A 55,036-nucleotide genomic window follows, 5' to 3' on the forward strand; every position below is an offset into this window, starting at 1 on the left:
CGTTGCTTCCGCCGCAGAAAGCGAGCGCTTGGGCGGCACTTGCGCGAGCCTCCTCGAAACCGTCCGTATCAATCGATGCTCGCGCTACCTTAACGCCTATGGGGAAGGCCGGGTGCTGACCTCGCACCCGCGGTCCGCTGCGCGAAAGCACACGCAGGAAGAACCGCACAGCAGCATACAGGTGGTGCCAATCACTCGGCCTTCCCTGCGCGATGGTCGGACGGCTTATGCCGTGCTCTCCCGGGAGCCGAGTTCCTTCTGGCCTCCCTCGCGCTTGCGAAANTCACCGGCACNCGCNCCGGTTGACGCGACTGCCGCCTCCGCAAGAGCTTGANCGTAGCAACGACGGCCAGGACCACACGGTTTTGCCGTACGCACGGCCCGCCATTTCGCCGCAGTTTTCCCAGCCCTGTCGACGGAGCTGCGAAACTTACAGNCGAGACGAACCTGACAGCGCCGNTCGTCNGCNCGATGCNNNGGGCTCACGGAGAGCAATCCGCCCTGCCTCAAGCTTTCGCGCCCGACGCTGCTGCGTCCACCGCAAGCCCGGCTCGCGACAATGACGACCACATGATCGCCCCTCAAGACTGAGCCGGGATGGGCGCTACATACGACATTTCCGAATTTCGGTAAAGTGGAATATTTTTGCGCGGGCGGGTTGACAGGTGGCGACACAGCTCGGTCCCGTAGCCCGGATGGAGCGCCAGCGTAATCCGGGACAGTGCGAGATGCCGGGCGAGTGGCCCCGGATTACGCTTTCGCTCCATCCGGGCTACGGGCGGACCGAGCATCAAAAAAGGGCGGCACAAGGCACCGCCCTTTCGCAATCAATCCAGGCAGCGTTGAAAACGAGCGTTCAATATGGCCCGTAACGGTAGCCCGGATCGTAGTAAAAGGAACTGCCGCCGTAATAGCCGGGACTGCCGTAGTAACCCGGACCGCCGTAGTAAGGACGCGGGCCATAATAATAGCGGTTCTCGTAATAGTCGCGGCGCCGCTGCTCGGCGATCACCCCGCCGATGATACCCGCGGCGGCGCCCATAAAGGCGAGGCCCGCAGCGCTCGGCCCACGTCGATAATAGTGGCGACGTCGGGCGCTGAAATCGGTGACGCCGGCGGAAGCCTGACCTGCCGCAGCAGCCTTTGCGGACACCGCCGGGGCCGAAGCCGAGGATGCCGCTGCCGAGGGCGACACCGAGACTGCAACCAGCGCCATGCTTGCGAACGCGGCCAGGACCGTGCTGCGGCCGGTTGCGGAAATCATCGGTGCATCACTCATCTTGATCTTCCTCTGCTTTCACCCAAACACATACGTAAGCAAACAGTCTGTAACGCGCAAACCACTGAAATGGTTTCATGATCGCGGCGATCTGCCACGCTTTGAGCGATTGTAAACCGAACGACCCGATTCAGCTTGAACCATCCAACCTGAGCGGATAATGAACAGCCGCGCCGTTTTCCGGTCGCCGTAAGCGTTTCACGTGAACCAACGTATCAACCGACGCCGTCGGGATCGATGCCATTTTGCAGGGTTCAACGTGATCGACGCGTCCTTTTCCTCGAAAGAAATCAGATGATTGCGGTTCGCAAACTGCCGGCGCGCTATGCGCCGATCGTGATGCCGTTCGTGCTGTCCATCCTCATGACGGCAGTGGTGTCGGTCATTTCGACGCTGCGAAGCCTCGGCGCAACGCCGGCGTTCCTCGCGACCTGGCCGGCCGCCTGGGCGCTGTCCTGGCTCGTCGCTTTTCCGACGCTGCTCATGGTCCTGCCACTGGTCCGCCGGATCGTGGCCTGCGTCGTTGCTGCTCCACCCGGGCGGTAGAAAGGCGCTTACGACAGCGCCCCCAGCACGCCCCTCGTCGCCTTGTCGATCTCCTCGACATAGCGGCGGCGGGCGAAGTTCTCGGTGAGGAAGCCGACCACCTTGCGGCTGTCGGTGGAATCGACCACCGCCAGCATCTCCGCTTCGGCCTCGTCGAACACCGCCATCGCCGACTTCACGTTCATTTCCGGGATCAGCACGATGTCGATCAGGCGGGCGAGCTCGATCACCTGGATGTCGTCGGCGATGGTGTCGAGGTCGCTGGAGAACAGGTCGGGCAGCAGGACGAGGCCGACATATTCATCCGCATTGTTGACGATGACGATACCGGGCCGCGAGCCCAGCGCGAATTCGCGGCGCGCGGCGGCGATCGTCGTGGTTGAAGGCACCTTGCCGACGTCGGAGCGCATCAGGCGCTCGACGGTGAGATTGCGCAGCCAGCCGACGTCGTTGGCGCTGCGGATGGTCTCGCCGCGCAGATGCAGCCGCCAGGTCGAGAAGGAGTGTCCGAACATGAAGCGGACGCAGATCGATGTGACGATGCAGCCGGCCAGCACCACGGCGGTGACGTCGACATTGCGGGTCATCTCGAGCACGAGAAACGACATCGTCAGGGGGCCGCCGACGATGGCGACACCGAGCGTCGCCATGCCGGTCAGCATCGCCACCAGCGGATCGATCACGAAGTTCGGACTGATCAGTCCCAACAACTCGGCGAAGAACTTCCCGATCAGGCTGCCGACGAACAGCGAGGCGAAGAACAGGCCGCCGCGGAAGCCCGAGGCGAGCGAGACCAAGCAGGCCGTCACCTTCAGGGCGATGATCAGCGCGATCAAGCCGATCGTCATGTCGTGAAAGAGATCGAGCACCATGGCGCCATGGCCGGCCGCCAGCACCTGCGGCGTGACGATGGCAAATCCGCCGACGATGAGACCGCCGAACACCGGGCGGAGCCAGACCGGCAACCAGGCGAACAGCCGCTCGAACATCGGCGAGGAGCGCATCACGGCGATGCCGACGCCGCTGGTGACGAGGGCGAGCCCGATCAGCGCCAGATATTGCTCGACGCCGACGGCGCTGACCTTGGGTATCTCCAGCGAGTATGGCGCGCCGCCGAGCCATTGCGCGGTCAGGGCGCCCGCGAGCGAGGCCGCCAGGATCGGCGCGGCGCTGCCGACCGAATAGACGCCGACGATCAGCTCGCAGGCGTAGAAGGCGCCGGTGATCGGGGCTCCGAACGCCGCCGCGATCGCTGCGGCGGCGCCGCAGCCGACCATCAGGCGCTGATCGTTGCGGCGGAGATTGAAGAATTTGCCGAGCAGCGAGGCGATGCCCGAGCCGATCTGGGTATAGCCGGCCTCCAGGCCAACCGAGGCGCCGCAGCCGTTGGAGATCAGGGTCTGGCTCGACACCACCACGCTGTCCCGCATCGAGAGATTGCCGCCGCGCAGCGCGTTCGCCTCGATCGGGTCGACCGCGTTCGAGATCTTCATGCGCCGCCGCGACCATTCCATGATGCCGAGCGCGAGCCCTCCGAGCGCGGGCGCGATCAGCGCCGCCCAGGGACTGACATACGCGTTGGAGGACAGGCGGACGTCGATGGGAATGCCGTAGATCACGACGTGCGCGATCTGGGCGATCTCGGCCATCAACGTCACGATCGCGCCCGCGAGCGTGCCGATCACCAGCGCGAGCGGGATCAGGTAGAACTCGTTGCTGCGCAAGAGGGCGCGCATCCGAACCATGGTGCGGTTCGTCCCCTTGCGATCGACGAGATGTCTGATCCGCACGAACACCTTCTACCCGTCCTACCCTTCCAACAGGCCGTAACCGGCCATGCGCTGGCGAACCCGTTCGATCTCGTCGCTCGGAAGCAGCGGCGGTTGTCCGATCTGAAGGCAGCCGTGATATTGCCGTGCCAGCGTCTCGACCTCGACAGCCAGCCACATCGCCTTGTCCAGCGTCTTGCCAATCGCGATCATGCCGTGGTGGTCGAGCAGGCAGGCAAGCCGGCCCTCCAGCGCCCGCACCGCATGTTTTGACAGCTCCTCGGTTCCGAACGTCGCATAGGGCGCACAGCGGATGCTGTCGCCGCCGGCAGCCGCGATCATGTAGTGCACCGGCGGAATCGCCATGCCCATGATCGCCAGGATGGTGCAATAGGCCGGATGGGCATGCACGACGGCGTTGACGTCGGGCCGCGACTTCAGGATGTCGCGATGGAAACGCCATTCGCTGGACGGCTTTTGGGTGGGCGCGTGTGCGCCGTCCATAGTCATGAAGACGATCTGGTCCGGTGTCATGTCGTCATATGGCACGCTGGTCGGCGTGACCAGGAGCCCGTCCACATGCCGGACGCTGATATTTCCTGATGTACCCTGGTTGATGCCGAGCGCATTCATGCGGCGGCAGGCGTCGATGATGGCTTGCCTTTTGTCGAGTTCGTCCGCTGTCATCGACATCTCGGTTTCTTCTCGGCTTCTTGGCGATGGACGTTTGCTAGAGGGGAAGTACGTCAAAGCAATGCGGCAGCGCAAGCGAAAGCGACCGGATCGCGCCCGGTCTCGTCGACGGAGTCCCCGCTCCCCGAAACAGACCGCAAAATCAACAGATTAGCGGATTGTCGCACCGCTACGACAGGCTCGCCCGGACGGCCGCGATCCCGTTGATGACGAACTGTACCGAATAGGCGGCGAGCAGCATGCCGAACACACGTGAGAGCACGGCATTTCCAGTGCGCCCGATCAGGCGAGCTGAGACGAAGCACAACATGCAAAGCAGGCAAACCGCGAGCACCACCGCGATACCGCGATGATGATCGCGAGCTTCGCGCCATAGCCGGCACCGCCCGACAGCAGCAGCGTGGTCGTGACGAAGGCGGACAGGGCGAAGTCGAGCATGTGTCGGCGTGGTCCTCGGACCTTGGAACGATGGCTGCCGGGCAGACTTAGCCCAGCAAAGCCGCTTTGGAAATCACTGGAGACGACAATGAGCGACAGTGGAATCGGAATGCTGCTCGGCCACCTCTCGGCCAACCTGCTCTGGCTCTGGTTCATCGGCGCGTTCGTCCTCGGCGGGGTCCTCGTTTACGGGGTGATGAAGGCCGGCCACCTGCGCCGCAGCGAGCGGGCACGCCTCGACCGTGCGACGGAAGAGCGACAGCGCCAGGAAGACCCCTACAAGCGCCCGACCTGAGCGAGCCGCGGACGCCGGTTGCAGTTTGGAACTTTCGTTCTTCGTGCGGCTTTGATCGCCCGAGGATTGAGGAAGGCGACGCCTTCCCGTGTCACCTCAAGAGGAGGACGTATGGCTAAACGAGCGAAGAAACGCACAACCAAGAAGACCGCGGCGCGCCGGCCGCGTCAGGCGCCGAAGATGCTCAGCGACCTGTTTCTGGAGACGCTGAAGGACATCTATTTCGCCGAGAATAAGATCATCAAGACCTTGCCCAAGATGGCGAAGGCAGCGCAATCGAAGGAGCTGGCAGCCGCCTTCAACAAGCATCTGCGCGAGACCCAGGGCCAGGTCAAGCGGCTGGACCAGGTCTTCAAGATGCTGGGCAAGCCTGCACGCGGCAAGCCCTGCGAGGCCATCAACGGCATTGCCGACGAGGGCGCCGAGATCATGAAGGAGTTCAAGGGAGCGCCGGCGCTCGATGCCGGACTGCTCGCAGCGGCGCAATCGGTCGAGCATTACGAGATCTCCCGCTACGGCACGCTGCGCACCTGGGCCGAGGAGCTCGGCATGCAGGACGCAGCAAGGCTGCTCCAGGAGACGCTGGACGAGGAAGAGGCGACCGATCACGCCCTGACCGAGCTCGCCACCTCCGTGATCAATCTCGAAGCGGAAGAAGAGTATCGCACTGCGGCCTGACCCGGTTCCTTGGCCGCGCCCTTGGCAAGGAGGGAACGTCGCGGCCCATGCCGCGGCGTTCGCTTGTCTTGATCGCACGACGGCGCATGGCACATCGGCGCCACCGCACTGGATTTCCCGGGAACCGGCCCCATATGCAGGCTTTCCCACCCCCGAGCCCGCATCATGCAACCCAAAAATCCCCTCGACTGGATGCTGTCCGAAGCCCTGGACTCGCTGACCCGCGCCGATCGGCTGCGCCAGCAGTTCGGCCGCCAGGAAGCTTGCTGGGAGCCGCCGATCGACGTGCTCGAGACCGAGCGTGAGCTCCTGATCCTGGTGGCGCTTCCCGGTGTCAATCCGGACAATGTCGAGACGGTCATCCATGACGGCGTTCTCATCATCTCCGGTCAGCGCACCCTCCCGCCGGAGCTTCGCAACGCCCGCATCCATCGGCTCGAGCTGCCGCAGGGGCGTTTTGAGCGCCGCATTGCATTGCCCCTTGGCCGCTACGCAATCAGCCGCTTCGTGATGGACGGCTGCGTCGCACTGCGCCTCGCCAAATCCTGAGGTCGATCATGGCCAACGAACAGATGAACAACGAACAGACCAATAACGACGTGAAGATCCCCGACGACGCGCTGATCATCGTCCCCGTGCGCGAGATGGTGCTGTTTCCCGGCGCCATCGCGCCGATCACGATCGGCCGGGCGAAGTCCATCGCCGCCGCGCAGCAGGCGCTGCGCGAACAGCGGCCGATCGGCATCGTCCTGCAACGCAGCCCCGAGACCGACGACCCCGGGCCGGACGACCTCTATCGGGTCGCAACCATCGCCAACATCGTGCGCTACATCACCGCGCCCGATGGTACCCACCACATCGTCTGCCAGGGCGTGCAGCGCGCGCGCATCCTCGACTTCCTGCCGGGGACGCCGTTCCCGTCCGCGCGCTTCCAGCAGATCCCCGAGCCGACCACGACCTCGCCCGAGATCGAGGCGCGCGCGCTGAACCTGCAGCGCCAGGCCATCGAGGCGATCGAGCTGCTGCCGCAGGCGCCGCCCGAGCTGGCGGCGGTGTTCCAGGGCACCAGCGCGCCCGGTGCACTGGCGGATCTGGCGAGCTCGTTCATGGACATCAAGCCGCAGGACAAGCAGGAGGTGCTGGAGACCATCGACATCGCTCTTCGCGTGGAGAAGGTGTCGAAGCATCTGGCCGAGCGGCTGGAGGTGCTGCGCATCAGCAATGAAATCGGCCGGCAGACCCGCGCCTCTTTCGACGAGCGGCAGCGCGAGGCGATCCTGCGCGAGCAGATGGCGACCATCCAGCGCCAGCTCGGCGAAGGCGACGGCAAGGCGGCCGAGGTCACCGAGCTGACGGCCGCGATCGCCAAGGCCAACATGCCGCCGGAGGCGGAGGCGCATGCCAAGAAGGAGCTGCGCCGTTACGAGCGTATGCCGGAGGCTGCCGGGGAAGCCGGCATGGTCCGCACCTATCTCGACTGGTTGATCGAGCTGCCCTGGGCCCTGCCCGAGGAGAAGCCGATCGACATCAAGGAGGCACGCGCCATCCTGGATGCCGACCATTTCGGCCTCGAGAAGATCAAGAGCCGGATCATCGAATATCTGGCGGTGCGCAAGCTCGCCCCGCACGGCAAGGCTCCGATCCTGTGCTTCGTCGGCCCCCCCGGCGTCGGCAAGACTTCGCTCGGCCAGTCCATCGCCCGCGCGATGGATCGCCCCTTCGTGCGCGTCAGCCTCGGCGGCGTCCATGACGAAGCCGAGATCCGCGGCCACCGCCGCACCTATATCGGCGCGCTGCCCGGCAATATCATCCAGGGCATCAAGAAGGCGGGCGCGCGCAACTGCGTCATGATGCTGGACGAGATCGACAAGATGGGCCGCGGCGTGCAGGGCGATCCCTCAGCCGCGATGCTGGAGGTGCTCGACCCCGAGCAGAACGGGACGTTCCGGGACAATTACCTGGGCGTGCCCTTCGACCTGTCGCGCGTGGTGTTCATCGCGACCGCCAACATGCTGGACCAGATCCCGGGTCCGCTGCTCGACCGCATGGAGCTGATCAGCCTCGCCGGCTACACCGAGGACGAGAAGCTGGAGATCGCGCGGCGCTATCTGGTGCGGCGGCAGCTGGAGGCCAATGGCCTCTCGGCGGAGCAGGCCGAGATCGAGACGGAGGCGCTGAAGCTGATCGTCAAGGGCTACACCCGCGAGGCCGGCGTGCGTAACCTCGAGCGCGAGATCGGCAAGGTGTTCCGCCACGCCGCGGTGCAGGTCGCCGAAGGCACGACCACGAGGGTCGTGGTGACGCCGAAGGACATCGCCACCGTGCTCGGCCAGCCGCGCTTCGAAGGCGAGATCGCACTGCGCACCAGCGTTCCCGGGGTGGCCACTGGCCTGGCCTGGACACCGGTCGGCGGTGACATCCTGTTCATCGAGGCGACGCGCGTGCCCGGCAAGGGCGGGCTGATCCTGACCGGTCAGCTCGGCGACGTCATGCGCGAGAGCGTGCAGGCTGCGCTGACGCTGGTGAAGAGCAGAGCCTCGCAGCTCGGCATCGATCCGCACGCGTTCGAGAAGAGCGACATCCACGTTCACGTCCCCGCGGGCGCAACCCCGAAGGACGGGCCGAGCGCGGGCGTTGCGATGTTCACGGCGCTGACGTCACTGCTCACCAATCGCACGGTGCGCAGCGACACCGCGATGACCGGCGAGATCTCGCTGCGCGGCCTGGCGCTCCCCGTAGGCGGCATCAAGGAGAAGGTGGTGGCTGCGGCTGCTGCCGGCTTGAAGCGGGTGATGCTGCCGGCGCGCAACAAGCGGGATTATGACGACATCCCGAAGAGCGCGCGGGACAACCTCGAATTCATCTGGCTGGAGCGCGTCGACGAGGCGATCGCCGCGGCGCTCGAGCCGGCCGAGGCCCAGGTCAATTCGAAGGTCGAAGCGGCGGAGTAGACGCGATGAAGAAACTGCTGGAAAGAGCAAAGAGATCGCGGAAGACGCAGCGGCTGCGCCAGTTGCTCGATCGCGCGATCGACCGGGTTCGCGATACGCTTGCGGCGCCTGAGCCGCGACTTCAGCCGGTCCCGGTCCGGGTGAAGTGCCGCAAGGGTTGAGCCCTCCGTCTCGAGCCCTCGCGGCTGCCCCAAACGAATGGCCCCCTCGTTCGAGGGGGCCTTTGCGTTGTTAGGACACGGCGTCCTTGGCGGCCTTGACCGGGCGGGCGCGGACGATCTTCCGGGCCGGCTTGGCCTTGAACATCATCTCTTCACCCGTGAACGGGTTGGTGCCCTTGCGCGCCTTGGTCGCGGGCTTCTTGATGACCACGAACTTGGCGAAGCCCGGCACCAGGAACAGGCCGTTCTTCTTGAGCTCCTTGTGGCCGACGTCGGTCAGCGTCTCCATGACGTTCTTGACGTCACGCTTGGAAAGCTCGGTGGCGGTCGCAATCTTTTCGATCAACTGCGATTTGGACATTTGGGTTGGCATCGTGTCTCCTCTGATTCGTTGCCGGTTGCATATTAGACCAACCGTTGAAGGCCTATAGCCTTCTGCACAGTTTTGTCGCGATTTTACGGGCTTTTCTGGCCCCCTGTGACAAAAAACCCTGCTTTTTAGCGACTTCCGGAGCGAAAGAAGCCTCGGGCAGCGGTTTTTGCCTTGTTTCAAAGGCCCGCACGCCACCTTGCTAGAACTGATTCGTAGCTTTCGACAAGCGACGACCGGCCTCTTTGTGAGAGGCCGGTCGCGATTCACCCTGAAAAATAAGCTAGATGCGCTCGATGATGATGGCGGGCGCCATGCCGCCGGCGGCGCACATGGTGACGAGACCACGCCTCAAGTCGTGCCGCTCGAGCTCGTCGAGCACTGTGCCGATCAGGATCGAGCCGGTGGCGCCGATGGGATGGCCGAGCGCGATCGAGCCGCCGTTGACGTTGACCTTGGCGCGGTCGAGCTTGAGGTCGCGGATATATTTTTCCGCCACCACGGCAAAGGCCTCGTTGATCTCGAACAGGTCGATGTCGTCGATGGTGAGGCCCGCCTTCGCCAGCACCTTGCGCGTCGCCGGCACCGGCGCGTTCAGCATCAGGGTCGGCGAGTCCCCCATGTTGGCCATCGCGACCACGCGAGCGCGGGCTTTAAGGCCATGGGTCTTGGCGTAGGCGGGCGAGGCCAGCAGGATCGCGGCGGCGCCGTCGACGACGCCGGAGGAGTTGCCGGCGTGATGCACGAAGTCGATCTTCAGATCAGGGTATTTCTGCAGGATCAGGCCGCGATAGGTCGTGCCCTTGTCGTCGAGCGCGTAGTCGGCGATCGCCGGAAACGCAGGCTTCAGGCTGCTGAGGCCTTCCATCGTGGTCTGCGGCCGCGGATATTCTTCATGATCTAGCGCGAGGCTGCCGTCCTCGCGGTGGACGGGCACCAGGCTCTTCTTGAAATGGCCGTTCGCGATCGCATGCGCTGCGCGCTTCTGGCTCTCCAGGCCGAGCGCGTCGACATCCCTTCGCGTGATGCCTTCCAGCGTCGCGATGGCGTCCGCACAGACGCCCTGATGCGACTGCGGATGCTTGGCCCGCAGGCGCAGATTGCCGCCGTCCATCATCATCGGACCGCCGCCGCGGCGTCCCTCCATCGACATCATCTCGCAGCCGCCGGCGATGACGAGATCCTCAGTGCCTGCCATGATCGAGCTGGCGGCCATGTTGACGCTGGTGATGCCGCTGCCGCAGAAGCGGTCGAGCGTCACCGCGCTGGCGCGCACGTCGTAGCCGGCATCGAGCGCCGACATGCGGCCGAGATCGCCGCTTTGCGTCGCGACCTGCGCGCTGCAGCCCCAGACGATGTCGTCGACGTCGGCAGTGTCGATGCCGGTGCGATCAGCGAGCGCGCGCAGCACCGTTGCGCCCAGTTGCTGCGGATGAATGCCCGAGAGGGCGCCCTTGCCGGCCTTGCCGATGCCCCGCGGGGTCCGGCAGGCATCGATGATGAGTGCGTCGGCCATGGGCGTCGTCCTCTTGTTTATGGGTGTTGAGAGCGTTGTGAATCAATGGAGGAGGTGAGTCAACGCGCAGCGCCTCCTTCGCCTCTGCCCGCTCGCGGGGAGAGGCCGGATTTTACGCGCAGCGGAAAATCCGGGTGAGGGGGAGCTTCGGCAAGGGCGGTGACAGACGGACTCGCGGATAGAGCCCCTCAACGCTGCCCTCTCCCCGTAAAAACGGGGAGAGGGAGAAGAGCTACGCCCCCGCCGCGTTGTTCGCGATCACGTTGCGGTAGAAGCTGGCGCTGAGCTTTGGCGTGCGGACCTGGGTCTCGAAATTGACGTGGTACAGCCCAAAACGCTTGTTGAGGCCATACACCCACTCGAAATTGTCCATCAGGCTCCAGAGGAAATAGCCGCGCACCGGCACGCCCTCAGCGGTGGCACGCTGGAGCTGGGCGAGATAGTTGCGCAAGTACATGATGCGGTCGGTGTCGTAGATCTTGCCGTCGGGCCTCACCACGTCGTCGCCGGAGGTGCCGTTCTCGCTGATATAGATCGCATCCGTCTTCCAGATCTTTGCCGCCAGCTTCGGCACCCAGTAGATCGTCTCAGGCCCGACACGCAGCCAGTCCGAATTCATGTGCGGGAAAGATTTCGGGATCGGCAGCGGCATGAAGCCCGCGCCCTGGTCGGAGGCTACCACATAGTTTTGCGGCGCGTAGATGTTGAGGCCGAGGAAATCGACCGGCGAGGAAATGATCTTGAGCTCCGCATCGGTGTATTTCGGCGCGTTGGCTCCGGCGTATTTCAGGAAGGCGTCGGTATAGCGGCCCGTCATGATGAGGTTGAGATAGCCGGCGTTCATCTCGCGCAGCGCGATCTCCGCGGCGCGAACGTTTTCCGGCGTGTCGATCGCAGGCGCGCAGGCATCGATGTTCTCGGCCGGCCCCACTCTGGTGCCGCGGCGGCCATGGGCGCGCACCGCCTGCACTGCGAGCCCGTGCGCCAGCGCGCTGTTATGCCTGATCTGGTTGACCTCGGCTTGCGGCAGCCTCAAGCCCGGCGCGTCGATACCAATGCCGTAGCCGAAATAAACGAAGCGGCCGCTCTCGTTCAGCGTGAACACGTTTTTGACGCGGTCGGTCAGACGCTCGGCGACATAGGCCGCATAGTCGCCGAAGATCTTGCAGGTCTCGGTCGAACGCCAGCCGCCGAAGCGATCCTCGAGCGATTGCGGCAGGTCCCAATGATAGAGCGTCAGCCACGGCTCGATGCCGTTCGTCAGGAGCTCGTCGACGAGACGATTGTAGAAGTCGAGCCCCTTCGGGTTGGGCTTGCCGTCGCCGTCCGGAAACACCCGCGGCCAGGCCACCGAGAAGCGATAGGCTTTGCAGCCGAGCTCCTTGATGAGCGCGATGTCCTCCTTGTAGCGGTGATAATGCTCGTTGGCGCGGTCGCCGGTGGTGCCGTCCTCGATCTTGCCGGGGATGCGGACGAACCTGTCCCAGATCGAGGCCCCTCGACCGTCCTCGTTGACCGCGCCCTCGACCTGATAGGACGAGGTCGCCGTGCCCCAGACGAAGCCCGCCGGGAAGCCGCTTCCGTTGCGCGGCGGCGCTGCCGGCTTGGCTTCGACGACAAGGGGACTCGCAATCCCGGCTGCGGACAATCCCGCCAGCTTGGCAAACCGGCGGCGCGAGACCCTTTCCGTCATTGATGCTGCTCCACTTCTCTTCGTTTCGAGCCGGCACAATGAACAGTTCCGGGCGATTTGAGAAGCGGGTGCGGGAGGACCCAGATACGCCACCGCAGGCGCGGCACCACAACGCCGTTCCTTTGCCGAGATGAACGCCTATTGGGTTCAGACTGGATTCTAGCGCCGGTCTGCTCCGATCGAGCCGACCACAACCTGCATCAGCCACGCGATGCCGGCGTCCTTCATCGCCGCCTTGGTCGCGATGGCCCGGATCGTATCCGGTTTGCGCGCGAAAGGCAGCTCGACAAACACCAGGCCGAAACGGCCGGCGTGGTGCTCCACCAGTCGGCGCGGCAATGCGGCGATCAGATCAGACCCTGAAAGCTGGACCAGCGCCATCATGAAATTCGGGACAGTCGAGGCGATGCGGCGTTCGAGGCCGCGCTTTGCCAACATCTCATCGACGAAACCGCGCGGTTCGCCACTGAGAGAGACCAGCAGGTGCTGTGATCGCGCGAACGCGGCATGGGTTGGCGCTTTTGCCAAGGGATGTCCCTTGCGCATGGCCAGCACGAACTCCTCCTCGTAAAGCCTGCGCGCCTCGAAGCGCGGTGATACCGCCGGCAGCGGCAGCATTGCGATGTCGAGCTCGCGTCTTTCGAGCATCTCGAGGCTTTGCTGCCAAGGCTCTCCAATCGCGCCACCGCGCGGCACAGGCATCAGGTGGATCAGCCCGATGTCGACGTTGGGCGCCGCAGTCGCGATCGATCGCAACAGCGGACCGATTGCTGAGACCAGTACGGCATCGGGAGCGCCAATCGTGAACCGGCGGCTGCTTTTCTCGGGGTCGAACGGTGCAGCCGAGCCGATCAGCTGTTCGACACGTGCGATGATCTCGGCCAACGGCTCCCCGAGCTCCAAGGCCCGTGCCGTTGGAACGACGCCCTTCGGTGTCCGCAAGAACAGCGGATCATTCAGCAGAAGCCGGAGCCGGCCAAGCGCATGGCTGACAGCCGACGGCGTCAGGCTCAGCCGAGCGGCTGCACGCGCGACATGGCGCTCTTCCAGAACCACGCGGAAGAGCACGAGGAGATTGAGGTCGATCCTGGATAGATCAATTTGGTTCAGCATATTGCTGAAATCATATCGCTGGATTCACCGGGATCAAGGCTTCATGGATGGGGCTCGTCGTTCCACCAGGAGCTGAGAAATGACCAAGGAACCGTCCGGGCTGAACAGGTGGCCATGCGGCCAGGAAAAGATGTCGCGGCGCTCGATGATGGCCGCTACCGCTGCAATCCCTCTGTCCGGTCAGCTTTCGGCCGATGCGGCCGCTGGGAGCGACGCGATAGCGGGCCTCATCGAACGCGCCCGCGAGAAAAATGCCGCCTTCATGCGTGGCGATATGGATCGCTGGTCCCAGCTTGTCCGCATTGCGCCGGATTTCACGCTCATGCAGCCCTTCGGCGGGCCTACGAGTCGCGGATTCGACGCTAGCCCCCAGCGTCTGGCTGCCCTATCGCGGGACTTCAGGGAAGGCGAAACCGAACTTGAGGTTTTGCAAACCTATGCATCGGACGCGTTCGTCGCTCTCGTCATGGTCGAGCGACAGCGCGCCGAGGTGGGCGGGTTGCCGGCTCAAGACTGGTCGCTGCGCGTGACCGAAGTCTACCGCAAGGACGGCACGGATTGGCAACTCGTGCACCGTCATGCGGATCCGCTGGTCCGAAGCATCACCTTGAAACAGGCGGCGATACTCGCCCGCGGCTGGCCGGAGGAAGAATAACGAAGCGCCGCAGATGGCGCTGGATTCGGAGCTGGCCCGCGGCCAGTCGAGACGATGAGCGATTTCGTCGCGATGAATGCATCTATCAGCGCGAGCGCTTCGGCAATTTCGGCAGCTTGCCGGGATTGAACGCTGGCACCGGCTCGGTTCGTTCACGTGCCGGCGGCTGCTGTTCCGTCAGAATGAGCGTGCCATGGAGGATCATTCCCGGCACCTGTTGTGCCGTCGCGGTGTAACTCGCGATCTTGCCGGGACAATGTCCTTCGATGTCCAGCGTGAGCTCATCTTCAACGCCGAACACCGTTGCACGCCCATCGGTGTGGCGCTTGGTCGATACGGTCGCGGTGAAGCGGTCGCCATCGACCTGGCAGGAGCCGTGATACGTCATCAGGCTGTCCCGGCCCCAAATCCGGCCGTCTGCGACATGGACGATCCCGGTCCCCTGGTCGAGCGGCGTCTTGTACTACGCCGCGTAGGTGCCGTCCTTCAACATGGGAGCAGTATCCCCCCGGGTATTGTCACGCCGACAATTGGCATCATTAGCGCCAAGAAACGGCTAATGACCCGGTCCGTGCCGATCCGGACTTTCCTTGCGCAGCTCGGCCTCAAGCTCCTCGATGATGCTGTGAAGCAGATGCGCGGCAAGCGGGTCGGTCACTTCGCGCGCCAAATGCCGATAACGCGCGATCAGGAATTCCTGCTCTCTCAACTGGCGTTCTGTCATCAGACGGCCCTCCGACGAACAGACGCGCAGGCAGCTAAGTCGTTTCGGTTAAAATTTTCCGATCATTTGAGATGGTTTCTGATCGGTTAAGAGGACCGCGCGGCGCCAAGCTTCGCCCGTGGAGCCGGGACCATAGCTCATCGTCCCTCATCGTGCGTTTGCGAAACCGCGCGATTGCCTGGAGCAGGATCGGGCAATACAGAACCGTTTCAGGCAAGACCCGGAGCCTCCGCGCCGGATAGAACCCGCGCCGACCCGTACAAATACGGAACGTGATCTGAGGCAGCTAGCGATCAGAAGGAGCTACGCAATGACCGGGAGCACCGCACCCTTGCGCAATCCCTCGCCCAACGGCCAGCCGCCCGCCCCTGGCGCGCAACCCGCCGATAGCACGATGTCCGAGCCGCGCACCGCCGGCCGGGAGATGGCGCGGGTGCTCAGGACCGAACCGACCCGCATGGCCTTGGACTCCTCCGGCGCCGGGATCGCGCACTGGAACCACGATCCATTGCATGACGTCGTCGAGCCCATGAGCCACCACGTGATCATGGCGTATAACGGCGTGATACAGCGCATGGAGCGCCGGTCGGGAAAATCGGTTTCGATCGGCACCTTTCGCCCCGGTGTCGTGATCATCATTCCGGAAGGATCGAGCTCCCGATGGGACATTCCGAAGCCCGTCGATGTCGTTCAACTCTACCTTCCGAATGCGACACTGAAGCGCATTGCCGGCGAAGCCGGGATCGCGGGAGCGACCGACCTCATGGAGCGGACGGCGCACCCTGACCCCGTTACGTCCAGACTGCTCTTGAGTGCAGCGGATGCGCTCGAAGGCAACGGGGTTCTGGATGCGCTGTTCCGGCATCAGGTGACGGATCTTCTCGCCACACGCGTCCTGGCTGCGCACACAGGTGCGCCGGCCACGTTCCATCCGACCATGGGCGGACTGTCGCCGAAGGTCCTGCTCCGCGCGATCGAACGCTTGCGCTCGGACAGCGATACAGACGTCTCCCTCGATGCGCTGGCATCCGATGCCGGCCTCTCGCGCTTTCACTTCTGCCGCGCCTTCAAAGAGAGCACCGGACTCTCGCCGCATGCCTGGCTGCGCCAACATAGGCTCGAGCAGGCCATGAACAAGCTGCGGGCGAGCGACGAACCGGTCGTCTCGATCGCTGCGGCGCTTGGCTATTCCTCGCAGACGGCGTTCGCCGCGGCATTCAGGAAGCTGACTGGCGAAACGCCGAGCGAGTGGCGCAGGCGCCACTCGCGTTAGCGACAATCGCTTTCGAGCAGCAGCTTCTTCCCGATAGCGGGGACACGTCAATGAGCTGCAAGCCCGCCCGGTGCGAGCCCGGGTCCAGCCCGTGATCGGTGGCTTGTCGCCGGCGACGATGGGCCGCGCGATCGAGCGCCTGCGTTCGGATATCGACACGGACGTCTCGCTCGCCGCGCTGGCGTCGGACGCCGGCCTGTCGCGCTTCCATTTCTGCCGCGCATTCAAGGAAAGCACCGGGCTTTCGCCGCATGCCTGGCTGCGCCAGCACCGCCTGGAGCAGGCCATGAGGATGCTGCACGACACCGACGAGTCGGTCGTCTCGATCGCTGCCGCGCTCGGCTATTCCTCCCAGACCGCTTTTCGCCGCGGCATTCAGGAAGCTGACTGGCGAGACGCCGAGCGATTGGCGCAGGCGCATGCGTTAGCAGCAATCGCTCTATAGCGGCAGCAATCGCTCTGGGGCAGCGGCACGCCCGATCGGTTAGATCATCACCATGTCCAATCCCACGACGGAGACAGATGATGATCGGGAAAGATTTCGTCCACCGGCTGGCAACCACCTCTTCACGCAAGGGTCTCGCGACCGCGGTCGTGTACGGACTTTCGCTGACTGTCCGCTTCACGTCAGCCGCAGGTGAAGAGGCGGACATCCTGCCGCAATCCGTACAACATGCTCACTCGGTAATTTCTGTCGCGACCGGGGACAGCTTCCGCCTTCCCTACCAGGACTGGGGCCGCAAGCCCGCGCCCTCCATCGTCATTCGTCAGGGCTGGCCGCAAAACTCGCAGCCGCTCGGCTGCCCCCTGCATTAACCGCCTGCAAGCTCGCTTCAACCCTTCGCATCGTTGCTGAACGCAACAGGATCTGCCGCAAACCAGTAGCGGCGGCGGCAACGCGCCTGTGTCCAGGAAGATCAACCAGAGGAGAACGTCAATGCGACTAGTCATCATCGGCGCCGGCTTCGCCGGCATGTATGCCGCTCTTTCCGCTGCCCGGCTGCGCGAGATCCAGGGCGTCTCGCCCGACGAGCTCGAGATCGCGCTGGTCGCACCCGAGCCGACGCTGGTCGTCCGCCCGCGACTCTACGAACAAAATCCGGAGACCTTGACGGCACCGCTGCTCGATGTGCTCAAGGCGATCGACGTCACCTACGTTCAGGGCAGCGTCGAGACGGTCGAAACCCAATCCCGCATGGTGAGGATCGCCACGGCGAAAGGGACCAAGAAGACGCTCTCTTACGATCGTGTCGTGGTCGCCACCGGGAGCCGGCTGTTCCGCCCGAACATTCCGGGTCTTGCCGAGCACGGCTTCAGCGTCGATTCGCTCGACGATGCGATTACGCTCGACAAGCACCTGCACGGCCTCGCCAAGCGCCCGGCCGCGAACGGACGCGACACGGTCGTCGTCGCCGGCGGCGGCTTCACCGGCATTGAGGCGGCCACCGAAATGCCGGCGCGGCTGCGCGCAATCCTCGGCCCGGATGCCAAGACTCGCGTCATCATCGTCGAGCGCAATAGCGCGATCGCACCCGACATGGGCGCAGGTCCTCGACCGATCATCGAAAGCGCGCTCAGCAAGCTCGGCGTTGAGACCCGTCTCGGTGCCGGCGTCGCCTCGCTCGATAAATCCGGCGTCACCTTGTCGAACGGTGAACACATCGAAACCGAGACCGTGATCTGGGCGGCGGGTATTCGTGCCGCCCCTCTGACGGCGCAAATTCCCGCCGAGCGCGACAATTTCGGCCGGTTGCTGGTCGACCCCTGTTTGCGGGTTCCGGGCGTCGAGGGCGTCTTCGCAACCGGCGATGCGGCCCGCGCCGCCTGCGACGGCGAGGGCAATTACGCGCTGATGTCGTGCCAGCACGCCACGCGGATGGGCGCCTTTGCAGGCAACAATGCCGCCGCCGAGCTGCTCGGCGTTCCGACCAGGCCGTACCACCAGAAGGCCTACGTCACCTGTCTCGATCTCGGCGAAGCCGGCGCACTGTTCACGCGTGGCTGGGATCGCAAGGTCGAGATGGTCGGCGACGTCGCCAAGAAGACGAAGCGAGAGATCAACACCATCTGGATCTATCCGCCGAAAGCCGAACGCGCCGCTGCGCTCGCATCAGCCGATCCGGAGCGCGTGACCAATCTCTAGCGCACAACGCGATGACGGCCGCGCTCCCTGGCTGCGCGGCCGGCTCCACCAAAACAAGCCAGCAGCCTCTGCTATGAAACAGGAGACAAACATGAACGTACACAACACTCCGCATCTCGGCACATCGAAACCCGAAGAGCTCGTGCCCTCGCGCTACGCGCTGAAGGTCGGAGAGATCGACGTGCTGGTGGTCAGCGACGGCGTGCTGCCGCTGCCGACCACCATGTTGGGCCACAACGCCGCACCGGCCGACCGGGCGAGCTGGCTGCGCGAGATGTTCCTGCCGCCGGATGCCTTCGATTGGGCGTTGAATGCGGTGATGGTCCGCAGCGGCGACAAGACCATTCTCATCGACGCTGGGCTAGGCTCCGATCCAGATCTGCACCTGCCGCGGGCCGGGCAGTTGATCAAGCGACTGGAGGCTGCCGGCATCGACCTTGCGTCCGTCACCGATCTCGTGCTGACCCACATGCACATGGACCACATCGGCGGACTGCTCGTCGACGGTGTGAAGGAACGACTGCGTAAGGACCTGCGCATCCACGTCGCAGCCGCCGAGGTCAAATTCTGGGAGGCGCCCGATTTCACGCACACCAACATGCCGCAGGGCTTCCCCGATGCGCTGCGGGCGACCGCCAAGCAGTTCGTGAAAGCGTATGGCAGTCAGCTCATGCCCTTCGACGAGGAGCACGAGGTCGCGCCGGGCGTCGTCGCACGTCGCACCGGCGGCCACACTCCCGGACACAGCGTGGTTCGCATCGCATCCGGCGGCGAGGCGCTGACGTTTGCCGGCGACGCCGTGTTCGCCGTCGGGTTCGACCAGCCCGACTGGCACAACGGATTCGAGCACGATCCCGAAGAGGCCGCGCGCGTTCGTATCCGTCTTCTGCGGGAGCTTGCCGAGACCGGCGAGATGCTGGTGGCCACGCACCTGCCGTTCCCGTCGGTCGGACGGGTCGCGATCGATGGCGACGCCTTCCGCTGGGTACCGGTATTCTGGGACTACTGACGGTTTGGTCAGGTCAAACTCGGAGCGCGCTCATGGCAGTGATGAGCGCGCGCCTCAACCGAATCTCGCGCAACCAAGAAACCGACGAAGTCGTGGTGAGAGCGCGGTCTCGAGCACCTCGAACTTCACGACAAAACAGGACGAACGGAAATGCAGAACGAGAAAGTCGTAATCATAACGGGTGGCAGTTCCGGCATCGGCCGGGCGGCTGCACTCCGTTTCGCCAGCAGGGGCGACAAGGTGCTCATCACCGGCCGTCGCGCCGGTCCCGTCGAGCAAACGATCGCCGAGCACAAGAACATCATGGGCCTGGTTGCGGACAGCAGCTCTGCCGAGGATGCCAGACGGACCATCGCGGAGGCGGTCGACCGCTGGGGCCGGGTAGATGCGCTCGTCAACAACGCTGGCGCAGGCGCCATCCTTCCGTTGTCGGATGTGTCACCCAACCGGATTGTCGACATCTTTTCCGTCAATGTTCTCGGTCCGAGCCTGCTGGCCTCCACCGCGCTTCCTCACTTGAAAGCGACGCAGGGCGTCATCATCAACATCTCCTCGACTTATGGTCACCGACCGGCGGCCGGACTATCCCATTACGCCGCCAGCAAGGCAGCCCTTGAACACCTGACCCGGTGCTGGGCGCTCGAGCTCGCACCGCTGGGAATAAAGGTGAATGCCATCGCCGCCGGGCCCACGGAATCCGGTGCCTTGACCGGGATGATGGGGCTGTCCGCAGAGCAGGCTGAAGCCGTCAAGCAGGAGGAGCGCGGAAAAATCCCGCTCGCCCGACGCGGCGATCCCGACGAAATCGCGGATTGGATTGTGCAGTTTGCGAGCCCGGCCTCACGATGGGTCACGGGACAGGTTCTCGCAGTCGATGGCGGCCTCGGACTGATCTAGAGCGCGATGAGATCTAGATGAATCAGCGTCGCTGCTTCAACCGGTTGTTAGAGCATGATCTCATGCTCACTCTCCGCGCGATCTGTTGACGCTTTTCGAGCGGGCTAGAACGTCACGCGCATCCCCGCATAGAATGCGCGGGGCCTTGCCGGGCTCAGCGAGCGCGGATCGATGAAGTCATTGCCGCCGTTGGCGAAGTTGGGCAAGGCATCGCGATCGAAGAACTGTCCGTAGGTCGCGTAGCGCTTGTCGAAGACATTGTCGACGCGGCCGTAGAGCTGGATGTTCTTCGTCACCTGGTAGGAGGTGTGGAGATTGAACACGGTATAGGACGGCAGCTTCGCGAACTGGTTGGACTCATCACCGACCAGATATTGGCTGGAGACGAACAGCGCGTTGCCGCCGACCTTCCAGACGTCGGTCACGGCGTAATCGACGCCGACCTTGACGCGGTGGCGCGGGATCGCGGGGATCTGGTTGCCGGGCCTGACCTGGATGGTGTCGGTGGCGGGATCGGCGAACGGGCTTTCGGAGCCGAGCTCGAGCGGGTCAAGAAAGCGCGCGTCGACGAAGGCGTAGCTCGCCTGGAACTGCAGCGTGGGCGACTTGATGTTGACCTCGGCCTCGAGGCCCTGCCGGCGGGTCCGGCCGACATTGGAGAAATAGCCAAAGCCTGTCCGCCCGACGGCAGGCACCGCGACGATGTCGTCATAATTGGTGGCGCGGAAGCCGCCGACCTTCCAACCGAGCGTGCCGATGTTCAGCTCCTTGGTGCCGCGCAGGCCCGCTTCCACGGTCTTGGAGACGACCTGCTTCAACGGCGGATCCGCGACCAGGAACGCCGCGAGCAGGCAGGGCCTCGCTGGATCGGAGCACCCGAGCTCGAGCGGCGTCGGAACGCGGTTGGCCTCGGAATAGCCGGCATAGGCGGTCAGCTCCGGCGTGATCTTGTAGGTGCCGCCGATGACCGGATTGAAGCGGGTGAATGTGTGATCGCCGTTGAGCGCGGTCCCGAGCTGGTCTTCCAGCGAGATCCGCGCCACGTTGAAGCGGCCGCCGCCGGTAATGGCGAAAGCATCCGTGACGTTGAACGTGTCCATCGCATAGAGGCCGTTATATTGGTTGACGGTCCGCAGCGAGACGGGGCCGGCAACGGGGTCTGCCGTGGGGGTCGCGCCCAGGAAAACGCCGCTGCCGCTGACGACGTAGTTCTCTCCGATCGAGCCGATCTCGGCGGTCGCGTTGTAACGCGTGACACTGGCGTCGTAGGTTGCGCCCATCACGAAACGATTGTCGTGACCGAACAGTTGATCGGTGTTGGTGGCCTGCCCCGACACGCCCAACGTGGTCGAACGGATCGAGCCCCGGTCGATCTCGCCGAGGATGGTGCCCGGAGCAAAGGGATTGGCAAGCTGCACTCCATTGCCGCCGTTGGCGGCCGTGGTGTCATTGCCAAAGCAGAGCAGCGCCGGATCGACGCACTCCTGCACGTCGGTCGGATTGCCGTCGACCACCTTCTGCTCGTACCTGCGCACACGAGCGGTGCCTTCGAGCGTCCAGGTCGGCGTCGCATCGACCTTGCCGGTCAGATTGAGATAGCCGACGCGATTGGAGGTGGTCTGCGGCGTCGTGTAGGTCGCACCCCAATATTTGTCGAGGAGCTCGGCCGGTACGGTGGCGCTGGCACCGAAATCGTTCTTGGCCACGCCCATATTGGCGTGGAATTCGCTGTCGCCGGCCTTGTAGCCGACATCGCCGTAGAAGCGCCGCACCGTCGATTGGGAAAAATTGCGGAAGCCGTTGTCGCGCAATCCTTCGAGCGCGGCATAGACGGCGTAGTTCTTGTCGACCTGCTTGCCCCATTGCGCTGAGCCCTGGATGCGGCCGAACGAGCCGCCCATCACGTCGAGCTCCGCACCCTGATAGGTGAAGCCGTCCTTCATTTGCAGGTTGAGCGCGCCGCCCAGCGCGTTGAGGCCGAAGGCCGGGTTGTTGGTCACCAGCGTCACCGACCTGATCGCGGCGGTGGGGATCAGGTCCCAATTGACGGCGTCCGAGAATGCCTCGTTGATGCGGACGCCGTTCTGATACACCGCGAGTCCTTGCGGCGTGCCGGTCACGGGGGAGGCGACAAACCCGCGGAACTCGACATCAGGTGTGAACGGATTGCCGGTGACCTCGCTGATATTGACGCCGGCGATGTTGTCGCGCAGCGCATCCGTCACGTTCAGCGAGCCGGTGCGCCTGATCTGGTTGGCATCGACGGCATTGATCGCCGATGCGACCTTGTCGACATCGAGACCCCTGCCCGTGCCCGGCGAGGTCGGATAGACGTAGATGCGTGTCCTCGGGCTGGCGGACGACGGCGCCCCGACGCGCGCGACAGGTCGCGGCGCCGCGGTACGCCTCGCTGTTGAAGGGGGCGGCGCAGTGACCTCGACCGGCGGCAGGTTCTGAACGTTGGTTTCTTCGTCCTGCGCGGCCTCGGCGGGGCTGGCGAGAACCAGCCCGGTCGAAACCGAAGCCATCAACAAACGACGCTTGAACCGAAGACGCCCGCCCATCCCTGCCTTCCCATCCGTCACCACCGGCTGTTTTGATTTTCGCCGTTTGGTCGAGAGGAGTGTAATCAGGGACTGTTCGCGCGCCAGCCACAAAAGGTCGGGTCCTATCCGCACCCATTTTCCCGACCAGATCGGGAATTTTTCCCGATCGCTGCGGGTGCGGTCAGGCGGCCGCCGTCGGAATCAGCGCCTCGACGGTCAAACCACCGTCACCGGAGACGACATTGAGCGTGCCGCCCAGCGCCAGGATCCGCTCGCGCATCCCGACAAGGCCGAAGCCGAGCTTCTGGCCCGGCTCCATGCCGCGGCCGTTGTCGCTGACCCGCACCCGGGCGCAGCCGCGACCATCGCCCGATGCCTGCTCCACCGGCTCGATGACGACATTGACGGAGGTCGCGCCGGCGTGGCGGAATACATTGGTGAGCGCCTCCTGAACGATACGATAGATGGTGAGATCGGCGGTCTCGCCGGTTGGGCCCAGCGCCGGCGAGATCACGGTCTCGATCGCGACGTCGGGATGCGACTCCCGCCACAGGCGCGAGAGGGATTCGAGCGCCTGGCTCAGGCCGAGCTCGGCAAGGCCCACGGGCCGAAGGCGCTCCAGCACGCGGCGATTGAACTGCTGGAGTGCATTGATCTGCTCCAGCATGGCGCTGCCATGTTTTCGCACGGCATCCGCACTCGGCGCGCGCCCGTCCGCCTGCTTCGCCAGCGCACTCGCATGCGCGCGCAGCGAGAACAAGTAGGGTCCGAACTCGTCATGGAGCTCGCGCGCGATCTCCTTGCGCTCGATGTCCTGAAGCGACACCGCACGCTCGGCCAGGCGCCGCTTGTCCTCGACCGCCTCATGAAGCGTCGCGGCAAGGTGGTTGAGCTTGGTGCAGATCGCGGCGAGTTCCGGTGCGCCGCCCGGCGCGACACGGGCCTCGTAATGTCCGCCTTCGAGCTTCCCCATTGCCTCCGCCAGCGACTGGAGCGGTGCCAGCGCCCGGCCGACCACATTCATCATCAAGAAGAACAGCGCGAGCGCGATCACCGAGCCGACCTCAAGCTGGGTCACGATGCCGTCCCAGATCTCGGCGATCTCGTCGTCGGGATGCGAGGTGATTACGAGTGAGCCGGGCTTGCCGCGGATTGAGACTGGCACGTTGACCGCGGTCTGCTCGGGATGCACCAGGCTGACGAACCAGGCCGGCGGGCCGCGCGTGTCGGCGTCGACGTCAAGCCGGGGCGGCGTCAGCGAATGGCCTCCGGCGTCCCGAAGCGCGATGCTGACATGGCGCAGGCGGCTGAGATCGCGGGCGATCTGGTTGAGCCTGGCATCCGGGTCGGGCGCCTCGTTCAGGTCCGCCACGATCATCTCGATGAACTCTCGGGCAAGGCGGATCACGCTCTGGTCCTCGGCCTGCACGCGCGGCCCGGCTTCCGCGATCTGCCGGCCGATGTTGACGGCAAGCCCCAGCGCCAGCAGCAGCGCCAGCAAGAGGTTGATGCGTCCGCGCAAGGATAAATTTTGCCACATTGGTATCGCCTGTGCCTCGCGAAGGATGCCCGCGCCTGTCCGATGACGTTGACAGAGACGAAGCGCCCGATATCTAATCGGAAGCGTACAGCAATCCCGGCCGGGTTGCATGAGGCGACATGAGGGCGCGTGGCGCTCCTGTTCAGTATCATGCGACGCGACAACAGGCCGGCGCTGTCGCGGGGAACGCCTATGCGCATTCTGATCGTCGACGATCATCCCATCGTCGCCTCCGGCTGCCGTGCCGTGTTGGCCGACGAAGGCGAGATCGAGATTTTGGAGGCCGCCGACGCCGAAGACGGCGAGAGCGTCTTCATTGTCGAGCGCCCCGACCTCTGCATCATCGACATCAACCTGCCGACCGTCTCCGGCTTCGAGCTCGCACGCCGCATCCTCGAGCGCGCGCCCGAGGCCCGCATCATCATGTTCAGCATGAACGACGACCCCGCTTTCGCCGCGCGCGCGATCGAGTGCGGCGCGAAGGGTTACGTCTCCAAGACCGGCGATCCCGACGATCTCGTCGAGGCGATCCGCGCCGTCGCGGGCGGCGGGACCTACCTTCCGACGGCGATTGCGCGCAGCATCGCCTTTGCCGGACCCGCGCTGGCGCAAAGCCCGCTGTCGAAGCTGAATGCGCGCGAAATGGAGATCCTGCGGCTGCTCAGCGCCGGCAAGAGCCTGTCCGAGATCGCGTGGCTGGTGCAATCGTCCTACAAGACGGTGGCCAATACCTCGTCGATCATGCGCCAGAAGCTCGGGGTGAAGACCTCGGTCGAGCTGGTGCGGCTGGCGATCGACAGTGGCGTCGCCTGACGACGCCACAAATTCGGTCACACAAGCGTTGCAATCTTGATGTGGTGAGATGCCACGGAGCTCTAGGGCATGACGATTCAGACTGTGTCGACGAACAAATCCTACGGCGGCGTGCAGGGCGTGTATCGCCATGCGAGCCAGGCGACCGGAACCGATATGGTGTTCTCGGTCTATGTTCCGCCACATGCGGACGGCGCCAAGCTGCCCGTGGTCTGGTACCTCTCCGGGCTCACCTGCACGCATGCCAACGTCACCGAGAAGGGCGAATTCCGCAAGGCCTGCGCCGAGCTCGGCCTGATCTTCGTCGCGCCCGACACCTCACCGCGCGGGCCCGACGTGCCGGGTGATGCCAACAACGCCTATGATTTTGGTCTCGGCGCCGGCTTCTATGTCGACGCGACGCAAGAGCCGTTTGCGCGCAACTATCGCATGTGGAGCTATGTCACCGACGAATTGCCCAAGCTCGTGGCGGAGAACTTTCCGGTCGATGCCAAGCGGCAATCGGTGATGGGGCACTCGATGGGCGGCCACGGCGCGCTGACGGTGGCGCTGCGCAATCCGCACCGTTTTCGCGCAGCCAGTGCGTTTGCACCGATCGTGGCGCCCTCGCTCGTGCCCTGGGGCATCAAGGCGCTGACCGGCTATCTCGGGCCGAACAAGGACGCCTGGCGCAACCACGACACGGTGGCGCTGATCGAGGACGGCGCAAAATTCTCCGGCTTCCTGGTCGACGTCGGCGAGGCCGACAATTTCCTGAAGGAACAGCTCAAGCCGGAGCTGCTGGAAGCCGCCTGCGCCAAGGCGGGCATCCCGCTGACGCTGCGGCGGCACGCGGGCTACGACCACAGCTATTATTTCATCTCGACCTTCATGAGCGATCACCTGCACTGGCACGCGGCAAGATTGACGGCGTGATCTTACCCTCCCCTGGAGAGGGTCGATCGCGCGCAGCGCGAGCGGTGTGGGGTGACAGTCTCTCCAATCAAGCGGTGCCCGCGTGGAGGGATCACCCCACCCCGCATCGCATTCCGCTGCGCTTCATGCGCTGCGACCCTCCCCCTCCAGGGGAGGGTAAGCGTCCCTACTCCGGCCGCCCGTAATTTGGCGCCAGCAAACGATTGCGGATGAGATAGCTCATCGTGCGCGTCCAGGATTCATCCGTGTTGCCGCGCATGTCGGCGCTGGCGGCCGCGATCATGTTGCCGGTCTTCACGTCGCGCAAATAGATGTTGAGATTGACGATCAGGTTCGAGACCTTTTGCACGAGGCCGGTGATCTCCAAATCGGCACCGAGCTGCCCCGCGAGCTTGAGGTCGCAGCCGCCGCAGGCCTGTAAGTTTGCGTGACGGGCGGCATCCCGTACCGGAGCGATGTCGAGCACCTGGAACCGGCCTGAATCCGCCAATTCCTTGCGCAGCTGCTCGCTGATGCGCACGAGCCGCGCCTCTTCCGGCTTGGAGCCGTAGAACTCGCCGGGCAGGCTGGTGTCGATCAGTTCGAAATCGAACACTGCGAGTTTGGGCGGATCGGCGAGCGCGACCGAACCCGTCAACAACAAAGCGGCGAGGCATATCAATGCTCGCATGATCGTGATTCCGCCTCCTCTCGCCGCGAGGACGAAATGCGGGGTTGCATGCCCTGACAAATTGGTCATGCTTGAAACAGAGACAATTCTTCACCGGCGGTCAAGCCGGGGAGATCGTCTGGAGGAAACATGATCCGATGGTTGGCCGGCCTGATCGGCTTTGGTCTTGCCGCGACGAGCGCGCTCGCGGCCGAGCCTGCCCTGATCGGCGTCGGCTATCTCGGCGTCGCCGCTACCCGATCGACGCTGTCGCTGGTCGAGCAACCCGCGGAGAATGATGGCGTCGCCGGCGCCCGCCTCGCCATCGAGGACAACAACACCACCGGGAAATTCACGGGCCAGCGCTTTACGCTGGAGGAGCGTCGCATCAAGGAAGGTGAGGACGTGGTGCAGGCTGCGACCGCGCTCGCCGAGAAGAACGGCTTCATCATCGCCGACCTGCCAGCCGATGCGCTCTTGAAGGTTGCCGACGCCCTGCGCGATCGCGGCACGCTGCTGTTCAACGCCGGCGCGATCGACGAGCGGCTGCGCGAGGCCGATTGCCGCGCCAACGTCATCCACACCGCCCCGACCCGCACGATGCTGGCGGATGCGCTCGGCCAATACCTGGTGTGGAAGAAGTGGTCGCGCTGGCTGCTCGTGGTCGGCTCGCATGACGAGGACAAGCTGTTCGCCGATGCTATCAGGCGCACCGCGGCGCGGTTCGGCGCCAAGATCGTGCAGGAGCGCACGTTCGAAGACAAAGGCGGCGCGCGCCGCACCGACTCGGGCGTCACGCAGATCCAGCGGCAGATGCCGGTGTTCACGCAACAGGCGCCCGCCTATGACGTGCTGGTTGCCGCCGACGAGAGCGAGGTGTTCGGCGCGTACCTGCCCTATCGCACCTGGGATCCGCGCCCGGTCGCGGGCTCGGCCGGCCTGGTGCCACGCAGCTGGGACGCATCGCAGGACCAGTGGGGCGCGATCCAGATGCAGAACCGCTTCATCAAGCTGAATTCGCGGCGCATGACCCCGCTCGACATGCAGGCCTGGACCGCGGTGCGCATGATCGGTGAAGCCACCTCGCGCACCAATTCCGGCGACGTCAAGAAGGTCACCGATTTCATCAAGGGCCCGGACTTCTCGGTCGCCGCCTTCAAGGGCACGCGGCTGACGCTGCGCGACTGGAATCTGCAACTGCGCCAGCCGATCCTGCTGGTCGACGGCCGCATGGTGGTGTCGGTGTCGCCGCAGGAAGGGTTCCTGCATCAGGTCTCCGAGCTCGACACACTCGGCTATGATCGTCCGGAGAGCAAATGCAAGTTGAAGTGAGCATTGCGAGATGAATGCGAGCTGCCGCCACGACGTCGCTGCGCCCCCTCCCCCGCTTGCGGGGGAGGGTCGGGGAGAGGGTGTCTTCACGAAGAAGACTCCCCAAGAGGAGCGAGCCCTCTCCCGCATCGCATCTCTCGATGCGATGCGACCTCCCCCGCAAGCGGGGGAGGTGAAACAAGCCAGCCAGCAGTTTCAGCGCATCGCAGAGCAACGTCCCTTGCGCAAGTTGACGTTGCGCCTATCGCTGTTTGCCACACTGACGCTCGTCGCGGCACCCGCGCATGCGTTCATCGCCTATGTCTCGAACGAGAAAAGCAACACGGTGTCGGTGATCGACACCGACAACTGGACCGTGACCAAGACCATCAAGGTCGGCCAGCGCCCGCGCGGCATCGAGTTCACGCGCGACGGCAAGTTCGTGATGGTCGCGGTCGGTGACGACGACACCATCCAGGTGATCGACGCCAAGACGCAAAGCGTGGTCGACAGCCTGCCCTCCGGTCCCGACCCCGAATTATTCGCCCAGGATGCCGCCGGCAAGATCCTCTATGTCGCCAACGAGAACGACAACACGGTCACCGTGATCGACCTTGAGAAGCGCGCCCGCCTCGGCGACATCCAGGTCGGCGTCGAGCCCGAGGGCATGACCATCAGCCCCGACGGCAAGACGCTGATCAACACGTCCGAAACCACCAATATGGCGCATTTCATCGACACATCATCGCGCCAGATCGTCGCCAACGTGCTGGTCGATGCACGCCCGCGCTTTGCCGAGTTCAAGCACGATTCTTCGGAGGTATGGGTGTCCTCCGAGATCGGCGGTACCGTCTCCATCATCGATCCCAGGAAGCACGAGGTGATCGGCAAGGTCACGTTCGAGATTCCGGGCCTGCGGAAAGAAGCGATCCAGCCGGTCGGCATCGGCATGACCAAGGACGACAGGACCGCCTTCGTCGCGCTCGGCCCGGCCAATCGTATCGCCGTGGTCGATGTCGCCTCGCGCAAGGTGACGAAATATCTCCTGGTGGGGCAGCGCGTCTGGCATATGGCATTCACGCCCGACGAAAAATACCTGCTCACCACCAACGGCGTGTCGAACGACGTTTCAGTCATCGACGTCGCCGCGCAAAAGGTGATCAAGACCATTCAGGTGGGCGAACTGCCCTGGGGCATCACGATCGCGCCATGACCAGCCCTGCCCCGATCACCGAACCACGCGAGGCACCAGGACCGGATCCGGTCATCGTGCCGGCGCTATCGATCGACCGCGTGAGCCATTCTTACGGCCCGCGGCGCGCGTTGATGGACGTGTCTTTCAATGTGCAGCCCGCAAGCTTCACCGCGCTGCTCGGGCTCAACGGTGCCGGCAAGAGCACGCTGTTCTCGCTCATCACGCGCCTGTTCGGCATCCAGTCCGGCCGCGTCGGCATCTTCGGCCATGACGTCAGCAAGAGTCCCGGCGAGGCGCTGCGGCTGCTCGGTGTCGTGTTCCAGCCGCGCACGCTCGATCTCGACCTGTCGCTGACGCAGAATTTGCTCTATCACGCCGCGTTGCACGGCATCAGCCGGCGCGAGGCCGCCGCGCGCAGCGCCGAGTTGCTCGGTCGCATCGGACTCGCAGACCGCGCCGGCAGCAAGGTGCGCGACCTCTCGGGCGGGCAGATGCGGCGGCTGGAGATCGCCCGCGCGCTATTACACAGGCCGCGGCTGCTGTTGCTGGATGAGCCGACCGTCGGCTTGGATGTCAAGGCGCGCGCCGACATCATCAGCCACGTCCGCCAGCTCGTCACCGAGCAAGGCATCGGCGTGCTCTGGGCGACGCATCTGTTCGACGAGATCCTGCCCGGTGACGATCTCGTGGTGCTGCACCAGGGCAAGGTGCTGGCGCGGGGGCCGATGACCCGCGTCGTCGCGGAAGCTGGTGCGCAGGACGTCAACACCGCCTTCATGCGTCTGACCGGCGCGCAAACCATGCCGGGAGGCGGCGGATGAGCAGCATCACCACGCGCCAGGCGCCGCGCGGCTTCTCGGCCCAGGAGTACATGACCTGCCTCACCGGCATCGTCTGGCGCGAGGGACTGCGCTTCCTGCATCAGCGCGAGCGCTTCGTCTCGGCGCTGGTGCGGCCGCTGGTGTGGCTGTTCATCTTCGCCGCCGGCTTCCGCCAGGTGCTCGGCATCTCCATCATCCCGCCTTACGAGACCTACATCCTCTACGAGGTCTATATCGCGCCCGGCCTGATGGCGATGATCCAGCTCTTCAACGGCATGCAGTCCTCGCTCTCGATGGTCTATGACCGCGAGATGGGCAATATGCGCACGCTGCTGGTGAGCCCGCTGCCGCGCGGATTCCTCTTGTTCTGCAAGCTGCTCGCGGGCACCGCGGTGTCGCTGCTCCAGGTCTATGCGTTCCTCTTAATCGCCTGGTTCTGGGACATCACCCCGCCGCCATCGGGCTATCTCACCGTGCTGCCGGCGCTGATCCTGTCGGGCCTGATGCTGGGCTCGCTCGGCATGCTGATCTCCTCCGGCATCAAGCAGCTGGAAAACTTCGCCGGCGTGATGAATTTCGTGATCTTCCCGATGTTCTTCGCCTCCTCCGCGCTCTACCCGCTCTGGCGGGTGCAGGAGGGCAGCCCTTATCTCTACTATCTCTGCGAGGCCAATCCGTTCACCCATGCAGTCGAGCTGATCCGCTTCGCACTTTATGGCCAGATCAACTGGATCTCGCTGGCGGTGGTCGCGATCTGCACAATCGTCTTCATGATCGGCGCGATTTTGGCCTATGATCCCTCGCGCGGGCTGGCGCGACGCGGGCCTGCGGGAGGCGAAGGATGAAGGTTTGGCTTTTGGCTGCCATGGCAATCGCGCTGTCCGGCACGGCGGCGCGCGCGGCCGATCCACGCTATCCCGACTGGCCCTGCACCCAGGCCAAGGTGCCGGAGATCTCGCTGGCCGCCGTGTGGGCCGGTCCGCCGCTCGACGACGTCCAGAACAAGTGGAAGGACGACGCCAGGATCGGCGCGCTGGTCGCAAAGCTGTCGGCTCGCAAGACGCCGCTCGAGGAAGCCGAGAAGTCGGTGAAGGAGTTTCTGGCCACCTCCGGCTCGGACAAGGCCTCCAACGCAAAGCTGCTGTTCGCCGGCCTGTTCGACACGCTCAATGCGCAGCGCTCCCAGGTCATGAACGGGCTCGAACGCGTCAGCCGCAAGCAGCGCGAGGCTGCCGACAAGATTCGCGAGGAGACGCTTCAGCTCCAGGCCCTGCAAGGTGCGACTCCGCGCGACGAAGCCAAGGTCGAGGCGCTCAGCAACGAGCTGATCTGGAAGACCCGCATCTTCGAGGACCGCCACAAAGTGGTGCGATTCGTCTGCGAGGTTCCAACCACGATCGACCAGCGCCTGTTCGCGCTCGGGCGCCTGATCCAGCAGGAAATGGAATAGCGGCAGCCACACTGACGGCTCACGACGGGTTCCCGTGATCGGCGCGGAGCATTTGCGGCGCTATCTGCCGGAACCAAACCGATCTGGGATGGCTTGTCGGAGTGAACTCCAGACGTCGGGAGGCCTCGATGGGAACAAAAAGATTCATCTTCGCGGGAGCTGCAGCCCTCAGCATGCTCGCAACCAGTGTCCTTGCTGACGATATGACCGGGATGATCACGCGGATCGATCGGCTCAACGGCACGATCTCGATCCAGCAGACACAGAAGGGTACGGTCGGCGCCAGCGCAGGCAGCGCCGGCGCGCTCCAGGAGTACAAGGCGAAAGATGGCGCGATGCTCGACGCCGTCCATGCCGGCGACAGGGTGAGCTATTCTGCGACCGAGACCAACGGCACGGGCACGCTGACGAAGTTGCAGAAGCAGAAGCCGTAGGTTGGATCTTCGCCTCTCCCCGCTTGCGGGGAGAGGCCGGAATTCGCGCGAAGCGCGGATTCCGGGTGAGGGAGTCCGTCAGTCGACATACGCGACATTCCGCCCACGTCGTCATTGCGAGCGTAGCGAAGCAATCCAGAATCTTTCCGCGGAGGGACTCTGGATTGCTTCGCTACGCTCGCAATGACGAGGAGGAAAACTCCGGGCCTTCATCCGACATCGCAAATGCGGAAGCAGCCCCTCACCCCAACCCTCTCCCCGTAAGAACGGGGCGAGGGAGCGCACCGACGCCCAATCGTTACTGGTCCGGGCGCGGCTTCGGCTGCGCTTCCTCGGTCGGAAGTTTTGCTCCCTCCCAGCCGTCGGTGCCGTCCGGATACCAGGCGACATTGGAGTAGCCGTACGCCAATGCGCGTTTGGCGGCGTTCCAGGACATCCAGCAGTCGGCCAGACAATAGATGACGAGCCGCGCGGCCTTGTCGCCGCGCGACGCCTGCGCAAGGCCGCGCTGGAGATAATCGTCCATCGCCGGTGGCAGCGTGCCGTAGCCGGTGTCCGGCAGCCAGATGCTGCCCGGAATGTTCCTGCGCGGCGCGTCGCGCCACACCGTGCCTGCAGGCAGGTTCTTCGGTTTCGGCGGACGCGGCATCACGTCGACGAACGTGCCGCTGTTCGCGCGCCAGATCGCCTCCGCCTCCTCTGTCGTGAGCACGCGCGCGCCGGCGAGCGTCGTCGGCACCGGCGCACGATAATTGTCGGTGCGATAGCCCTCGGGCTCGAACGGCTCCTGCTGCTGCGCCAACGCCGGTGCCACGAGCAGGGCAGCGACGATGACAGCGGCAAGAGGCCGTGTCATGGCGTCTTCTTGGCCGTCTCCGAGCCGAGCGGCCGATCGCTTTCGTCCAGCAGCGGCACACCGAAGTCGAGCAGGATCTTATTGATCTCGCCCTGGTTCTCCTGGATCAGCCTGTTGAGCTGCCGCTTCCAGTTCTGATCGGCGGGCCGCACGCCCATGCCGATGCGATAGACCAGCTTCGGCCCGGTGGTTTCTTTCACCAGCGGCGTGACGTGCAGCGAAGCCCCGGCCTTCTTCGCATAGTAGCCGGCCATCGGCCCCCACAGCACGCCGGCGTCGATCTTTCCGGCGGCGAGGTCGTCGATCATCGCCTGCGCCGAATTGTCGAAGCGCGTGTCGATCATCAGCGGATAGGGCTTGGCATCGCCCATCAGGCCGGCCAACGCCATGTTGGTCGCCGGCGGCGTGCCGGCGACGATGCCGACATGCTTACCCTTCAACTTCGGATCCTCGAGCGTATCGACGTCCTCGAGCCCGCTGCCGGTCTTCGCGACCAGCGCATAGGTCGTGCGGTAATAAGGATTGGTGCCCTGCACGAGATCGTCGCCTTGCGGGAAGCCCATGATGACGTCGCAGCGATGCGCACCCAGCGTCATCCGCACGAAACCGGTGGCCTGCGGGAAGAAAACGTAATCGAGCTTCTTCTGCAGCTTGTCCGCCAGGAATTCGGCGAGCTTGTTCTCGAACCCCTCACCCTTCTCGTTGGAGAACGGCAGATTGCGCGGGTCGGCGCAGACGCGCAGCACCTTGGGATCAACCAGCTCGAATGAGAGGTCGCCGGTCTCGTTGGTCTGCGCGCTGGCGGCTCCGCCGAACACACAGGATGCGACCACGACCCACAGTGAAAGCAACCAGCGACGATGTCGTCCGGCCTGCATCATCGCGCTTCCTCCTCGTTTTGATTGAATGTTATCCATGCAACGCATGATGCGCCATGTATGCCAACTTTGCGTTGGCTTTAGTTTGTTGCAGTGCAATGAGACAAACCCTTTTGAACTGAGGCGGAAAAGTGTCTCGCATCGCTCTCGTGATCGCAGCCTTGTCCCTGGGACTCGCGACGCTAGCACGCGCAGGGGCGGCCGAATTGCCTGTGAGCGAAGTCGCACCTGGAATCTTCGTACACTCCGGGACCATCGCCCTGATGACCCGCGAGAACGAGGGTGACATCGCCAATGTCGGTTTCATCGTGGGCGATGAGGCCGTGGCCGTGATCGACACCGGCGGCAGCCTTCGCGAAGGCGAGGCGCTGCTGGCCTCGGTGCGCGCCCGTACGCCCAAGCCGATCCGCTATGTCATCAACACCCATGGCCATCCCGACCATGTCTTCGGCAATGCCGCCTTTGTTGCGGAGGGAGCGAGCTTCGTCGGCCATAGTAGGCTGCCGCAGGCGCTTGCCACGCGCGGGCCGTTCTATCTCGATAATTTCCGCCGCATCATGGGCAGCGAGCTGATCGATCCCGTCAAGATCATCGCCCCGACCCTGCTGGTTTCGGACACGACGATCCTGGATCTCGGAGCGCGACGCCTGACCTTGCGCGCCTGGCCGGCCGGACACAGCGACAACGACCTGATCGTGTACGACGAGACGACCAGGACCCTGTTTGCGGGCGACCTCGTCTTTCTCGGCCACATTCCGGTCATGGACGGGAGCATCCGCGGCTGGCTCGACACATTGAAACGGCTTGAGGCAATCCCGGCGCTGCGGGTTGTTCCGGGTCACGGCCCCGTGAGCGACTGGCCTGCCGCACTGACCGATGAACGGCGCTACCTGTCAACGCTGCTGTCCGACGTCCGCACACTGAACAAGAGCGGCGAGCCGATTCGCGCCGCCACGGACAAGGCCGCCGCGTCGGAACGGCCGCATTGGCAGCTATTCGATGACTACAACGCCCGCAACGCAACCGCAGCATTCTCAGAAATTGAATGGGAGTAGCGGGCGGGCTAGGCTGTACCGAACGATGTATCGTCCGCAGGACCATGACTATGACGGGATGCGCACGCCGCCTCACTCTCACCGCCCTCCTGATCGGCCTCGCTTTCGCGATGCCGGCACGGGCTGAAGAGGCCTACGATCCCTGGCCGGGGCTGGTACAGGACATCTTCAGCAACCGTCCGATGAACGACGGCAGCGCCGTCATCGGCATCGAGATGCCCTATCGCGCCGAGGATGCGGCGATCGTGCCGGTCACCTTGCGCAGCAAACTGTCGCCCGGCGACAGCAGGCGCATCCGTTCGATCACGCTGGTGATCGATCGCAATCCCGCGCCAATGGCGGCGAAGTTCGAGCTCGGGCCGGACGCCAATGTCACGGAGATCTCGACACGCGTGCGCGTCAACAATTACACCGACGTGCATGCGGTGGCCGAGCTCAGCGACGGCCAGCTCTATGTCTCGAAGGTCTATGTGAAGGCCTCCGGCGGCTGCTCGGCGCCGGCGGGAAAGAATGTCGAGGAAGCCAGGAATCGGCTCGGCCAGATGCGCTACCGGCAGTTCGCACGCGAGGAGGCACCGGCGAGCCGCGTGCGCGAGGCGCAGATCATGATCGGCCATCCCAATAATTCCGGGCTGCAGATGGACCAGGTCACGCAGCTCTATATCCCCGCCTTCTTCATCAACCAGCTCAAGCTGACGCAGGACGACAGTCCGGTGCTGTCGATGGAAGGCGGCATCTCGATCTCGGAAGATCCCAATCTGCGCTTCACCTATGTCTCCAACGGCGCCAAGCGCTTCCGCGCCGAGGCGAAGGACACGGATGGACACGTGTTCCGCAATGAATGGGATGTGGAGAAGCCGGGGACGTAAATAGTCACTCCGTCATTCCGGAGCGATGCGAAGCATCGAATCCGGAATCTCGAGATTTCGGGTCTGGTCCTTCGGACCATCCCGGAATGACGATGTAAATCAAAAACACCTCACCTCGGCTTCCGCCTGCGCGCGGCGCAATTCAGTCACCGCCGCGTTCGCCTGCTCCGAGGTCCGGAACTGGACGCCGAGATTGCCGCGCACTTGCGACATGCTGAGCGCGGTCTCTGCGGTAACATAGCGCTCGTAGGGCACGATCGAGGCAACTACGTCGATCGAGCAGGAACATTGCTCGATCGACTGTCGGCTCTCGCCATTGGCTTTCATGCAGCCATAGACATATTCCGCGCGCGCTGAGGTCGGATAGTCATTGGCCTCCTCGGCCCGCGCCACGCACGCGGAAACCGCCAATACCGCCAATGCGGCGACAATCGGTCGTAGCTGCCCGGCCAGTTTCATGCGCGTCCTCCCGCTGGTTGCGACCAAAGCTATGCTATGCGTATTGTCCTGAAAAGAACTCTGTCAGAGGAAGCGGCTCACAAGGTGATGAGAGTTTTGGGACGAATATTGGCGTTCGCGCTGACGCTGGCGCTGACGCTGGCTGCACCGGCCCGCGCTGCCGATACCATCCGCCTGGCGGTGCAGAAGACCGGAACATTCTCCTGGGAGCTGGCCGCAATCCGCAGCGCCGGCCTCGACAAGGACGCCGGCCTGTCGCTGGAGGTCACCGAGCTCGCGAGCACCGAGGCCGGCAAGATCGCGATGCGCGCGGGCAGCGCCGACGTCATCCTGTCGGACTGGCTGTGGGTGTCGCGCGAGCGTGCGCTGGGCGCCAAGCTCACCTTCTATCCCTATTCCAGTGCACTTGGCGCGGTGATGGTGCCGGCCTCCTCGCCGATCAAGACGCTCGCCGACCTCAAGGGCCGCAAGCTCGCGGTCGCCGGCGGGGCGATCGACAAGAGCTGGCTGCTGCTCCAGGCGCGACTGAAACAGGACGGTGTCGACCTGAAATCGGAAGCAACCATCGTCTATGGCGCGCCGCCCCTGATCGCCGCCAAGGCGCTCGACGGCGAGATGGATGCGAGCCTTAATTTCTGGAATTTCTGCGCCCAGCTCGAAGCCAAGGGCTTTAGACGCCTCACCGGGATCGAGGACATTTTGCCGAAGCTGGGTGCCAAGGGTGCCGTCGCCGCGGTCGGCTACGTCTTCGACGAGAACTGGGCCGCGAGCCATCGCGACGCCGTGGCGCGCTTCATCGCGATGACCCGCAAGGCCAAAGAGCTGCTGGCGACCTCGGACGCGGCCTGGGACAAGGTGGCGCCGCTCACCGGCGCCACCGACCCGGCCGTGCTCAAGACCTATCGCGATCGCTACCGCGATGGCATTCCGCGCCGGAGCGTCGACGACGAGGAGAAGGACGCGCGCGTGCTTTACCGCGTGCTGGCCGAGATCGGCGGCCGCGATCTCGTTGGTCCGGCGGCCGAGCTCGATCCCGGCACGTTCTATCACGCAGTCCCTGGAGACTGAGGTGCTGCGTCTTCTCTCGTTCACCCTGTTCCTCGCGATCTGGTGGATTGCCGCGCTCCTCGTCGGCGGCGCGAAGCTGCCCTCCCCGCCGGCCGTGCTCCAGGTCATGATTGCGGAGGCCTCATCCGGCTCGCTGTTCCTGCATCTCGGCGCCACGCTGGCGCGCGTCGCACTCGCCTTCGTGCTGGCGATGTCGCTCGGCAGCGCGATCGGCTACCTGATGGGCCGGGTCAAGCTCGCCGACCGGCTCGGCGATCCCTGGCTGATCCTGCTGCTCAATCTGCCAGCCTTGGTCGTGATCGTGCTGGCCTATATCTGGGCCGGCCTCACCGAGGCAGCGGCGATCGCCGCGATCGCCATCAACAAGCTGCCGACCGCCATCGTCACCTTGCGCGAGGGCGCGCGTGCGCTGGATCGTTCGCTCGACGAGATGGCGAGTGTGTTCGCGATGCCGCGTTGGCGCGCCTTCCGCCATGTCGTGCTGCCGCAGCTTGCGCCCTATATCGCAGCCTCCGCGCGCTCCGGGCTGTCGCTGGTGTGGAAGATCGTTCTGGTCGCCGAGCTGCTGGGACGGCCGAACGGCGTCGGCTTCGAGATCGGCGTCGCCTTCCAGCTGTTCGACACGCCGCGGCTGCTGGCCTATTCGCTGACCTTCGCCGCCGTCGTGCTCGTCATCGAAACCTTGCTGGTGCAGCCGTTCGAAGCCCGCGCAAACAGGTGGCGGCCCCGTGCGGCTTGAGGTCGAGATATCGGGCAAGACCTTCAGGAGTGCCGCGGGCGGGACGCACGAGGTGCTGGCGCCGGTCAAGTTCGCGCTTCAATCCGGCGAGGTCGGCGTGCTGATCGGCCCGTCCGGCTGCGGCAAGAGCACGATGCTGCGCATCATCCTGGGATTGGACCACGACTTTGCAGGCCGCATCGCGCGGCCGCCGCAGGCGCGGATTGGCATGGTGTTCCAGGAGCCGCGGCTGCTGCCGTGGCGCTCGGTCGAGCAGAATGTGCGGCTTGCGGCACCGGACATTTCCGACGCGAAGCTGTCAGAGCTGTTCCGGATCCTGGAGCTGGAAGCGCATCGCAGCCACTTCCCCGGCGAATTGTCGCTCGGCCTTGCCCGCCGCGTCGCACTGGCCCGCGCCTTCGCGGTCGAGCCCGATCTCCTGGTGCTGGACGAGCCCCTCGCCTCGCTCGACGACGCGCTCGCCGGCCGCTTGCGCGACGAGATCGCAACGCTGGTCGGAAGCCGGGCCGTGACGACGCTGCTCGTCACCCATAGCCTGGACGACGCAGTGCGTCTGGGCGATCGACTGTTTTTCCTGTCGCCGCGCCCGGCCCGCATTCTCGCCGAGGTGCCTATCGCCATCCCGCGCGAGGCGCGCGCCGATGCCGAGATTGCGGCGATCAAGGCTGGGCTTGCGCGGCGCATCCAGGGGGAACAAGGCGACGAACGCGCCGGGCGGGATGTGTCATAGGCAGCCGCGCGAGGCGCGTGCTAGATTGGGCCGCAGCGGAGTCTGCTGATGAAGCGAATGATCGCCCTGGCGGTGCTTGGCCTCGCTCTGCTCGCGACGACTGCGCGCGCGCAGGACATGATGCGCGACCTGGATCTGACGTCACCCGCCATGGTCTCAGCCGAGATGAGCCGGCAGGAGGTCGAGGCCACGCTGGCCAAAGCGAGCGCGGGCGCGCCCGCCGATTTGACCGGCAAGCGGTTATCGGGGCTCGATCTCAGCGGTCTCGACCTGACCAACGCAATTCTCCGCGCGGCGCGGCTCAACAAGACGAAGCTCGTTGGCGCCCGGCTCGACGGAGCTATCCTCGATCAGGCATGGCTGCTGGATGCCGATCTCACACGCGCGAGCCTGAAGGGGGCCCATTTGTTCGCGTCACAGATGGCACGCGCTCGCCTCGACGATGCCGATCTGACCGGTGCGCGCATCACAGCCGATCTCAGCGGCGCAAGCCTGGTCGGCGCGTCGATCGCGGATGCGCATCTTGGTGCCGACATGCGCAACCAGTCGATGGGATTGATGCGCGCCGTGCTGCGATCTGCCAATCTGGCGCGGTTGAACGCGCGCAACGCCGACCTGTCGCGCGTCGACCTCGAGTTCGCTTCTCTCAAAGCGGCCGACCTGACCGGCGCGTCGCTCAGGAACGCTCAGCTCGGCGGCGCCGACCTGACCGGCACGACCATCATCGACGCCGATTTCGACGGTGCCGATCTCACCTCCGCCAGGCTGATTGCGCCGATCGGCCTTGACCGGGCCAGGAATTTCGACAAGGCAAAGAACCGCGAGCGCCTGATCAGGCAATAGCGGTGCCGCATTGGGGAGGATGAGGTGATGCGTGGGTGCCTCGTGTTGATCGCGGTGTTGGTGTGTGCTGGCGAAGCCGCCGCGCAGAGCAAGGGCAAAGGCATTCGGCTCTGGAACCTGACGACGGAGACGATTTCCGGTTTCCAGCTCTCACCCGCCGGCAAGACCGAATGGGGCCCAAACCAGACCCTGAACGACAAGGACAAGGAGGTCGACCACGACGAGCGGCTGCGCATCACCGGCGTCGAGCCCGGCCGCTACGATGCCAGGGTAAGCTATCCCAATGGGCGGCAGTGCATCGTCCGCGACGTCGAGATCAGGGCCGACGCGGTGTTCTCAATCGCCGATAAGGATTTGAAGGATTGCACCAAGTAGCGCCGCCGCTCACGCCTTGTCATGCGTGTGCGGATATTCGCAACGCCACCGCACCGCCTGCCACTTCGGATGCTCGCCGACCCATTGCGCGATATAGGGCGGCGCGGCCATCACGCATTGGCGAGGCGACCCGGAATAGTTGAACACCAGATGCTGCTCCTCGCAGGTCGCAGGCGAGAGCACCGCACACACAGTCACCACCAGGTCAATCGGGTTCATGCCGGGATCCTATCGCAAGGGGCGATGGTGAGATTAGCACGAAGAGTTACGTTCCAGGGAGCGGGAAGTTTCAAACGGAGGTGAGGGACGGCGCCCCAAATGGCAGTTAGACTCGCCGAGAGAGACCCTCACCCGGCTTCGCTATCGCGAAGCCACCCTCTCCCACAAGCGGCCCACAAGGAGGAAGGGTGCACTGCCATCGCGGCGAGAGGCGCAAGCCTAGAAGTTCACCCCGAACACCAGTCGCGCCTGATGCCGCTCGAAATTGACGAGGTCGAGATTGCCGCCTGATCCGGCCGGGCGACCCCAGGCCTGCATGCTCCAGCTCATGGTCAGCCGGGAGCGCTCGGAGAGCTGGAAATAGGCCGTAGGCCCGACGAACAGGGCCTGGCCTGCGAACTCACCGAGACCGATGCCTTCATACTGCCGGAAATAGCGCATCTCGCCGCCGAGGAGCACATCGGGCCGGACGCGCACCAGGGTAGCAAACGCCGCGCCGATCGTGGAGCTCTTCTCGGATACCCCTCCAATCTCGAAGCGCGCCCATTCCGGTTGATAGATCAGGTTGAGGGCACCGATGGCGAAGTTCGGGATGAGTTCGCGGTCGAAGGCCAGCGTGAAATCCGTGCCATACATCCGCCCTTTCGCGCCGCTGGTCTCGTCGATGCGATCGCCGTGGAGCTCGGCCGCGATGGTGAGGCCGAACGGCGCGCGCTCGCGATCGAGCAGGCGATAGCGCAGGTCGAGCGAGGCGCCCTGGAAGTTGAGCTGGCGGCGGTCGTCGATATCACGGACGCCGGTGATGTCGTGCAAGCTGGCGGCGCCGCCGACCTCGATACGAAAATTCGGCAGCGGCACCACCTCGATCTCGACCTCGTGCTCGAGGGCGCGATAGGCCACCCCGCCTTTGCCGAAGCGCCCCGTCGTCTGGGTCTGGAATTCGCGCTCGCCGACATTGCCGACATCGGTGCCGATCATGAAGCCGAAGATATGCTCGGTATCAAAGCCTTCTTCGGCGCTGGCGCGTGCCGACACCAGCGCGATCCCGCACCCAATCACTATCCAGAACTTACAGGCTCTGCCGCTCATCCAGTGCCCCAAAGGCGCACGCCGCTCCGATGCGGCAACAGCGCTGACCGAGCATCAGCGTAACACACTGCCGCAGAGCATGGTCGAGATTTTGATGGGAGAGGATCAAGGCCTCTGCACGTGCGGCTTCGCGTCAATCGCAAAGCCTCGAGCACAACGAGGCCGAGCCTAGATCCGACACTGCCACGGCTGCGACGGCGTTCGCCATCGAAGCCGCGGCAGGTCGTCGGTCTTACTTGCGCGAAGCGCAGGCGTACATGTTGATTTCCATGCCGACCGGCACTTCCACGATCTTTGGAGCTTTCCAAGCCATTCGGGTCTCCCAAGGTATTGAGCGCGACATCGCGCGGCGCAAAACCTAGGGCTGCGTCAGGTGCAGTTCAAGCCTCGATTCGACTGTCGAGCACGTCTGTGTCGATTCTTCGCGGCTGCATTTCTCTCTCGGACAAAGCCAGTTCCCTCTTGGTCAAAGACGACCTGCGAGACATCACCTTGTGCAACGCATCGCGCGTCGAATCGACAACGGCGCCGTCAGCAGCCCTTGTCGGCCATTTCGGCGCTTGGCTTGGCGCCTTCGGCGCGCTGAGCCGCCGTCGGCTCACTCTGCATTTGCCGCTGCGCATCCTCGGACGAAGCCGGCGTTTCACCGCTTGCACGATTCATCGTGCTGGTCGGCGGATGCTGGCTGGTCTCACCCGCTGAACTGGACGAGTGCGATTGCGCGGAGCCCACGGTAACCGGACCAGAACCAGCATCCTTGTCGGTGCTAGCACTGCCGGTGTTGCACGGGCCGGCAATGGCGACGCCGGCGCTCAACGTCAGGATCGCGCAGGCAGCAAGAACTGAACGTTTTGTGTTCATGTGCATCTCCTCTTTTCCTGCAGCGCTGCCCCGGCGCCAAGCAGGTCGCGAGGAGAACAGGCCGGGCAGCCCGAGGTTCCGGCCTTGTGGAATTACATTCTCAGCCAGACGCGCTATTTACCGCAACAATCGCAGCAGGGCCCGGCCGGCGCGCGAGTTCAGCTCCTTCGCATCCAGCGTTCCGTCCTTGTCGGGATTCGCTGCGTTGAAGCGCTGCTCGACCACGGCCAGATATTCGTCGAGCGTAAGGGTCCCGTCGCGGTCGGGATCGGCGGCAGCGAGTTCTTTCGCGGTCAACCGCCCACGCAATTCGCGCGCATCAAGCGTGCCATCATGATCGGGATCGAGCTTTGCGAACAATGCGGCGGCCGCCTTCTTCACCTCGGCAAGATCGAGCGTGCCGTTGTCGAACAATTTGACAGCATTGCCGGAGGCCGACCACGCCGGACCGGCGGACAATGCAATCGTAAGCGCAAGGGCAATTGAGCGACGCGAAATCATCAAGACCTCCCTGGCCAAGAACCCCGGATCGGCGGGGACAGAGACGACATAAATCCACAAGCGGACCTCGGTTCAAGCCCGGAATTGCAAGTTGCGCGCGCCACAACGCCGGGAAAACCCGGCCGTTCGCTCGGCGATCTCCGCCCGAGACAGCTTCGTGCCGCGGAATTTTCTCAGCGTCTCCGCACAAGTGAGAGTTGCTTGCGTCAGGTTTCCGTAAGGTGACCGGCACCAGCGTCCAACGATATCGGCGCGGCACTTACGACTTTCGTATTGACGCGTTTTGCTTTCCGGCGGAGTGTTGCAGTCGCAGCGTCAAAGGCGCGCATATTGGGAGGAACGGATGAAACGCTTTGCGATGGCCGCAGGCCTCGTCATGCTTGCGTCAACCTGTGCAAATGCACAAACCAGCGAGCAGCTGGTCAAGGGGGCGACCGACACGTCGAACGTTCTCAATTATGGAATGGGCTACAATCTCCAGCGCTTCTCGACGCTGAACCGGATCAACAAGGATACCGTCAAGAACCTCGTCCCGGTCTGGAACTACTCCTTTAACGACGATCGCAGCGAGGAATCGCAGCCGCTGGTGTACCAGGGCGTGATCTACGTGACCTCGCACAACGCGACCATGGCGGTCGACGCCAAGACCGGCAAGCAGATCTGGAAGACCAAGGTCGAGTACCCCGCCGAGACCCCGCGCATCGTCTGCTGCGGCATCATCAACCGCGGCGCGGCGCTCTACGACGGCAAGGTGTTCCGCACCACGCTCGACGCCCACGTGATCGCGCTCGACGCCAAGAACGGCAAGGAGCTGTGGCGGCAGAAGGCGGCCGACATCAAGGAAGGCTACTCGATGACCGTCGCCCCACTGGTTGCCGATGGCGTCGTCATCACCGGAATCTCCGGTGCCGAATTCGGCACAAGGGGCTTCATCGACGGCTGGGATCCGGCGACGGGCAAGCACCTCTGGCGCACCCACTCGATCCCTTCACCGGATGAGCCCGGCGGCGACACCTGGAAGGGCGATACCTGGAAGCTCGGTGGCGGTTCGACCTGGATCACGGGTTCTTATGACCCCGAGCTGAACACGGTGTATTGGGGCATCGGCAATCCCGGCCCGTTCAATTCGGCGGTGCGCCCCGGCGACAACCTCTACACCTGCTCCGTGCTGGCGATGGATCCCAAGACCGGCAAGATCAAGTGGCATTACCAGTTCTCGCCGAACAATCCGTTCGACTATGACGCCGTGGCCGAAATGGTCCTCGCCGACATGAATATCGAGGGCAAGCCGACCAAGGTGCTGATGGATGCCAACCGCAACGGCTTCTTCTACGTGCTCGACCGCACCAACGGGAAGCTGCTCGCGGCCAATCCTTACGTGAAGGTCAACTGGGCGACCGGGATCGACATGAAGACCGGACGTCCGATCGAGACCGACGTTTCCAAGGACGCGCGCGAGGGCAAGAAGGTCACGGTCTATCCGTCCATCCTCGGCGGCAAGAATTGGGAGCCGATGTCGTTCAACCCGCAGACCGGCCTTGCCTATGCCAACACGCTCGCCTTCGGCGGCAGGTACAAGACCGAGCCCGTCACCTTCAAGCAGGGTGAATGGTATCTCGGCATGGACCTGACCGATCTCTGGGAGTACGGCGACGGCCCGCGCGGACATCTGAAGGCAATCGATCCCCTGACCGGCAAGGCGAAGTGGGAGGCACCGGTCGACATTCCGCGCTTCTCCGGCGTGCTGTCGACCGCAGGCGGCGTCGTGTTCACGGGCGCGCTGACCGGCGAGTTCGAGGCGTTCGACGCCGACACCGGCAAGAAGCTCTGGCAGTTCCAGACCGGGTCCGGCATCGAGGGACAGCCGGTGACCTGGCAGCAGGACGGCGTGCAGTACGTCGCAGTGACCAGCGGCTATGGCGGGGTCTACTCGCTGTTCTCCGGCGACGAGCGGTTGGCTCAGGTGCCGCCCGGCGGCTCGCTGTGGGTCTTTGCGGTCAAGCAGTAACCACGGCACGATGCTGAGAGAAGTATCACACAGGACGGTGGCGAGCCTCGCCACCGCCGCGGTGCTGACGGTCGCGCTTGCGGCGACCGTTCGCGCCGCGGATGACGCAACCGGCAACCCGCTGCAGGCGCAGATCGACCACGGCAAGTCGACCTATGCCGAGAAATGCTCACACTGCCACGGTCCCAACCTGATGAACTCCGGCACCATCACGCCGGACCTGCGCGTCTTCCCGGACGACAAGACGCGCTTCGTCACCACGGTCAAGAACGGCAAGAACAACAAGATGCCGCCCTGGGGCGACATCCTCAGCGACGACCAGATCGGCGATCTCTGGGCCTTCATCTCCAGCCGGAGGAAGCCATGAGGGGCCGGCGCGTTGCCTGGAGTGTTGCGGCCTTTCTTTCCACGATGACGTCGGTCGCTCTTGCTGCCGACGATCCCCTGAAGATCTGTCTCGACGAGGACCGGCCGCCGCTCTCGATGCACCACCGCGGCAAGCCGGATGCCGGCTTCGACGTGCTGCTGGCGCAGGCGATCGCCGAGCGGCTCGGACGGCCGCTGGCGATCCAGTGGTTCGAGAGCAAGCTGGACGAGGATTCGAGCCCGCAGCTCGAAGCCAACGCGCTGCTCTCGGATGGGCGCTGCTCGCTCGTCGGCGGCTACGCACTGACGCAGGATTCGCTCGTCGTGCCCGGGCTGAAGACGGCGCGCTTGCCGGATTTCGCCGGGGCCACCCGCGATGATCGTCGGCGCCGCGTCCCGCTGGGCGTGCTCGCGCCGAGCCAGCCTTACGTCTATTCGCCGATGACTGTGGTGCTGGGGCCGAAGGCCCGCGGCCGCAAGATCGGCGACATCGGCGATCTTACTGGGCTTCGTCTCGTCATCGAAAGCGGGTCGCTCGGCGACGCCATCCTGATGACCTTCGACAAGGGACGCCTGATCGACAGCATCACCCACCTTGTCCCGGGCCGCGACGATCTCCTGGGCGCGCTGCAGCGCGGCGACCATGACGCGACGCTGATCGATCTTGCCCGCTTCGACGCCCATCGCGCCGCGCACCCCGACACGGCGATCACGGCGTCCGGCTACTACTACCCGATCGGAGCCAATCGCGGCTATGTCGGGCTCGCCAGTGATGGCGCGCTGATCGGGGCGGTCAACAAGGCGCTGACCGAGCTCGCCGCTGAGGGCAAGATCGCCGAGTTCGGCAAGCAGGCCGGCCTCACCTATCTGCCGCCGCGCGAGCCGGCGATTTTGGGAGACGTCTGGACGAAGATCATTCAGCGGTGAGACGGACTGAGTGCCTCACATCACCGCTGTCATGCCCCGGCTTGCCCGGGGCATCCAGTACGCCGCGGCCCATCGAGTGAACCACAACTGTCTCGGAGTACTGGATCGCTCGGTCAAAGCCGGGCGATGACAGCAAGTGGGTGGTACGGCCATCGCTTCACCCACACGAACGTCCCGGTGATAACCGAATAGGCACCGCGCAAGCCAATCGAATGCGCCAATCTGTCTCGCCTGCAGCCCATGGCAGCGACGGCCTGATGCAGTAGGTTCGGCAATCCGGGAGAGAATCATGTCCGCCAAACTCGATCGCCGCCACTTCGTCGCCGCCGGCACCGCTGCACTCGCGATGCCTTTCGCCGTGCGCAACGCATCGGCGCAAACCACGTGGCCGTCGCGGCAGATCCGCATGATCTGCAGCTATCCGGCCGGCGGTCAGACCGACCTGCTCGCGCGCGCCTATGGCGAATTCATCTCCAAGCAGATCGGCAAGACCGTCGTCATCGAGAACAAGCCCGGCGCTTCCGGCGCGATCGGCACGGCGGAGGTCGCCCGCGCCGAGCCCGACGGCCACACCATCCTGTGCTCGATCTCGACCACCTACATCATGAACCGGGTCGTGATGAAGAATCCCGGCTATGACATGGACAAGGATCTGACGCTCGTCAGCGTCATTCCGGGCGCGGGCCTGTTGCTGGTGGCGAACCCGAGAACCGGGGTCAAGACGCTGGAGGATTTCGTCGCCTTTGCGCGCAAGAGCGGCAAGGTGAACTTCGGCACCTACAGCGCGGGCTCGGCCCCGCACATGACGATCAACGAGCTCAACAAGCAGTATGGCCTCAACATCGAGCCGGTGCACTATCGCGGCGAGGCGCCGATGTGGACGGGAATGCTGGAAGGCACGCTCGATGCCGCGATGGGCAGCTACACGGCCGCACAGTCGGTCCTGCAAAGCGACCGCGGCACCGTGTTCGCCGTGCATTCGAAGAAGGTCGATGCAATTCCGACCATCAAGACTCTTCCGGAACAGGGCGCGACCTCAAAATTCTTCACCGTGAGCGGATTCACCGGCTGGGCAGTGCCGAAGGCGACGCCACAGCCGGTGGTCGATCGCCTCGCCGAGCTCTGCGTCGCCGCCAACAACGATCCGAAGGTGAAGGAGGTTCTCGCGACATTCGTGCTCGAACCCGCCATCGGCTTCAAGGAAACCAATGCGCTGTATCAGCGCGAGCTGCCGATCTGGATCGAGAGCGCGCAGGCGCTCGGCCTCGAGCCAGCCTGAGCCATGGCTGGCGCGCCGGTTGCTCGCTTCCCGGCCCGGAGACCGGCCAAAGCCTAAGGCGCGATGAGATTTGGATGAATCGTCATCGCGCCTTAGGTCTTTGTTTGAGCATGATCTTTTCGGAGAACCGCTTCACACTTTTTCGGATCATGCTCTAGTGTCGGAAGTGCGTTTTCCCGCTATGATTGTGCGCCTCTGCGGACAAGAAGAGCCGATCGTATGACACCGGATGCAGTCGCCGTCGCCGTTATGATTATCCTGCTTTTTCCGATGGGCTATTTCACGCTGGCATCGCCCGCCTTCCTGCTGGTGAGGCTAGATATCCAGCCCGTCGCCCAGTTGCTGCGCGGAATGTTCAATGCTCATTTCCTGGTGATGCGCGTTGCCGCCGTCATTGGAACGGTGGCTCTCCTCCTCGACGGTCGCCTGCTTGCCGCGCTGGGCGTCGGCATGATCGCGGCCCTGGCGATCTGGGGACGCCGCTGGTTCATGCAAAGGGTCGACGACCAGCTCAGCGCGCGGGACGCCGGCGATGCCGACGCCCCACGTCGGTTGCGCCGGCTGCATTGGAGCGGAATGCTGGGGAACGCGGTGCTGCTCGTCGCTCTCGTGGCCGGCATTCCCTATATCGCTATGCCGGCGTGAAATATCGCCGACGTCGCGCGAGCGCTCGCCTGGAGCATTCGCTCGAAAACGCCTAATGCTCGCCCGAGCTGGCCGTGCCGTGCTGTGCCTTGTGGATCGAGGACGGCACCACGCCGAAATATTTTCGGAACACCCGGCTGAAATGCGATGAGCTGGAGAAGCCCCAGGAGAAGGCGACGTCGGTGATGGTCTTGCCGGCGTGGGCCTCGAGCTCCTGGCGGCAGTTCTGCAACCGCGCCTGCCAGATGTAGTCGCTCACCGTAGTGCCGCGCTCCGAAAACAGCATGTGCAGATAGCGCTTGGAGCAGCCGAGCTCGGCCGAGATCTGGTCGATGCACAGATCCGGATCGCGCAAGTGCTCGCGGATGAAGAACTGCGCACGCACATACATCGCTTCGGGCCCGACACGATCGAACATCGTGTCGGCTTCGCGCAGCGGCAGCAGCAACAGGTCGATCAGCGAATCGGCGACACCGACCGCACTGTTCGCCGACAGCTTTGCGGCCTCGTCGAAGGTGGCATGGACGAAATCGTGGGCGATCCGCCCGGTACCGGTCTTCGCGGTCAATTTGCAGGCAGGCATCCGCTGCGACGGGAATCCGCGGTCGCGCAGCAGCGCCTTCGGCACGATCACCACGTCGTGACGGGTGAAGGCGGGGCTGATGATCGAATGCGGGCAGGAGACGTCATAGGCGATGATGTCGCCGGGGTTGAGTTCGATATGGCGGCCTTCCTGCTCGAAATAGGACACGCCGTAGGTCTGGAAGTGGATCTTTATGTAGGGGTGTTCATTGGCCTTGGCGCGCGCCATCGTGTGTGCGATGCGATGCTGGCTGACCTCGATCTGGCAGAGCTTGAGACGCGAGACCGTGGTGTAATCGATGCGACCTTCGAGCGAGGACGCCTCCAGCGGATCGACGTCGAAATACCCGCACAGGCTCGTCAGTCCTTCGATCCAGCTCTGGATCTGCCGCTTCGGCGTCATTCCGGTCGTCGAGAGCGTGTGAATGGTGTCGGGCATTAATCCAGCCACTGATTTGATCCGGAGATTCGGCGCGAATCGCAACCAGCGCTGCCGGAGCCCTCAGCCATGATTGCGTGACGTTTACCTCGAATTTGAGCGGTCTCTTGCAACGAGCGCCATCGTTCCATTGCCACCCTTGAAACTTAATCCTCCGCCTTAGTTGCAGCGCCGTCAAGGGGAACCTGAGCGTGGAAGGCGGCCTCAAAGGCACACCGAAGCCGCTGAATTCGCTACTGCAAAATCAAAATCTTCGCCTCCGTGCGCTGTCGAGCAAACCGGCTTCTCTCTTGGGCAAGTTTCCCGATGACAAAGTCGTTAGGGATTGCGGCAGGAACAACAAGAACGGGCCGCTCCCGCGCGTGGACCCGTGGCTCTCATCAGGAGGAGGAAACAGCACAGCATCGTTTCTGGTCCCAATCGTGACCGCCCTGCACGAGCAGACGCCGGACGAGAAGCCCGGCGATTGAGCAATGCTTCGGAAACAATAAACGAGACCAACGGAGGAATAACTATGCGCAAGGTGCTACTGGCGACCTATCTCGGCTCCGCGGCGGCTCTCGCCGTCGGCAGCGCTTCAGCCAATGACGAGCTGATCAAGATGTCGCAGAACCCGAAGGACTGGGTGATGCCGGCGGGTGACTATGCCAACACCCGCTATTCCAAGCTGAACCAGATCAACGCTCAGAACGTCGGCAAGCTCCAGGTCGCCTGGACCTTCTCGACCGGCGTGCTGCGCGGCCATGAAGGCGGCCCGCTGATCATCGGCAATGTCATGTACGTCCACACGCCGTTCCCGAACAAGGTCTACGCTCTTGACCTTTCCAACGAGAACAAAATCATCTGGAAGTACGAGCCGAAGCAGGATCCGAACGTCATTCCGGTGATGTGCTGCGACACGGTGAACCGCGGCCTGTCCTACGGTGACGGCAAGATCATCCTGCACCAGGCCGACACCAACCTCGTCGCGCTCGACGCCAAGACTGGTCAGGTGGCCTGGACGGCGACCAACGGCAATCCGGCCAAGGGCGAGACCGGCACGTCGGCCGCGCTGGTCGTCAAGGACAAGGTCCTGGTCGGCATCTCCGGCGGTGAATTCGGCGTGCAGTGCCACGTCACCGCGTACGACCTCAAGAGCGGCAAGCAGGTCTGGCGCGCCTATTCCGAAGGTCCGGATGATCAGATCAAGTTCGATCCGGCCAAGACGATGTCGCTCGGCAAGCCGGTCGGAGCCGACTCCAGCTTGAAGACCTGGCAGGGCGATCAGTGGAAGATCGGCGGCGGCTGCACCTGGGGCTGGATCTCCTACGATCCCGCTCTGAACATGGTCTATTACGGCTCAGGCAACCCCTCGACCTGGAATCCGAAGCAGCGTCCGGGTGACAACAAATGGTCGATGACCATCTTCGCGCGGGACGCGGACACCGGAATGGCCAAGTGGGTCTACCAGATGACGCCGCACGACGAGTGGGACTATGACGGCGTCAACGAGATGATCCTCACGGATCAGCAGATCAACGGCCAGCCGCGCAAGCTCCTGACCCATTTCGACCGCAACGGCCTCGCCTACACCATGGACCGCGAGAACGGTGAACTGCTGGTCGCCGAGAAATACGATCCGAAGGTGAACTGGACCTCCGGCGTCGACATGAACAAGAGCTCTCCGACCTATGGCCGCCCGAAGGTGCTCGACGCAGCTTCGACGGACAAGGCGGGCGAGGACGTCAACGTGAAGGGTATCTGCCCGGCCGCGCTCGGCACCAAGGACGAGCAGCCGGCAGCCTACTCGCCGGACACGCAGCTGTTCTACGTTCCGACCAACCACGTCTGCATGGACTACGAACCGTTCAAGGTGAGCTACACCGCGGGCCAGCCCTATGTGGGCGCGACGCTCTCGATGTATCCGCCGCAGGGTGAAAGCCACATGGGCAACTTCATCGCCTGGGACGGCAAGACCGGCAAGATCGTCTGGTCGAACAAGGAACAGTTCTCGGTCTGGTCGGGTGCGCTCGCAACCGCCGGCGGCGTGGTGTTCTACGGCACGCTCGAAGGCTACCTGAAGGCGGTCGATGCCAAGTCCGGCAAGGAGCTCTACAAGTTCAAGACTCCCTCCGGCATCATCGGCAACGTCACCACCTATGAGAACAACGGCAAGCAGTACGTTGCCGTGCTCTCCGGCGTGGGTGGCTGGGCCGGCATTGGTCTGGCGGCGGGTCTGACCGATCCGACCGCAGGTCTCGGCGCCGTCGGCGGCTACGCGGCCCTCAGCAACTACACGGCGCTCGGCGGTACGCTGACCGTGTTCTCGCTGCCGAACTAGGCCCATCAGCATCGCTCCGGCGCGTGGAATCACCTCCACGCGCCGGCTCGTCTCCACCGAACGCCTTCGAGGAAGAATCTCTTGCGTAAAATCTGCTCTGTCATTGCTGTGATGATCTTCGTTGCGTCCGGAGGAGTTGCGGTCGCGGAAGGTCCGGGCGACCCGACCGCGGTAAAGAAGGAAGACGACGGAAAGTGGCTCGATAAGGAGGGAAATCCCACCTACAAGATTTCAGCCGACGGCACCGTGGACTGGTTCACCTATTCCGGATACCGCCGCTATCACTCAGACTGTCATGTGTGCCACGGCCCCGACGGCATGGGCTCCACCTACGCGCCGGCGCTGAAGGATTCCGTCAAGTCGATGAGCTATGGCGACTTTATCGGCGTGATCGCCTCCGGTCGCAAGAACATCTCGACTGCACAGGAGAACGTCATGCCGGCCTTCGGCGACAATCCGAACGTCGCCTGCTACATGGACGATCTGTACGTCTATCTGCGCGCCCGCTCCACCGAAGCATGGGGCCGGCAGCGTCCCTCCAAGAAGGAGGAGAAACCGGAGGCCTACACCAAGGCGGAAGACGCCTGCATGGGAAAGAAATGAACGCGACAAGGACTGCCGAGACTATCTCTTGGCGCCCTGCGAGAATCTGAGGAGTTCTACGATGAAGACACGTGCCGCCGTTGCTTTCGAAGCCAAGAAGCCGCTCGAGATCGTCGAGGTCGATCTGGAAGGCCCGAAGGCCGGCGAAGTCCTGGTCGAGATCAAGGCGACGGGCATCTGCCATACCGACGCCTACACGCTCGACGGCTTCGACAGCGAGGGAATTTTTCCATCGATCCTGGGACATGAGGGAGCGGGCATCATCCGCGAGATCGGCCCGGGCGTGACCTCGGTGAAACCGGGCGATCACGTCATCCCGCTCTACACGCCGGAATGCCGGCAGTGCAAAAGCTGCCTCAGCCAGAAGACCAATCTCTGCACCGCGATCCGCGCGACGCAGGGCAAGGGCGTGATGCCTGACGGCACCAGCCGCTTCTCCTACAAGGGCAAGCCGATCTACCACTACATGGGCTGCTCGACCTTCTCGAACTTCACGGTGCTGCCCGAGATCGCGGTGGCCAAGATCCGCGAGGACGCGCCGTTCGACAAGAGCTGCTACATCGGCTGCGGCGTCACCACCGGTGTCGGTGCCGTCGTCAACACCGCCAAGGTCACGCCGGGCTCCAACGTGGTCGTGTTCGGCCTCGGTGGCATCGGCCTCAACGTCATCCAGGGCGCCAAGATGGCCGGAGCCGACAAGATCATCGGCGTCGACATCAACGACTCCAAGGAGGAATGGGGTCGCAGGTTCGGCATGACCGACTTCGTCAACCCGAAGAAGATCACCGGCGACATCGTTCAGCACCTCGTCGGCCTCACCGACGGCGGCGCCGACTACACCTTCGACTGCACCGGCAACACCACCGTGATGCGCCAGGCGCTGGAAGCCTGCCATCGCGGCTGGGGCACCTCGATCATCATCGGCGTCGCCGAAGCCGGCAAGGAGATCGCCACTCGCCCGTTCCAGCTCGTCACAGGGCGCAACTGGCGCGGCACCGCTTTCGGCGGCGCGCGCGGGCGCACCGACGTGCCGAAGATCGTCGACTGGTACATGAACGGAAAGATCCAGATCGATCCGATGATCACCCACGTGCTCAAGCTCGAAGAGATCAACAAGGGTTTTGACCTCATGCACGAGGGCAAATCCATCCGTTCAGTCGTCGTGTTCTAGCTCGAAAGCCATCACACCAAGGAGGATCGACCCATGACTGTTGCACTCCATCCCTCGATCGACAACGGCATCAAGCAAGGCAGCGGCAGCTTTGCCGGCGGCACGCTGGTCTGCAAATGCAAGGACCATCCGGTCAAGGTCGGCATCAAGGGCGACGTCGCCCACAATCACGCCTGTGGCTGCACCAAGTGCTGGAAACCGCAGGGCGCGATCTTCTCCGTCGTCGCCGTGGTCCCGCGCCAGAACGTCACCGTGCTCGAGAACGGCGACAAGCTTCAGATCGTCGACCCCTCCGCGGTGATCCAGCGCCACGCCTGCAAGGCCTGCGGCACGCACATGTACGGCCGGATCGAGAACAAGAACCATCCGTTCTATGGCCTCGATTTCATCCATCCCGAACTGTTCCAGGAGCAGGGCTCGCAGGCGCCGCAATTCGCCGCCTTCGTCTCCTCGGTGATCGAATCGGGCGTGAAGCCCGAGCAGATGGCCGGCATCCGTTCGCGGCTCAAGGAGATCGGGCTCGAGCCCTATGACTGCCTGTCGCCGGCGCTGATGGACGCGATCGCGACCCACGTGGCGAAAGCCAAAGCCGCCTAGGTAGGCCGCCTGAGCTGGCTGGGCCGCCGAGCCTTGGCCAGACCTTCTTCGGCTCGCTGGCGCCTATCGCCGCCAGCGAGCCGCACAGGTCCCCGCTCCGGGATCACCGCGGCGATACCGCCGCTTCTGCGCCACGCATATGTGAGGGCCATCAGCTCCTCAGTCCTGGTCTCTGAATGACTGCGCAGGACCGCCCGCTTCCGGCTCGAAGCTCGCGGTGCTTGCGTTCTCCCTCCCTCGACTGAGGCATCCTGCTTCGTCCGTTCGGTCTTGCTGGCGGACGAAGCTTTTTTTCGTTGTGCCCATTTCACAATTAGGCGGCGGGATGACACGCCCTGCTTTTGACAAACCATCGATACAATCTCTTCCCGGTGAGAACACTCGGCTGTGAACGCCGAACCGGGGCGATCTCTGTTACGGTCGCTTCGTCACGATGCCGCGCGAAAATACAATCAATGAAGAACAAAACGGGGGGAGGTATCGAGCACATCCAGACATCGCCATTGGCGTTCCTGCCCCCTTTCGGGATTTGCCCGCGCGGGATGACGGCGGGATGTGGCGAGACGACGCGAGGACCGTCGCCGACCGGCGGCGGACGACTTTGAATTCGGCATGCTTATGAAGAGCGAGGGACGATCATGATCAAGGTGAAGATCAACGGCCAGGAACAGAGCTGGGACGGCGACCCGGATCTCCCGCTACTCTGGTTCCTACGTGACGAGGCCGGACTGACCGGCACCAAATACGGCTGCGGCCAGGCCCTGTGCGGTGCCTGCACCGTCATCGTCGACAAGGAAGCGGTTCGCGCCTGCATCACGTCGGTCAACGACGTCGCCGGACGCGAGGTCACCACGATCGAGGGACTGCATCCGAACGGCGATCATCCGGTGCAGAAGGCTTGGCGCCAGGTCAACGTGCCCCAATGCGGCTTCTGCCAGGCCGGCCAGATCATGCAGGCCGCAGCACTTCTGATGGACAACCCAAAACCCTCGCATGACCAGATCCGGGAGGCGATGTCCGGCAACATCTGCCGCTGCGGCTGCTACCAGCGCATCGAGAACGCCATCCATCTCGCATCGACGGGGGTGTGACATGAATTTCATCGACAATCCCCGCAAGCTGCGCGGCTTCGAAAAGCATATCAGGGTCGAGAAGGTCTCGCGCCGAAGCATCCTGAAGGGGCTCGGCGTCACCGGCGGCTTTGTGCTCGCCGCCCCCGTGATGTCGCGCCAGGCACTCGCCTATGAAACCGGCGCCGGCAAGATGCCGCACGGCGTCGTGGTCGATCCGCGCGTATTCGTTTCGGTCGCCTCTGATGGAATCGTCACCATCGTCGGGCACCGTTCGGAGATGGGCACCGGCGTGCGCACCAGCCTGCCGCTGATCGTGGCCGAGGAGATGGAGGCCGACTGGTCCAGGGTCAAGGTGCAGCAGGCCCATGGCGACGAGGTCAAGTTCGGCAACCAGGACACCGACGGCTCGCGCAGCACGCGGCATTATCTGATCCCGATGCGCCAGATCGGCGCCTCCGCCCGCACCATGCTGGAGCAGGCCGCAGCGAAGCGCTGGGGCGTGCCGGCAACCGAGGTCAAGGCGGTCAACCACGAGGTCGTTCACAGCGCCAGCGGCCGCAAGCTGGGCTTCGGCGAGCTCGCAGCGGATGCCGCCAAGGAATCGGTG

59 protein-coding genes and 3 pseudogenes (1 of these 62 cut by a window edge) are annotated in these 55,036 nt (G+C 64.1%); 39 read left to right on the forward strand and 23 right to left on the reverse strand.

The window, feature by feature from the left end; all coding sequences use genetic code 11:
- Positions 1–856 precede the first annotated feature (856 nt).
- The gene (locus tag YU9_RS0121045) at positions 857–1,279 is read right to left on the reverse strand and encodes a hypothetical protein (RefSeq protein ID WP_027574575.1); all 423 of its coding nucleotides are present in this window, start codon (positions 1,277–1,279) and stop codon (positions 857–859) included.
- A 294-nt stretch (positions 1,280–1,573) separates the two neighbouring features.
- Here YU9_RS0121045 and YU9_RS0121050 point away from each other — a divergent pair, with 294 nt between their 5' ends.
- Entirely contained in the window at positions 1,574–1,825 is a 252-nt protein-coding gene (locus tag YU9_RS0121050) for a DUF2798 domain-containing protein (RefSeq protein ID WP_027574576.1), read from the forward strand.
- Between the two features lie 8 nt (positions 1,826–1,833).
- Here the strand turns inward: YU9_RS0121050 and YU9_RS0121055 are convergent, their stop codons facing one another.
- The 3 genes and pseudogenes from YU9_RS0121055 to YU9_RS42115 form a co-directional block, all read right to left on the reverse strand.
- Positions 1,834–3,621, reverse strand: coding sequence for a chloride channel protein (locus YU9_RS0121055; protein ID WP_027574577.1), 1,788 nt, complete (start codon positions 3,619–3,621; stop codon positions 1,834–1,836).
- A gap of 12 nt (positions 3,622–3,633) precedes the next feature.
- Positions 3,634–4,287, reverse strand: coding sequence for a class II aldolase/adducin family protein (locus YU9_RS0121060; protein WP_198028278.1), 654 nt, complete (start codon positions 4,285–4,287; stop codon positions 3,634–3,636).
- Positions 4,288–4,456: 169 nt separating this feature from the next.
- Positions 4,457–4,698, reverse strand: a pseudogene (locus YU9_RS42115) (MarC family protein); the annotation flags it as partial.
- A gap of 115 nt (positions 4,699–4,813) precedes the next feature.
- Between YU9_RS42115 and YU9_RS0121075 the strand changes: the two are divergent.
- The 4 genes from YU9_RS0121075 (at position 4,814) to lon (ending at position 8,649) form a co-directional block, all read left to right on the forward strand.
- On the forward strand, positions 4,814–5,020 hold the full coding sequence (locus YU9_RS0121075; RefSeq protein WP_027574579.1) for a hypothetical protein: 207 nt from the start codon (positions 4,814–4,816) through the stop codon (positions 5,018–5,020).
- A 111-nt stretch (positions 5,021–5,131) separates the two neighbouring features.
- Positions 5,132–5,698, forward strand: a complete 567-nt coding sequence (locus tag YU9_RS0121080; protein ID WP_027574580.1) for a ferritin-like domain-containing protein — start codon at positions 5,132–5,134, stop codon at positions 5,696–5,698.
- Positions 5,699–5,863: 165 nt separating this feature from the next.
- Entirely contained in the window at positions 5,864–6,247 is a 384-nt protein-coding gene (locus YU9_RS0121085; protein WP_027574581.1) for an Hsp20/alpha crystallin family protein, read from the forward strand.
- Between the two features lie 8 nt (positions 6,248–6,255).
- Positions 6,256–8,649 carry an endopeptidase La gene (gene lon / locus YU9_RS0121090; protein WP_027574582.1) on the forward strand — a complete coding sequence of 798 codons (2,394 nt, stop codon included), beginning with the start codon at positions 6,256–6,258 and terminating at the stop codon, positions 8,647–8,649.
- 231 nt (positions 8,650–8,880) lie between these two features.
- Here the strand turns inward: lon and YU9_RS0121100 are convergent, their stop codons facing one another.
- The 5 genes and pseudogenes from YU9_RS0121100 to YU9_RS51125 form a co-directional block, all read right to left on the reverse strand.
- On the reverse strand, positions 8,881–9,183 hold the full coding sequence (locus YU9_RS0121100) for an HU family DNA-binding protein (RefSeq protein WP_027574583.1): 303 nt from the start codon (positions 9,181–9,183) through the stop codon (positions 8,881–8,883).
- 280 nt (positions 9,184–9,463) lie between these two features.
- Positions 9,464–10,696 carry an acetyl-CoA C-acetyltransferase gene (locus YU9_RS0121105; protein ID WP_027574584.1) on the reverse strand — a complete coding sequence of 411 codons (1,233 nt, stop codon included), beginning with the start codon at positions 10,694–10,696 and terminating at the stop codon, positions 9,464–9,466.
- A 232-nt stretch (positions 10,697–10,928) separates the two neighbouring features.
- On the reverse strand, positions 10,929–12,389 hold the full coding sequence (locus tag YU9_RS0121110; protein ID WP_027574585.1) for a GH1 family beta-glucosidase: 1,461 nt from the start codon (positions 12,387–12,389) through the stop codon (positions 10,929–10,931).
- 159 nt (positions 12,390–12,548) lie between these two features.
- A complete protein-coding gene (locus YU9_RS0121115; protein WP_371259180.1) occupies positions 12,549–13,274 on the reverse strand; it encodes a LysR substrate-binding domain-containing protein in 726 nt (241 codons plus the stop codon).
- 78 nt (positions 13,275–13,352) lie between these two features.
- Positions 13,353–13,502: pseudogene (locus YU9_RS51125) on the reverse strand (LysR family transcriptional regulator); the annotation flags it as partial.
- Between the two features lie 79 nt (positions 13,503–13,581).
- Between YU9_RS51125 and YU9_RS0121120 the strand changes: the two are divergent.
- A complete protein-coding gene (locus tag YU9_RS0121120) occupies positions 13,582–14,157 on the forward strand; it encodes a DUF4440 domain-containing protein (RefSeq protein WP_051380459.1) in 576 nt (191 codons plus the stop codon).
- An 85-nt stretch (positions 14,158–14,242) separates the two neighbouring features.
- Here YU9_RS0121120 and YU9_RS42120 read toward each other — a convergent pair whose 3' ends face one another.
- Together YU9_RS42120 and YU9_RS49140 are read right to left on the reverse strand one after the other, a co-directional pair.
- Positions 14,243–14,590: a hypothetical protein gene (locus YU9_RS42120; RefSeq protein ID WP_245266467.1), complete on the reverse strand. Its 348-nt coding sequence runs from the start codon at positions 14,588–14,590 to the stop codon at positions 14,243–14,245.
- Between the two features lie 123 nt (positions 14,591–14,713).
- Positions 14,714–14,881 (reverse strand): hypothetical protein, encoded by a 168-nt coding sequence (locus YU9_RS49140; protein ID WP_198028279.1) that lies wholly within the window; start codon positions 14,879–14,881, stop codon positions 14,714–14,716.
- Between the two features lie 310 nt (positions 14,882–15,191).
- Between YU9_RS49140 and YU9_RS0121135 the strand changes: the two genes are divergently transcribed.
- The 6 genes and pseudogenes from YU9_RS0121135 to YU9_RS0121160 all read left to right on the forward strand — a co-directional run bounded on the left by YU9_RS0121135 (position 15,192) and on the right by YU9_RS0121160 (position 20,203).
- On the forward strand, positions 15,192–16,154 hold the full coding sequence (locus tag YU9_RS0121135; protein WP_027574589.1) for an AraC family transcriptional regulator: 963 nt from the start codon (positions 15,192–15,194) through the stop codon (positions 16,152–16,154).
- An 82-nt stretch (positions 16,155–16,236) separates the two neighbouring features.
- Positions 16,237–16,582: pseudogene (locus YU9_RS0121140) on the forward strand (helix-turn-helix transcriptional regulator); the annotation flags it as partial.
- A gap of 97 nt (positions 16,583–16,679) precedes the next feature.
- Entirely contained in the window at positions 16,680–16,970 is a 291-nt protein-coding gene (locus YU9_RS0121145; RefSeq protein ID WP_027574591.1) for a hypothetical protein, read from the forward strand.
- Positions 16,971–17,091: 121 nt separating this feature from the next.
- Positions 17,092–18,297: an NAD(P)/FAD-dependent oxidoreductase gene (locus tag YU9_RS0121150; RefSeq protein WP_027574592.1), complete on the forward strand. Its 1,206-nt coding sequence runs from the start codon at positions 17,092–17,094 to the stop codon at positions 18,295–18,297.
- Positions 18,298–18,388: 91 nt separating this feature from the next.
- The gene (locus YU9_RS0121155) at positions 18,389–19,306 is read left to right on the forward strand and encodes an MBL fold metallo-hydrolase (RefSeq protein ID WP_027574593.1); all 918 of its coding nucleotides are present in this window, start codon (positions 18,389–18,391) and stop codon (positions 19,304–19,306) included.
- 150 nt (positions 19,307–19,456) lie between these two features.
- Positions 19,457–20,203, forward strand: a complete 747-nt coding sequence (locus YU9_RS0121160; protein ID WP_027574594.1) for an SDR family NAD(P)-dependent oxidoreductase — start codon at positions 19,457–19,459, stop codon at positions 20,201–20,203.
- A gap of 104 nt (positions 20,204–20,307) precedes the next feature.
- Here YU9_RS0121160 and YU9_RS0121165 read toward each other — a convergent pair whose 3' ends face one another.
- Together YU9_RS0121165 and YU9_RS0121170 are read right to left on the reverse strand one after the other, a co-directional pair.
- Positions 20,308–22,767 carry a TonB-dependent receptor gene (locus YU9_RS0121165; RefSeq protein WP_027574595.1) on the reverse strand — a complete coding sequence of 820 codons (2,460 nt, stop codon included), beginning with the start codon at positions 22,765–22,767 and terminating at the stop codon, positions 20,308–20,310.
- Between the two features lie 163 nt (positions 22,768–22,930).
- On the reverse strand, positions 22,931–24,289 hold the full coding sequence (locus YU9_RS0121170) for a histidine kinase (RefSeq protein WP_027574596.1): 1,359 nt from the start codon (positions 24,287–24,289) through the stop codon (positions 22,931–22,933).
- A 192-nt stretch (positions 24,290–24,481) separates the two neighbouring features.
- On the opposite strand from YU9_RS0121170, the gene YU9_RS0121175 reads away from it, so the two are divergent.
- Together YU9_RS0121175 and fghA are read left to right on the forward strand one after the other, a co-directional pair.
- Positions 24,482–25,102: a response regulator transcription factor gene (locus YU9_RS0121175; RefSeq protein WP_027574597.1), complete on the forward strand. Its 621-nt coding sequence runs from the start codon at positions 24,482–24,484 to the stop codon at positions 25,100–25,102.
- A gap of 69 nt (positions 25,103–25,171) precedes the next feature.
- Positions 25,172–26,017, forward strand: coding sequence for an S-formylglutathione hydrolase (gene fghA, locus YU9_RS0121180; protein WP_027574598.1), 846 nt, complete (start codon positions 25,172–25,174; stop codon positions 26,015–26,017).
- A 166-nt stretch (positions 26,018–26,183) separates the two neighbouring features.
- Here fghA and YU9_RS0121185 read toward each other — a convergent pair whose 3' ends face one another.
- Positions 26,184–26,756, reverse strand: a complete 573-nt coding sequence (locus YU9_RS0121185; RefSeq protein ID WP_027574599.1) for a DUF3280 domain-containing protein — start codon at positions 26,754–26,756, stop codon at positions 26,184–26,186.
- A 60-nt stretch (positions 26,757–26,816) separates the two neighbouring features.
- Here YU9_RS0121185 and YU9_RS0121190 point away from each other — a divergent pair, with 60 nt between their 5' ends.
- The 6 genes from YU9_RS0121190 (at position 26,817) to YU9_RS0121215 (ending at position 31,877) form a co-directional block, all read left to right on the forward strand.
- Positions 26,817–27,998 carry an ABC transporter substrate-binding protein gene (locus YU9_RS0121190; protein ID WP_027574600.1) on the forward strand — a complete coding sequence of 394 codons (1,182 nt, stop codon included), beginning with the start codon at positions 26,817–26,819 and terminating at the stop codon, positions 27,996–27,998.
- Positions 27,999–28,170: 172 nt separating this feature from the next.
- Positions 28,171–29,190, forward strand: a complete 1,020-nt coding sequence (locus tag YU9_RS0121195; protein ID WP_371259178.1) for a YVTN family beta-propeller repeat protein — start codon at positions 28,171–28,173, stop codon at positions 29,188–29,190.
- Entirely contained in the window at positions 29,187–29,993 is an 807-nt protein-coding gene (locus tag YU9_RS0121200; RefSeq protein ID WP_027574602.1) for an ABC transporter ATP-binding protein, read from the forward strand. The genes YU9_RS0121195 and YU9_RS0121200 overlap by 4 nt, the downstream gene beginning before the upstream one ends.
- Complete coding sequence (locus YU9_RS0121205) at positions 29,990–30,838, forward strand: ABC transporter permease (RefSeq protein WP_027574603.1); 849 nt, start codon at positions 29,990–29,992, stop codon at positions 30,836–30,838. Before YU9_RS0121200 ends, YU9_RS0121205 begins: the two co-directional genes overlap by 4 nt.
- Positions 30,835–31,443, forward strand: a complete 609-nt coding sequence (locus tag YU9_RS0121210; RefSeq protein WP_027574604.1) for a hypothetical protein — start codon at positions 30,835–30,837, stop codon at positions 31,441–31,443. Before YU9_RS0121205 ends, YU9_RS0121210 begins: the two co-directional genes overlap by 4 nt.
- 128 nt (positions 31,444–31,571) lie before the next feature.
- Complete coding sequence (locus YU9_RS0121215; RefSeq protein ID WP_027574605.1) at positions 31,572–31,877, forward strand: copper-binding protein; 306 nt, start codon at positions 31,572–31,574, stop codon at positions 31,875–31,877.
- Between the two features lie 298 nt (positions 31,878–32,175).
- On the opposite strand, the gene YU9_RS0121220 is transcribed toward YU9_RS0121215, so the two are convergent.
- Complete coding sequence (locus YU9_RS0121220; protein ID WP_027574606.1) at positions 32,176–32,733, reverse strand: PQQ-dependent catabolism-associated CXXCW motif protein; 558 nt, start codon at positions 32,731–32,733, stop codon at positions 32,176–32,178.
- Positions 32,730–33,614, reverse strand: coding sequence for a substrate-binding domain-containing protein (locus YU9_RS0121225; protein ID WP_027574607.1), 885 nt, complete (start codon positions 33,612–33,614; stop codon positions 32,730–32,732). Before YU9_RS0121225 ends, YU9_RS0121220 begins: the two co-directional genes overlap by 4 nt.
- A gap of 128 nt (positions 33,615–33,742) precedes the next feature.
- Here YU9_RS0121225 and YU9_RS0121230 point away from each other — a divergent pair, with 128 nt between their 5' ends.
- Complete coding sequence (locus YU9_RS0121230) at positions 33,743–34,666, forward strand: quinoprotein relay system zinc metallohydrolase 2 (protein WP_027574608.1); 924 nt, start codon at positions 33,743–33,745, stop codon at positions 34,664–34,666.
- Between the two features lie 50 nt (positions 34,667–34,716).
- A complete protein-coding gene (locus YU9_RS0121235) occupies positions 34,717–35,535 on the forward strand; it encodes a quinoprotein dehydrogenase-associated SoxYZ-like carrier (protein WP_027574609.1) in 819 nt (272 codons plus the stop codon).
- Between the two features lie 99 nt (positions 35,536–35,634).
- Here the strand turns inward: YU9_RS0121235 and YU9_RS0121240 are convergent, their stop codons facing one another.
- Positions 35,635–35,994, reverse strand: a complete 360-nt coding sequence (locus YU9_RS0121240; RefSeq protein ID WP_027574610.1) for a hypothetical protein — start codon at positions 35,992–35,994, stop codon at positions 35,635–35,637.
- Positions 35,995–36,081: 87 nt separating this feature from the next.
- Between YU9_RS0121240 and YU9_RS0121245 the strand changes: the two genes are divergently transcribed.
- The 5 genes from YU9_RS0121245 to YU9_RS0121265 are packed head-to-tail and all read left to right on the forward strand — an operon-like array spanning position 36,082 to position 39,749.
- A complete protein-coding gene (locus YU9_RS0121245; protein ID WP_036017722.1) occupies positions 36,082–37,062 on the forward strand; it encodes an ABC transporter substrate-binding protein in 981 nt (326 codons plus the stop codon).
- Between the two features lies 1 nt (position 37,063).
- Positions 37,064–37,801 carry an ABC transporter permease gene (locus YU9_RS0121250; protein ID WP_027574612.1) on the forward strand — a complete coding sequence of 246 codons (738 nt, stop codon included), beginning with the start codon at positions 37,064–37,066 and terminating at the stop codon, positions 37,799–37,801.
- Positions 37,791–38,531 (forward strand): ABC transporter ATP-binding protein, encoded by a 741-nt coding sequence (locus YU9_RS0121255; RefSeq protein ID WP_027574613.1) that lies wholly within the window; start codon positions 37,791–37,793, stop codon positions 38,529–38,531. The genes YU9_RS0121250 and YU9_RS0121255 overlap by 11 nt, the downstream gene beginning before the upstream one ends.
- Positions 38,532–38,588: 57 nt before the next feature.
- Entirely contained in the window at positions 38,589–39,374 is a 786-nt protein-coding gene (locus YU9_RS0121260; RefSeq protein ID WP_198028280.1) for a pentapeptide repeat-containing protein, read from the forward strand.
- Positions 39,375–39,401: 27 nt separating this feature from the next.
- On the forward strand, positions 39,402–39,749 hold the full coding sequence (locus tag YU9_RS0121265) for a hypothetical protein (RefSeq protein ID WP_027574615.1): 348 nt from the start codon (positions 39,402–39,404) through the stop codon (positions 39,747–39,749).
- A gap of 9 nt (positions 39,750–39,758) precedes the next feature.
- On the opposite strand, the gene YU9_RS0121270 is transcribed toward YU9_RS0121265, so the two are convergent.
- The 5 genes from YU9_RS0121270 to YU9_RS0121290 form a co-directional block, all read right to left on the reverse strand.
- On the reverse strand, positions 39,759–39,968 hold the full coding sequence (locus YU9_RS0121270) for a hypothetical protein (RefSeq protein ID WP_027574616.1): 210 nt from the start codon (positions 39,966–39,968) through the stop codon (positions 39,759–39,761).
- Positions 39,969–40,187: 219 nt separating this feature from the next.
- On the reverse strand, positions 40,188–41,057 hold the full coding sequence (locus YU9_RS0121275; protein WP_051380461.1) for a hypothetical protein: 870 nt from the start codon (positions 41,055–41,057) through the stop codon (positions 40,188–40,190).
- 232 nt (positions 41,058–41,289) lie between these two features.
- Positions 41,290–41,370 carry a pyrroloquinoline quinone precursor peptide PqqA gene (gene pqqA / locus YU9_RS42125; RefSeq protein ID WP_008562446.1) on the reverse strand — a complete coding sequence of 27 codons (81 nt, stop codon included), beginning with the start codon at positions 41,368–41,370 and terminating at the stop codon, positions 41,290–41,292.
- A gap of 218 nt (positions 41,371–41,588) precedes the next feature.
- The gene (locus tag YU9_RS46025; protein WP_245266466.1) at positions 41,589–41,918 is read right to left on the reverse strand and encodes a hypothetical protein; all 330 of its coding nucleotides are present in this window, start codon (positions 41,916–41,918) and stop codon (positions 41,589–41,591) included.
- Positions 41,919–42,035: 117 nt separating this feature from the next.
- Positions 42,036–42,419 (reverse strand): calcium-binding protein, encoded by a 384-nt coding sequence (locus YU9_RS0121290; RefSeq protein ID WP_027574619.1) that lies wholly within the window; start codon positions 42,417–42,419, stop codon positions 42,036–42,038.
- Between the two features lie 343 nt (positions 42,420–42,762).
- On the opposite strand from YU9_RS0121290, the gene YU9_RS0121295 reads away from it, so the two are divergent.
- The 5 genes from YU9_RS0121295 (at position 42,763) to YU9_RS0121315 (ending at position 47,644) form a co-directional block, all read left to right on the forward strand.
- A complete protein-coding gene (locus YU9_RS0121295; RefSeq protein WP_027574620.1) occupies positions 42,763–44,427 on the forward strand; it encodes a methanol/ethanol family PQQ-dependent dehydrogenase in 1,665 nt (554 codons plus the stop codon).
- A 10-nt stretch (positions 44,428–44,437) separates the two neighbouring features.
- Entirely contained in the window at positions 44,438–44,794 is a 357-nt protein-coding gene (locus tag YU9_RS0121300; RefSeq protein ID WP_027574621.1) for a cytochrome c, read from the forward strand.
- Positions 44,791–45,720, forward strand: a complete 930-nt coding sequence (locus tag YU9_RS0121305) for an ABC transporter substrate-binding protein (protein WP_027574622.1) — start codon at positions 44,791–44,793, stop codon at positions 45,718–45,720. The genes YU9_RS0121300 and YU9_RS0121305 overlap by 4 nt, the downstream gene beginning before the upstream one ends.
- 289 nt (positions 45,721–46,009) lie before the next feature.
- Positions 46,010–46,999 carry a tripartite tricarboxylate transporter substrate binding protein gene (locus YU9_RS0121310; protein WP_027574623.1) on the forward strand — a complete coding sequence of 330 codons (990 nt, stop codon included), beginning with the start codon at positions 46,010–46,012 and terminating at the stop codon, positions 46,997–46,999.
- 219 nt (positions 47,000–47,218) lie between these two features.
- Positions 47,219–47,644, forward strand: coding sequence for a hypothetical protein (locus YU9_RS0121315; RefSeq protein ID WP_027574624.1), 426 nt, complete (start codon positions 47,219–47,221; stop codon positions 47,642–47,644).
- Between the two features lie 52 nt (positions 47,645–47,696).
- Here YU9_RS0121315 and YU9_RS0121320 read toward each other — a convergent pair whose 3' ends face one another.
- The gene (locus YU9_RS0121320; protein ID WP_027574625.1) at positions 47,697–48,665 is read right to left on the reverse strand and encodes a helix-turn-helix domain-containing protein; all 969 of its coding nucleotides are present in this window, start codon (positions 48,663–48,665) and stop codon (positions 47,697–47,699) included.
- 191 nt (positions 48,666–48,856) lie between these two features.
- On the opposite strand from YU9_RS0121320, the gene YU9_RS47985 reads away from it, so the two are divergent.
- The 7 genes from YU9_RS47985 to YU9_RS0121350 form a co-directional block, all read left to right on the forward strand.
- On the forward strand, positions 48,857–49,135 hold the full coding sequence (locus YU9_RS47985; RefSeq protein WP_156952027.1) for a hypothetical protein: 279 nt from the start codon (positions 48,857–48,859) through the stop codon (positions 49,133–49,135).
- Between the two features lie 44 nt (positions 49,136–49,179).
- On the forward strand, positions 49,180–50,985 hold the full coding sequence (gene xoxF5 / locus YU9_RS0121325) for a lanthanide-dependent methanol dehydrogenase XoxF5 (protein ID WP_027574626.1): 1,806 nt from the start codon (positions 49,180–49,182) through the stop codon (positions 50,983–50,985).
- Positions 50,986–51,096: 111 nt separating this feature from the next.
- Positions 51,097–51,588 carry a c-type cytochrome, methanol metabolism-related gene (locus tag YU9_RS0121330; protein WP_027574627.1) on the forward strand — a complete coding sequence of 164 codons (492 nt, stop codon included), beginning with the start codon at positions 51,097–51,099 and terminating at the stop codon, positions 51,586–51,588.
- Positions 51,589–51,649: 61 nt separating this feature from the next.
- Complete coding sequence (locus YU9_RS0121335; RefSeq protein ID WP_027574628.1) at positions 51,650–52,759, forward strand: S-(hydroxymethyl)glutathione dehydrogenase/class III alcohol dehydrogenase; 1,110 nt, start codon at positions 51,650–51,652, stop codon at positions 52,757–52,759.
- 33 nt (positions 52,760–52,792) lie between these two features.
- On the forward strand, positions 52,793–53,356 hold the full coding sequence (gene gfa / locus YU9_RS0121340) for an S-(hydroxymethyl)glutathione synthase (protein ID WP_027574629.1): 564 nt from the start codon (positions 52,793–52,795) through the stop codon (positions 53,354–53,356).
- A gap of 638 nt (positions 53,357–53,994) precedes the next feature.
- On the forward strand, positions 53,995–54,447 hold the full coding sequence (locus YU9_RS0121345) for a (2Fe-2S)-binding protein (RefSeq protein ID WP_027574630.1): 453 nt from the start codon (positions 53,995–53,997) through the stop codon (positions 54,445–54,447).
- 1 nt (position 54,448) lies between these two features.
- On the forward strand, positions 54,449–55,036 hold the beginning of the coding sequence (locus YU9_RS0121350) for a molybdopterin cofactor-binding domain-containing protein (protein WP_027574631.1). It continues 1,725 nt past the right edge of the window; 588 of the gene's 2,313 nt are visible here — the first part of the coding sequence; it begins with the start codon at positions 54,449–54,451; its stop codon lies beyond the right edge, outside the window.

It is taken from the genome of Bradyrhizobium sp. WSM1743, assembly GCF_000473065.1.
GTDB lineage: Bacteria > Pseudomonadota > Alphaproteobacteria > Rhizobiales > Xanthobacteraceae > Bradyrhizobium.

Coding starts and splice junctions, on each gene's coding strand:
- YU9_RS0121045 (WP_027574575.1), bottom strand. CDS start 1,279: ATGAGTGATGCACCGATGATTTCCGCAACCGGCCGCAGCACGGTCCTG.
- YU9_RS0121050 (WP_027574576.1), top strand. CDS start 1,574: ATGATTGCGGTTCGCAAACTGCCGGCGCGCTATGCGCCGATCGTGATG.
- YU9_RS0121060 (WP_198028278.1), bottom strand. CDS start 4,287: ATGTCGATGACAGCGGACGAACTCGACAAAAGGCAAGCCATCATCGAC.
- YU9_RS0121075 (WP_027574579.1), top strand. CDS start 4,814: ATGAGCGACAGTGGAATCGGAATGCTGCTCGGCCACCTCTCGGCCAAC.
- YU9_RS0121080 (WP_027574580.1), top strand. CDS start 5,132: ATGGCTAAACGAGCGAAGAAACGCACAACCAAGAAGACCGCGGCGCGC.
- YU9_RS0121085 (WP_027574581.1), top strand. CDS start 5,864: ATGCAACCCAAAAATCCCCTCGACTGGATGCTGTCCGAAGCCCTGGAC.
- lon (WP_027574582.1), top strand. CDS start 6,256: ATGGCCAACGAACAGATGAACAACGAACAGACCAATAACGACGTGAAG.
- YU9_RS0121100 (WP_027574583.1), bottom strand. CDS start 9,183: ATGCCAACCCAAATGTCCAAATCGCAGTTGATCGAAAAGATTGCGACC.
- YU9_RS0121105 (WP_027574584.1), bottom strand. CDS start 10,696: ATGGCCGACGCACTCATCATCGATGCCTGCCGGACCCCGCGGGGCATC.
- YU9_RS0121110 (WP_027574585.1), bottom strand. CDS start 12,389: ATGACGGAAAGGGTCTCGCGCCGCCGGTTTGCCAAGCTGGCGGGATTG.
- YU9_RS0121120 (WP_051380459.1), top strand. CDS start 13,582: ATGACCAAGGAACCGTCCGGGCTGAACAGGTGGCCATGCGGCCAGGAA.
- YU9_RS49140 (WP_198028279.1), bottom strand. CDS start 14,881: ATGACAGAACGCCAGTTGAGAGAGCAGGAATTCCTGATCGCGCGTTAT.
- YU9_RS0121135 (WP_027574589.1), top strand. CDS start 15,192: ATGACCGGGAGCACCGCACCCTTGCGCAATCCCTCGCCCAACGGCCAG.
- YU9_RS0121145 (WP_027574591.1), top strand. CDS start 16,680: ATGATCGGGAAAGATTTCGTCCACCGGCTGGCAACCACCTCTTCACGC.
- YU9_RS0121150 (WP_027574592.1), top strand. CDS start 17,092: ATGCGACTAGTCATCATCGGCGCCGGCTTCGCCGGCATGTATGCCGCT.
- YU9_RS0121155 (WP_027574593.1), top strand. CDS start 18,389: ATGAACGTACACAACACTCCGCATCTCGGCACATCGAAACCCGAAGAG.
- YU9_RS0121160 (WP_027574594.1), top strand. CDS start 19,457: ATGCAGAACGAGAAAGTCGTAATCATAACGGGTGGCAGTTCCGGCATC.
- YU9_RS0121165 (WP_027574595.1), bottom strand. CDS start 22,767: ATGGGCGGGCGTCTTCGGTTCAAGCGTCGTTTGTTGATGGCTTCGGTT.
- YU9_RS0121170 (WP_027574596.1), bottom strand. CDS start 24,289: ATGTGGCAAAATTTATCCTTGCGCGGACGCATCAACCTCTTGCTGGCG.
- YU9_RS0121175 (WP_027574597.1), top strand. CDS start 24,482: ATGCGCATTCTGATCGTCGACGATCATCCCATCGTCGCCTCCGGCTGC.
- fghA (WP_027574598.1), top strand. CDS start 25,172: ATGACGATTCAGACTGTGTCGACGAACAAATCCTACGGCGGCGTGCAG.
- YU9_RS0121185 (WP_027574599.1), bottom strand. CDS start 26,756: ATGACCAATTTGTCAGGGCATGCAACCCCGCATTTCGTCCTCGCGGCG.
- YU9_RS0121190 (WP_027574600.1), top strand. CDS start 26,817: ATGATCCGATGGTTGGCCGGCCTGATCGGCTTTGGTCTTGCCGCGACG.
- YU9_RS0121200 (WP_027574602.1), top strand. CDS start 29,187: ATGACCAGCCCTGCCCCGATCACCGAACCACGCGAGGCACCAGGACCG.
- YU9_RS0121205 (WP_027574603.1), top strand. CDS start 29,990: ATGAGCAGCATCACCACGCGCCAGGCGCCGCGCGGCTTCTCGGCCCAG.
- YU9_RS0121210 (WP_027574604.1), top strand. CDS start 30,835: ATGAAGGTTTGGCTTTTGGCTGCCATGGCAATCGCGCTGTCCGGCACG.
- YU9_RS0121215 (WP_027574605.1), top strand. CDS start 31,572: ATGGGAACAAAAAGATTCATCTTCGCGGGAGCTGCAGCCCTCAGCATG.
- YU9_RS0121220 (WP_027574606.1), bottom strand. CDS start 32,733: ATGACACGGCCTCTTGCCGCTGTCATCGTCGCTGCCCTGCTCGTGGCA.
- YU9_RS0121225 (WP_027574607.1), bottom strand. CDS start 33,614: ATGATGCAGGCCGGACGACATCGTCGCTGGTTGCTTTCACTGTGGGTC.
- YU9_RS0121235 (WP_027574609.1), top strand. CDS start 34,717: ATGACGGGATGCGCACGCCGCCTCACTCTCACCGCCCTCCTGATCGGC.
- YU9_RS0121240 (WP_027574610.1), bottom strand. CDS start 35,994: ATGAAACTGGCCGGGCAGCTACGACCGATTGTCGCCGCATTGGCGGTA.
- YU9_RS0121245 (WP_036017722.1), top strand. CDS start 36,082: ATGAGAGTTTTGGGACGAATATTGGCGTTCGCGCTGACGCTGGCGCTG.
- YU9_RS0121260 (WP_198028280.1), top strand. CDS start 38,589: ATGATCGCCCTGGCGGTGCTTGGCCTCGCTCTGCTCGCGACGACTGCG.
- YU9_RS0121265 (WP_027574615.1), top strand. CDS start 39,402: ATGCGTGGGTGCCTCGTGTTGATCGCGGTGTTGGTGTGTGCTGGCGAA.
- YU9_RS0121270 (WP_027574616.1), bottom strand. CDS start 39,968: ATGAACCCGATTGACCTGGTGGTGACTGTGTGTGCGGTGCTCTCGCCT.
- YU9_RS0121275 (WP_051380461.1), bottom strand. CDS start 41,057: ATGAGCGGCAGAGCCTGTAAGTTCTGGATAGTGATTGGGTGCGGGATC.
- pqqA (WP_008562446.1), bottom strand. CDS start 41,370: ATGGCTTGGAAAGCTCCAAAGATCGTGGAAGTGCCGGTCGGCATGGAA.
- YU9_RS46025 (WP_245266466.1), bottom strand. CDS start 41,918: ATGAACACAAAACGTTCAGTTCTTGCTGCCTGCGCGATCCTGACGTTG.
- YU9_RS0121290 (WP_027574619.1), bottom strand. CDS start 42,419: ATGATTTCGCGTCGCTCAATTGCCCTTGCGCTTACGATTGCATTGTCC.
- YU9_RS0121295 (WP_027574620.1), top strand. CDS start 42,763: ATGAAACGCTTTGCGATGGCCGCAGGCCTCGTCATGCTTGCGTCAACC.
- YU9_RS0121300 (WP_027574621.1), top strand. CDS start 44,438: ATGCTGAGAGAAGTATCACACAGGACGGTGGCGAGCCTCGCCACCGCC.
- YU9_RS0121305 (WP_027574622.1), top strand. CDS start 44,791: ATGAGGGGCCGGCGCGTTGCCTGGAGTGTTGCGGCCTTTCTTTCCACG.
- YU9_RS0121310 (WP_027574623.1), top strand. CDS start 46,010: ATGTCCGCCAAACTCGATCGCCGCCACTTCGTCGCCGCCGGCACCGCT.
- YU9_RS0121315 (WP_027574624.1), top strand. CDS start 47,219: ATGACACCGGATGCAGTCGCCGTCGCCGTTATGATTATCCTGCTTTTT.
- YU9_RS0121320 (WP_027574625.1), bottom strand. CDS start 48,665: ATGCCCGACACCATTCACACGCTCTCGACGACCGGAATGACGCCGAAG.
- xoxF5 (WP_027574626.1), top strand. CDS start 49,180: ATGCGCAAGGTGCTACTGGCGACCTATCTCGGCTCCGCGGCGGCTCTC.
- YU9_RS0121330 (WP_027574627.1), top strand. CDS start 51,097: ATGATCTTCGTTGCGTCCGGAGGAGTTGCGGTCGCGGAAGGTCCGGGC.
- YU9_RS0121335 (WP_027574628.1), top strand. CDS start 51,650: ATGAAGACACGTGCCGCCGTTGCTTTCGAAGCCAAGAAGCCGCTCGAG.
- gfa (WP_027574629.1), top strand. CDS start 52,793: ATGACTGTTGCACTCCATCCCTCGATCGACAACGGCATCAAGCAAGGC.
- YU9_RS0121345 (WP_027574630.1), top strand. CDS start 53,995: ATGATCAAGGTGAAGATCAACGGCCAGGAACAGAGCTGGGACGGCGAC.